Below are 54,975 nucleotides of genomic sequence, written 5' to 3' on the forward strand. Positions count from 1 at the left end.
GCCGGTATCTGCAGATGGTCCCTGAGGACGTACGCCGAAACCTGACGCCGCGAGGCCGGGTCGAGCGCGCGGCCCGTCACCTTGCCGTGGCAGAGGAAGTTCAGGACGAGCCCCGGCATCATCGCGACGCCCAGGCCCTCGGCGACGAGACTCTGCACCACCAGGTTGTCGTCGGTGGTGAAGGCGATCTCGGGTGCGAAGCCCAGCTCGGCGCACTCGTGCAGGAAGTTGGCGCGACAGCGCGGGCAACCCGCGATCCACCGCTCCTCCGCCAGCTCGGCGAGCTTGACCGAACGCTGCCGCGCCATCCGGTGCCCGGCGGGCAGCAGCACGGTCAGCTGGTCCTCCATCAGCGGGATCTCGACCAGTTCGGCGGGCACTTCGTCGTGCAGACCGGGATAGGTGAAGGCGAGCGTGATGTCGCACTCGCCGCGCACCACGCGGCGCAGCGATTCGGGCGGCTCGTCCTCCAGGAGCTCCACGCGCACGCCCGGATGCCCGGTGGCGAGCCGGGCCAGGGCCTCCGGGATGAGGGTCGCGTTCGCGCTGGGGAACGCGCAGACCCGCACCCGTCCCGAGCGCAGCCGGGTGATCGCGGTCATCTGCTGCTGAGCGGCGGAGATGTCGTCCAGGATGATCCCCGCGTGCCGGGACAGCGCCTCGCCGGCCTCCGTCAGGCGCATGCGGCGGCCGACGCGGGTGAACAGCGGGGTGCCGACGGACCGTTCGAGGGCCTTCATCTGCTGGGTGATCGCCGGCTGTGTATAGCCGAGGGAGCGGGCGGCCGCCGAGTACGAACCGGAGCGGACCACCTCGTGGAACGTCTTGATGTGCCGTGAATCGAACACCGCTGAATCATAAGCAGATGTTGGAGTCGGCGAACAAGGCCGGACCCGGGCTTTTGCCTCGCGGGCAAGAGTCGTCACGTGAGGTGTACGAGCCGCTACCTTGGGTGACTTCGCGGGACGCGTCGTGAGCGATCCGCATGGCGAAGGGCACGCACATGACGCGACGACGCACGACGAAGGTGACCACGGCGCTCGGGGCGCTCGGGACGGCAGCGGCACTGGCACTCTCCGTGCCGGGCTCCGCGTACGCCGCGCAGGGGGTCCTGACCGTCAACGGCCGCGACCACCAGAACCCCAGCGGCTGCTTCCCCGTGCCCCGCTTCCCGAGCTCGGTGACCAACCGCACGGACGCCATCGCCGAGGTCCACACCGGGCCGGACTGCACCGGCCAGGTCGAGGAGCTCGTGTACCCGGGCGTCACCTATCTCACGGAGACGGCGCGGAGCGTCTTCGTTCTCTGAGCCTCCCCGTTCTCCGAGCCGCCCCGGCCGCGGTTGTTAGCCTGCGCGTCCGAGCGGTGTACGCGAAGGAGAACTCCCCATGGCACGCCCCCGTATCGCGCTGGTCACCCGTCGGCCGCGGCCGGAGCACGACACCGACCTGCCGGTCCTCGCCGAGGCCGTCGGCGCCGCAGGAGGTGACGTGCGCGTCGTCGGGTGGGACGACCCGGACGTCGACTGGTCCGGCTTCGACCTCGCGGTGATCAGGTCCACGTGGGACTACAGCTGGCGCACCGGCGAGTACGTGGCGTGGGCGGAGCGGTGCGCCTCGCTCACGCGGCTCGCCAACCCCGCGGACGTCGTGCGGTGGAACACCGACAAGCGGTACGTGGGCGAGCTGGCCGATGGCGGGGTGCCCGTCGTGCCGACGTACTACCGTGCGCCCGGCGAGAGCGCGGAACTGCCGCGCATCGAGGGCGAGTTCGTCGTCAAGCCCACCTCGGGCGCCGGTTCGCGGTACGCCGGCCGGTACCGCGCGGACGAGCGGGAAGCGGCGCGGGCGCACATCGCCCATCTGCACGAGGAGGGCTTCACCGCCATGGTGCAGCCCTACATGACCCGGATCGACGTCACCGGCGAGCGCGCCCTCGTCTTCGTCGGCGGCCAGTTCCTGCACGCCATACGGAAGGGCGCGGTCCTCGCGCCCGGCACCGCGTACGACGACACCAAGGTGCCCCACCCCGACCTGCGCCCCTGGGAGCCCACCGCGGCCGAACTCGACGTCGCCGAGCGGGCCCTCGCGGCCGTGCCGGGCTCGCCCGAGCTGCTCTACGCGCGCGTGGACCTGGTGGACGGCGCCGACGGCGACCCCCGCGTCATGGAGCTCGAACTCGTCGAGCCCAACCTCTTCCTCGGCCTCCACCCCGGCTCGCCGTCCCGCGTCGCCGAACTGATCGTGAAGACCGCGTACCTGTGCTAGTCCCGGACCCCCACCCGCTGCAGCAGCCCCCACGTGAACTCCGCCGCGCAGGACCGCCGTTCGCCCCGCGCGTCCGGCGCCTCGAACAGGAGGCCCCAGCGGGTGGGGGCGGTGCCCTCCATGGGGCGGGCCGGGGCGAAGGCGCGGGCCGCCTCGTCGACCGTGCAGGACCACGGCGCGAGGTCCTCGACCGTACGCAGCCGGGGAGCGGGCGCGCCGGGAGCGCGCACCAGCCACTCGTTCCACACCGCCCCGTTCGGCGCGAGCAGGACCTCGAAGCGCAGCTCGGGCCAGAGCGGGACCGGCCAGAGCAGCGCCTCGCACTCCAGGTCGCCGATGGTGCGGCGGGTCCGCCGCTCAGGGGTGCCGAGCGCCGAACGGTAGCGGGACGCGGCACCCCGGGAGCGCGGTGAGCGCGACATCGCCTGCCAGCGGCGGTTGGCCTCGCGCATCTCGGCGATGGAGACGCCGAGGTCGCGGCGGGCGTCGTCCACGAGGTCGGCGTTGTGGTCGGCCATCCTGCGCAACAGGACGAGCTGGAAGTCCAGTGCGCCGAACGGGGCGGAGGCACGGGAAGGGCTAGCGGGCATGCACCCCATCGTCGCGCACCGCGCGCCCGCCGGGGCGGCGGCCGTCGGGGAGGAACAGCACCGAGTTCACGTACCGCGGGCGTCTGGGCGTGAGTACCCGGCGCAGCAGGCCCTGCGCGACGACGTACGACGTGCCGGACTGGTGGGCCTCCAGGTCGAAGGAGGCCAGCGGCAGCCACGTGTCGCGCGGCAGGACCCAGCCCCGGTAGCCGTGGTGGCCGGTGAGCAGCTCCACGATCGGGGCGATCGGCTGGATGCGTGACTCCAGCTCGATGAAGAGCGCCGGGCGGTCGCGGGCGATCAGCTCCCGCGCGCCCCGCAGCACCCGCAGCTCGTTGCCGTCCACGTCGATCTTGATGAAGTGGACGTCCCGCAGGCCGAGGCCGTCCAGGGTCAGGCACGGCACGTCGACGGCGCTCTCGTGGATGTCGCGCCGGACCAGCGACGACACGCCCCGCTCGCCCCGGTCCCCGGGCGGCAGCCAGAGCCGGGCCGTGCCCGGCCGGTCCGTCGCCGCGGCCTGGACCACCCGGACGTTGCGGGGCGTGCTGGCGGCGAGCAGCCGCGCCAGGTGCGGCACCGGCTCGACGGTCACCACGCGCCGTGCGCGCGGGGCGAGCCGGCGCGACCACGGCCCGTACCAGCCGCCGACGTCCACGGCGGTGCCGCAGTCCGGCGGGCAGAGGTCGGCGAGGCGGGCCAGCTCGGGCTCGAAGCGGGGGTAGACCAGCCGGGCCAGGGCGGCGATCAGGCGGTCGGGGACGTAGGGCGCCACGCGGGCGGCGAAGGTCATGCGCTCTCCCTCGTCACGGGGACATTCGCTTGATGAGCTGCTCGTGCTCGTCCTCCGGGACCTGCTCGCCGGAGGAGGGCAGCAGCTGCGGGATGCCGTCCACGACCGGATAGCGGCGGCGCAGCCGCGGGTTGTACAGCGACTCCTCCGGTACGAGGGGTGCCTCCGGGGGCAGCAGGTGCAGCGGGCCCTTGTCCAGCGGGCACGCGAGGATCTTCAGCAGCGGGTCGTCGGGGTTCATCCGCTGGTCAACTCCTTGGGGGCGGTGGCGGGTCGGGGAGCGGTGTCGTCGTGTTTCGGCATGGCGAGGAGCACGGAGACGGCGAGGACCGTGCCGGTGATCCGCAGGGCGAGGCGCACCGGCTCGTGCGGCAGCGCCTCGCCGAACGCGAGCGTCCCGAGCACCGCGGTGAACAGCGACGTCACCGTCGTGCACACCGGCACGATCAGCGACGCCCGGCAGCGCTGCAGGGCCGCCTGCGACATGACCAGGCCGAACGCGCCGGTGAACAGCAGCAGATAGGGGTAGGGCGAGCGCAGCAGGTCGCCGAGCGCGCCGCCGATGTCCTGTGTCGTCAGGTAGCTGGAGACGCCCTTGATGGCCAGCGAGCTCACCCCGTACAGCAGACCCACCGCGACGCCGTACTCGACGCCCGCCGTCGGCATCCGGTGCCGGTGCTTGGAGCGGCGCTCCGCGGAGCCGTACAGCCAGACGCCCGCCGCGAGCGAGGGCAGGCAGACCGTGAGGATCAGCGGCACGGGGGCGCTGCGGCTGACCGTGTCGGCGTCCTCGCTGAGCGAGAGGACGACCATGAGCAGCGCGATCAGGATGCCGCCGACCGCGTACCGCTCCCGGCCCGAGGTCCGCTCGCCGAGCAGCACCGAGGAGAGGAGCAGGAGCAGGACGAGGCCCGAGACGAAGATGCCCTGCGCGGCGGCGATCGGCAGGGTGCGGTACACGGCGAGCTGGGCGCCGAAGCCCGCCGCGAGGGAGAGCGAGCCGCCGATCCACAGCGGGCTGCCGAGCACCTGCCGCAGGAGCTTCGCGGGGTTGCGGACGCTGACCGCCTGCATGGCGGTCAGCGCCTTCTTCTCCAGCACGAATCCGGTGCTGTAGAGCAGGTTCGCGAACAGCGCCGCGGCCACGCCCCACCACACGGGCCTCAGACCTTTCGGGCGTGCAGCAGGAGGATCGAGGCGGCACCGGGCACGGCGCAGGCAAGGCGGTCCAGGGCGCGCAGCGGACGCGGTACGCCGTGGAAGGGCGCGCCGGAAAGGCGCACCACCTCGAATCCGGCGGCCGTGACGAACTCCCGCAGGGCGCGGGCCGTGTACAGCCGCAGGTGCCCCACGACCTCCTTGCCCGGGCGGCCGTGGATGGCGCGCAGGCTCACCTCGGAGAAGACGGGCTGGACACCGGCGAGGAGCAGCCCGCGGTTGTACCAGGCGGCGAGGTTGGGGGTGGAGAGCATGAGGTGGCCGCCCGGCGCCAGGACCCTTCTGAGCTCGTCGAGGGCGCTGTCCGGGTCGACGAGGTGCTCGATGACCTCGCTGAACAGCACGGCGTCGGCCGCACCGGCCGCGAACGGCAGCCCACCGTCGCCGAGTTCGCCCCGCACGGCGTACGGGAGGCGGGCGTGCGCGCGCCGCAGGGCGTCCTGCGACCAGTCCACGCCGATGACGCGGTGGCCCGCCAGGAGCGGCGCCGCGGTCGCCGCGGCCGTGCCGTCGCCGCAGCCGATGTCGAGGACCGTGGCGGTGCGGGAGGTGGCGGGACCGAGGGCGGCGGCGAGGATGCGGGCCTGGCGGAGGCTGCGGGCGTCGCCCGAGGCGACGGGTACGGCCGGGTCCTCGTAGAAGTCCCGGAGCCCCGCGGGGCGCTCGGGCCCGGTGGTCGAGGTGGGCGCGGTGGTCACGTGGGCTCCCCGTGGGTCCTGTGGGGTTCGGTGTGTTCCGTCGCATGGAGGTAGCGCTCGAAGAGGTCGCGCAGGTGTGCGCCGTCACCGTGGCTGAGCAGCGTCTTCGACCAGCGCAGGGCCAGGTGCAGACGGCCCGCCGTGGACGCGGTGGTCACGGTGAGGCCGCGGGGCAGGCGGGCCGGCGCGGAGAACCACACGGCGTGCGCGCGGCCCGCGTCGCCGAAGTCGAGGGCGTACGGCACGCGGCCGATGTTGCTCAGGAGCGTGGTCGACGTCCAGGGCGCGGCGGCTCTGCGCAGGCCGCGGGTGACGGCGGCCCTGACGGTGACGGGGAGGACGGGGGCGGTCAGGAGGGCGGCGCCGTGGCCCAGTTGGGGGCGGGGGAGGGCCTTGAGGGCGCGGGTGCGGTCGGAGGTGCGGCGCAGGAGGTCGTGGATCGCCTCCGGGGTCCAGTCGCGCATGGCCAACTCTGCCGCGTCGAACGGCACTTCCACCAGGCGTGTGCCGTTGCCGATCGGCATGGTGGCATCGCGCGGGCGGTCGTCGACGGGCATCGTGATGCGGAACGGGCGGGGGCGCGCGCCGTGTTCGTGGTTCCAGTGCGCGATCATCAGCGCCGTCGCGACCATGAGCTGGTCGTTGACGGTGAAGGGCGAGCCCTTGGGGCGGCGGGGGACCGGCAGCTCGGCCACGAGCATGCCGTTGCCCGGGGACGGCTCGGGGGCGCCCCGGGCGACCCGCGCCGGGGGTGTCCAGCCGGAGGGGGCGTCGGGCGGGGGCTGAGGGGTGGAGCCGGGCGCGGAGCCGGGTGTGGTGGGGGTGGGCGTACGGGGCGGGGGCGCGGCCGGGGAGTTGTCCCGGCCGCCGTAGAGCTCCGCGGCGGTGGCCAGGACACGGAGGCAGGCGGGGCCGTCCAGGGCGGTGTGGTTGATGGTGAGGAGGAGGACGGAGCCGGTGGGGGGTGCGGTGGGCTGCTCCCGGCTTTCGGTGGTGGGGGTGCGGTGCTCCGTCTGTGGGGTGCCGGGCCGTTCCCGGCCTTCCGCGGTGGGTGGGCAAGGGGGGTGCGCCACCACCTCCAGGCGGATGGGCGGGGAGAGGGCGAGTGGGGGTGCCTCGGCCAGTGCGCGTTCTCGCGCTCGTTTCAGGGCGTCCGGGGCTGGGGGCGTGAAGGTCACCACCTCCGTGTCGGGGGTGTCGGTCAGTTCCCACTCGTAGCGGCGGCGGTACCAGGGGCCCCGCGCCTCGCGCATCAGGATGCGGGGGTGGCGGCGCAGGGCCTCGGTGAAGGCCGCCCTGAGCCGGTCCGGGTCCGGGGTGCCGGGCAGGTGCACCTCGATGTGCACCGTCTCCGGCTCCTCCTCCTGGAGGCAGTGCCGGGAGACCTCGTCGACGACGGGGAACGGCACGCGGTCCTGCGGCCGTGCGGGGCCGCCCGGCCGCCGCGCGGGGTGTTCCAGTGCGGTCATCGCTGGGTGCCTTCTCCTGTCGTGGGCGGTCGCCTGCGCCGCGGGAAGCGCACGGTCCTGCCGTCCGGTGGCGCGGGCTCCGGCTGGGCCGAGGCGGGGCCCCGGGCCGATACGGTCGGGCCCGCGTCGTGGTGGGACGCTTCGGGCGGGGTGTCCGGGTCGCGCTTGCGGCGGGGCAGGGGCGGCGTCGCGGGGTCGGGATCGGGGCCGGGCGCGTACGGCGGGGGGCCCGCCGGGCCGTACTCCAACGTATCCGCGGTGCGTGGTGGTGTCTCCCGTACGGACACCAGTGCCGCGAACAGCGCGATGAGGGCCAGGAGTTGGGCCGGTCGGCCGAACGCCCCCTCGTCGGCGGCGACGGCTTCACCCGCGCCCGTGGCCGCCGCGATGCCCGCCCCGGTCATCGCCAGGAACGCGAGCGGCACCAGGAGCGCGTGGCGCCGCCGGGCGAGGAGCGCGAGGGCGGGAACAAGGAGGGCGAAGAGGCCCGCGACGACCGCGGCCACCAGCGTGAGCGCCACCGTGCCCAGGATCAGGCCGGGGGCGGGCGGTGCGGGGGAGGGGGCCTCGTGGTTCCGCTCGCGGCGCCACAGCACGGCCAGGGCGATCAGCGCGAGGACGCCGACACCGGCCAGGATCAGCCCGATCTCGTAGATCTGCGAGGGCTCGTAGCTCAGCTTGACCGTGCCGCCCTCGCCCTGCGGCACGAGCCAGCCCTGCTGCCAGCCGTCGAGCCGTACCGAGGTCAGCTCCTTGCCGTTGAGCGTGGCCTTCCAGCCGTCGTTCACGTTCTCGTACGTCGTGAGGTACGAGGCCGCGCCCGAGCCGACCGAGAGCTCGCGGCGGTCGCCGAGCCAGTCCTTGACCTTCAGTTCGCGCGACGCGGTGTCGGGTGCGTCCGGTGTGCCGAGGGTCAGCGACGCGTCCATGACGGCGAGAGGACCCGCGTCGCCCGTCTCCACGCTGTGCGCCCCGGCGTCGAGCCGGACCTCGGGGTCCTTGTCGCCGCGTTGGCAGAGCGTGACGTCGACCGGGCGCCGGTCGGTGAGGTCCCGGACCTTGCCCTTGGCGCTCGTCTCGTACAGCTCGCCGTCGATCGACATCACCGGGCCCTGCCCGCAGGGCAGCGAGAAGCGCTCGTCGGCCGCGGGCTGCGGCGTGCGGTACTTGTCGAGCGCGGGGATGTACACCTCGGTGAGGCCCACGGGCAGTTGGAGGTCGCTGTCCGCGACCGGGTTGTGCACCGTCAGCGGAGCGGTCTCCGTGATGGTGATGTCCATCCGGTCAGTGGTGATCGGGGTGAAGCGGGCCTGGCCGTTCTCGTCGACGCCCGCGGTCGCCGCGCCGTCCGGCGAGCTGATCTCGATCTTCACGGGGCGGGTGGACAGGCCGCCCGCCGCGGGCAGCACGATCTCTCCCACCGGCTGCTTGTCCGGCCACTTTAGGTGGATCACCGGGCGGTCGGTGGAGCCCGCGATCCATCCCGTGGTCAGATCACCGTCCGTGAGGTTGCGCGGCGACAGGCCGGTGCCGAGCTTCGCCGTGGCGTCCGCGGTGGCGATGATCTGCTGCTCCTGCTCCGGGGCGACCTTGTAGAGCAGTTCGTCCAGTTCGGCGCCCGGCACGGCCACCGCGCTCGCCTTGAACGTGTACGCGCCGTCGCCCGTCGTCGTGAAGCGGCGGTGCAGGCCCGCCTCGGAGTTCACCGGCGAGAGGGCGCTCGGGTCGCTGGAGCGGTGCATCGAGTAGGTCTTCGCGGCGGCGTCCGTGGACTTCTCGGCGTCCGTGGGGAGTTGGAGGAGCTTGGTGACGCGCACGTCGGGGATGCTGATCTCCGCGAAGCCCGCGCCCGTCAGGCCGGGGCGCGCCTCCTGGGTGTCCAGGATCGTGATCCTGATCCACTCGGTGGCGCCCGCACGGGCCATGATCCGCTGGGCCATGCCGTTCGGCTGCAGGTTGCTGGTGACGCTGCCCCGCTCCGTCTCCACGCGCACCCGGGTGGGCGCGGCCCGCACGCCGTCCTGCGGCAGCGGCGTGACGCGGAAGGAGGCCGGGACCTGGACCTCGGAGTGGAACTCCGCCTTGATCCACTCGCCGTCCGCCGTATCGGCGTTGCCCTCGGCCCAGGCCGTCGCCGGGTTCCCGTCGAAGGCGTTCACCGGGTCGTACTGCGGCAGGTGGAAGAGCCAGTTGCCGTAGCTGGACGCCGAGACCGACCTGGCGCCGCGCAACTCCGCCGTCGTCTGGTGCTCGATCCCCTTGGTCGGCAGGATCTGGTGCGGCTTCTTGCCCGCGTCCTGCTGCGCGTCGACCGCGTTCCGCTCGTCGCGCGTGTACGTGTACGAGGTGTTGGTGTTGACCAGGCCGAAGCGGGTGTCGGCGCGGCGCAGGCCGTCGCCGACCGCCTGCAGGCCGGGAGCCCCGACGCCCGGATGGTTGTCGCCGGTCAGGACGGTCGGGCGGTCCCGCATCGTCGGGTCGGCGGAGAGCGGGAGCAGCGACTCCGGGCCGCCGCTGACGACCGCCGTGTTGGAGACCGGCTTCAGGCCCGCCTGGCCGGGGCGCTCGGCGCCCTTGCCCGGAGCGTAGATCTCCACCGCGCGCTGGCGCGGGTAGAGCCCCTCGATCTGGAGCGGGGTGCCGTGGTGGATCGTTCCGTCGGTCGTGATCGGGCCGAGGCCCGTCACCCGGCTGAAGCCCGACTCCTCCAGGGTGCGCTTGACCGTCGCGGACGGGACGTGGCCGACCTGGTCGGGGTCGAGGTCGTTGCGTACGACGACGTAGTAGAGCCCGGCGCGCGTCAAGTAGTCGCGCAGGCCCGGAACTTGGCCGCCGGTCATCAGCGCCTGCTCGACCGCGTCCATCGCGCGGCGGTTGCCCGGGGTGCCGAACGGCACGTAGTCGCGCTGCGCCCAGCGCGAGTCGGCGAGCACGTCCAGGGGCTGGTCGATGGGCGAGCCCCAGGTGTAGATGCCGTGCGCGGTCGCCGGGACGACGAGGGCACGGGAGTCGGGGGAGTACTTCTCCAGCCAGTCGGACGTCGCCTGCCAGTACGTCGGCAGCTTCTTGAACGAACCGGGCTGCAGGATCGAGCCGTTGAGGTACGGCCACGCCAGGCCGGGCAGCACGAGGACCGCGGCGACCAGCGGCGCGTACCGCCTGCCGCGCACCGGCCGCGCGCCGCGCGTCTGGGCGGCCACGCCCACCAGGTGCATCAGGCCGAAGGCGAGGGCGAGGGCCAGGCCCGTCTGGAACTTGTAGATGTTGCGGAAGGGGACGAGGCCGCCGTTCAGCCAGGACTGGACGGCCCCGTGGAACGGCGCCCCGAACGCCCCGCCGTACCCGGCGAGCGTCACCAGGACGACGGAGAGGACGGTCAGGACCAGCCAGCGCCGCTCCGGCAGATCGCGCCGGGCGAGGCCCGCGAGACCGAGGGCCGCGCCGAGCGCCGAGCAGACGACGGCCACGACGGCCGTCGCCACCGTCCATCCGGCCGGCAGCCAGGCCTCGCCGAAGTGCAGGTACGCGACCCAGTTGCCGGCGCCGCGCAGGGTCTCCGTCGCCGACATCGTGCCCGTCGTGGTGGCCGCGTTCTCCACGTACGGCAGGAAGTTCTCGCCGTAGATGCCGAGCATCAGCAGCGGCACGACCCACCAGGCGGTGGCCAGGACGACGCCCGGCACCCACCAGGTGATCAGCTTCCGCTTGCGCGGGCCGTTCGGCCTGGAGAGGAGATACAGGCCCACGGGCAGCAGCGAGGCGAGCGTCGCCGCCGCGTTCACGCCGCCCATGAACGGGATGATCAGCGCCGAGCGGCACGCGGCCAGGCGCGCGCTGATCCGCTCGTCGGTCAGCGGAAGCAGCACCCACGGCAGCACCGCGCCGGGCAGCGCGGCCGCCGACGTCGACCCGACCACGATGGTGAACGTCGGCCACAGCGCGTACACCACCGCGCCCAGGAGCCTGCTGTGGCGGCTGCCGATGCCGAGGCGCTCGGCGAGGCGCAGGGCACCCCAGAAGGCCGCCGCCACGATCAGCGAGAGCCAGAGCCGCTCGGCCGCCCACACCGGCAGGTGCACGAGCTTCGCCAGGCCGTAGAACGGCAGCATCGGGAAGGCGTAGCCGACGTACTGGTCCTGGATCCCGCCGAAGCCGCCCCGGTCGTGCCACAGCTGGCCCAGGTCGGAGAGGAACTGCCAGGGGTCGACGGAGACACCGAGCTTGGTGTCGAACGTCATCCGCCCCGGCCGCACCGCGAGGAACGCCACGAACACCACGGCCCAGAACCCCAGCAACCAGCGCCGCGAGCGCGGCCCCCGCGAGGGTTCAGGGGCATCGGTCGTGGGTCTAACGGCCGCCGGGGGTGGGGCCTGGACCGTGGTCATGGACACCGCCTGAGGATGAGGAGGAGGTTCCAGGTCGCGACCTCGCGCACACCCGGCACTTTGGTGATCGCCCCGGCCAGGAACGGCCAGTAGCGGGAGCGCGCCGAGACGACCTGCACGTCGGTGCGCTCCCGCACCTGGCGCAGGGTCGTGCCGACGTGGTGCGCGAAGAGGTTCTCGCCGAGCGTGTGCTTCGCGGCCCTCCCGGTGCGCCGTTCGTAGCGGGCGCGGGCCCGCCCGGCGCCCAGGTAGTGCCAGGGCGCCCACTCGTGGCCGCCCCACGGGGAGTACCAGTTGGTGAACGAGACGTAGATCAGGCCGCCGGGTCCGGTCACCCGGACCATCTCGCTGAGGAACGTCTGCGGGTCGTCGACGTGCTCCAGGACGTTCGAGGAGAACGTGACGTCGGCGACGCCGTCCGCGAGGGGCAGCAGGTACCCGTCGGCCACCACCGCCCCCTCGGGCGGCTTGGCCCCCAGCTCGGCCGGATCCGGCTCGAAGAGGAAGCACTGCGCGCCGCGCCGCCGGAACTCCTCGGTGAAGTAACCGCCCCCGCCGCCGATGTCGACGACGACCCGGCCCTCGACCGGGCCGTACGCCTCGACCTGGTCGGCGGCGTCGCGGGCGAGGAGCGTGTAGCACCGTTCGGGCTCCTGCTGCTCGCGCAGGAAGGCCCGGAACAGGGTGGCGGAACGGCGCAGAGACGGGTCCTTCACGCAGACCCCTGGGGTATCGGGGGACCCGGAGCCGCCAGGTGCGCGGCGGCCGCCTCGGCCGCCACCGCCTGGAACTGCCGCACCGTGTTGCCCCAGCGGAACTGGGTGGCCCGCTCACCGGCGGCCTTGCCGAGGGATCTGCGGCGCTCGGCGCTGAGGGCCAGCGTGCACCAGGCGGCGGCGAAGGAACTCTCGCCCCGCGCGAGCAGGCCCGTCACGCCGTCCTCGACGGAGTCGCGCACGCCCGGGACGTCGAAGCCGATCGAGGGCGTCGAGCGCGTGGCCGCCTCGGTGATGACGAGCCCCCAGCCCTCGACGGCGGACGGATGGAGCAGCATCCAGGCCTCACAGAGCAGCCGGTGCTTCTCCGCCTCGGAGACATGGCCCTTGAACTCGACGCCGGGACCGGCCAGTTGCTCCAGTCTCCGGCGCTCGGGGCCGTCGCCCACGATCACGAGCCGGCCGCCCGTGACGGGTCTGACGCGCTCCCACAGGCGCAGCAGCAGGTCGATCCGCTTGTACTCGACGAGCCGGCCCATCGCCAGGAAGAGCGGCTCGTCGGAGCGGGCGTGCAGCGGCCCCGGTTCCTCGACGCCGTTGTGCACGATCCGGATGCGTTCGCGCTCGACGCCGATGCCCCGCAGCGCGGCGGCCGTCGACGGCGAGACGGCCACGAGGAGGTTGCCGCGCTGCGCTCCGGACAGGGCCCAGTGTTCGAGCCGCCGGCCGAGCCGGGCGGCCGGGGCGAGCGCGCCGTGGAAGCGCATGCCCCACAGGTCGGTGTGGACGTGGTTGACCAGGCAGAGGGTGGGCCCGCGGTGCCACAGCGGCGCCAGGTACGGCATGCCGTTGCAGACCTCGACGAGCAGGTCGCAGTCGCCGATCTGCCGGGCGAACGCGGCGCGCGCCCGCAGGTAGTGGCCCTTGTCGCTGCCCGCGGAGACCACGCGGTAGTCGCGGTAGGCGGCGGGTCCGCCGCACAGCAGGGTGACTTGGTGGCCCTGTTTGCTGAGTCCGTCGGCGAGCCGGTCGACGAGGAGTTCGGATCCGCCCGCGGCTGGGTTGCCGAGGTCGCGGTGGGCGAGGAAGACGATCCGGCGCGGGTGTGGGGGAGGCGCCGGAAGACGCTCCGCGCGGCGTGGAGCGGCCGCGCGCAGCGAGGACGGTACGTGCTGGGGCATGCGTGCTCCAACTCGTCTCAGGGTGCGGAACTGTGGGGGGTCCGGTCGGGAGGAACGGTGCGGCTGGGTTCTGCTGGATCCTGCTGGGTGGAGCGGGGCGATGCGGGGTGGCGCGAGGTGGTACGGGGTGGAGCGGGTGGTGCGGGCCGGGTCGCGGAGCCGTGGGGAGGCTCGCGCGGGCGTGCTGGGCCCGGCCTGTGCGGGGCGGTGCTGCGGGTGGTGCGGGCCGTGCGGCTGGTGCGGGACGGTGCTCGGACGGCGCGGGAACTGTGCGCGGGTGGGGTGGACAGTGTTCGCCGCCCCGTACCGCGCGGCTACTCACCGAAGTGACAATTTCCGGGCTTTCGGGAGCTGACACCTCATCACATCGTGGTCGGTTGCAGGGCGGTCGGCGACGTCCCAGGATTCGGACTCCCGGGCTCCGCCGGTTTACCCGGCCTTCCCGGACCGTTTGCCCCGTCGCCACGGCGTCCTCGCGCGAGGAGTACGGATCCGGCCACCGCGAGCACCCCGCCGAGCACCGCCGCGGCGACCGGAAGCGTCTCGCCGACCAGCTCCAGGCGGCCGCTGTCGTCGTCGGCGAGCTTCACCTGCTCCTTCTGCGTGGCGGGCGTGAACGCGATCCGCTCGCTGTCGAGCAGCACCGTCGAGTCCTTGTCGGAGCCCGGCGCGCGCAGCGTCTTGCGGGGGCCGATGGCGGCGTAGACGATCCGGCCGGTGCGCTGGTCGGCGACGAGCTCGATGCCGTGGTTGGCGTAGTACTCGTCCGCGATCACCTGGCTCTTCTTCGGCTGACCGACCATCCGCCCCGGCACCTGACGCGTGCCGGTCCTGGTGGCCTTCACGGTGGCCGTGAAGCGGTAGCCCTCGTACCCCTGGATCTTCTTCGTGCCCCGGTAGGTCAGCGGCACCGTCGCGCCCAGCGTGCTGTCCCACCAGCGGTAGGACCGCTTCTCCACGTCGAAGGGGAACTTGAGGTACGCCTCGCCCTCGAAGTACGGCTCCTCGCCGCAGCAGTGCACCGGCGCGTTCGTCTTCCGGTCGGTGACCCAGCGCTCCACCGTCCACTGGAGCGAGTCGTGCGGGTCGGCCGCGGGCAGCGACCTGTCCGGGTCCACGGACGTGGACACGTCCCAGACGGCCCGCCCGCTGTCCTCGCTGTCCTCGACGTCGCCGCGTACCTGCCGGGTGATGGTGAGGTCCTTGTCGTGGACGGTCTTGATCTTCTCGGTGTCGAAGTAACTCCCCTTGCCCTTGAAGACGCTGATGGTGTCGATGTCCACGGGCGTGCGTTTCGCGCGCGGCTCCACGTACCAGGCGAGCATCGGTGCGAGGACCAGGAGAAACGCGCCGAGCCCGAGAAGGACCAGCGACAGAGGAGAGGCGGTGCGGCGCATGAGGTCACTCCTGGGCTGAGGGCGGGAGAGTGTTACCGAGCCGTATGGGCCGGGAACCGTAAGCGCACCCTTGACGAAGTGTCAATGCATTGCAGAGACTGGGCACTTGCCGGGCTGGGCCGGTAAAGGCTGTGCGACCAGGGCATTGCGGCCGGAGCCGCTCGACCTGGCCGAGGGACTGCGTGACCAGGGTGGGGACGACCTCCGACAGAGAGGCTGACCCTCGCAATGCACCGACTGCTCGCCGCTTCACTGACCGTCGCCGCCGGCGCGCTCCTCGCCGTGGGCGCCGCGCTCGGCATCGTCGCGCTCCTGGACGCCACACCGGATCAGCCCAACACCCCGCTGGTGCATTACGAGACGCCGGCGCGGGGACAGTGAGCGACCGTGGCCGCGATTGACATCCAGCCCGCCGAGACCGCCGTCGCCCCCGACCCCATGACCACCGACGAGGACCCGGACCGCCCCGCGGCCCGCTCCGCCTGGCTCGACGTGCCGCCCCCGCAGGTGCGGCGGTTCGCCGCGCTCGCCCTGGCGGAGGTCCCCGCGCTCGCCCAGGACATCCTGCGCGAGATCCGCGCCGAGTACCCCGGACTCCCCGTCGTCCTCGACGAGTCGGGCGAGCCGATGGCCCTGATCGGCATCCGCCGCGCCCTGGAGGGCTTCGTCCAGCAGCTCGCGTCCCAGGAGCGGCCGCGCTACCACCTGGAGGTCTTCCAGGAGTTCGGCCGCGGCGAGGGCCTGCACGGCCGCACCCTCGACTCGCTCCAGGCGATCTACCGCCTCGGGGTGCGCCTCGCCTGGCGGCGGCTCGCCGAGATCGGCCAGCAGATCGAGATCCCGCCCCCGGCCATGTACGAACTCGCCGAGTCGGGCTTCGAGTACCTGGACGGCCTCGTCGACCAGTCCGTACGCGGATACGCGGAGGCGGCGGCGCGCGAGGCGGGCGAACGGCTGCGCCTGCAACGGAAGTTGATGGAGCTGCTGCTGGCGGAGCGGCGCACCGACACCGCCTCCGGCGCGCCGCACGGCGCCGGTTCCGGGCCCTCCCCGGCCACCGGGCACGCGGCCTTCGGCAACGGCCTCGGCGAACGCGCCGCCCGCGTCGGCTGGCAGCTGCCCGAACGCGTCGCCGTCGGCGTCCTCCTGCGTCCCGCGCGCGAGGCCGTCGCACCCGCCGTGGGGCAGGGCGTCCTCCTCGACATGGAGGCCGAACAGCCCCGCATGGTGGTGCCCGACCCCGACGCGGCAGGCCGCCCCGAACTCCTGCGCCGGGCCATGACCGGCTGGTCGGGCGCCATCGGCCCGCCCGTGCCCCTGGTCGACGCGGCGAAGTCGCTGCGCTGGGCGGAGGCCGCGGTACGCCTGATGGAGCGCGGCCTGCTGCCCTCCGGCGAGGTCCTGCACTGCACGGAGCACACCGAGGCGCTGGTGCTCCTGCAGCCCGAGGAGCTCATCGAGGACCTGGCCCGCCGCTGCCTGGCCCCGCTGGACCACTGCGGCCCCGCCCACGGGCGCCGCCTCGCCGAGACCCTGCTCGCCTGGCTGGAAACCCGCGGCGGCGCCCCCGAGGTGGCGGCCCGCCTGGGCGTCCACCCCCAGACCGTGCGCTACCGCCTACGCCAGATCAGGGAACTCTGGGGTGACGAGATTGACGACCCGGACCGCCGGTTCGAACTGGAACTGGTGCTGCGGGCCCGCCGGTTGCGGGGTCTCCTGGGCAGGGTCTGACGGCCGGGCGCGACCGGACCTTTCGATTCCGCACACAACTTTCACAGCGTCGACTTCCGCTGTCGCGGATCCGGCACCTAGCCTCCATGCCTCATGGACTACTGCCACCCGTGCCGCAGGCACCTCAACGGCGCCCTCGCCTGCCCCGGGTGCGGAACCCCGGCCGAAGCGGGCCGGGAGCGTGTGCGGGCGGTCGCCGCGCCCTCGCCGGAAGAAGCGGACGCCGACGGCGGCGCGTACGAGGAGTCGTCCCCGCGCGGCCGCCGCAAGGAGCGCAGCCGCAGGGCGCACCGGCGCAGGCGCCGCAAGGTCCTCTTCGTCACGGCGGGCCTGGCGCTGGCGGCGGGCGGCCTGAGCCTCGCGGAACTCGGCACGGAGGGCGCCTCCGAGAGCCCCACCGCGTCCTCGTCCGTCCCCGAAGCGGACGCGCCCGCGCAGGCGTCCTCCACGGGCTCCGCGAGCCCGGACGCGGCCGCGGGCGGCGCCGCCGTGGTGGAGGACGCGTCGGCGACGTCGCCGGCGCCGTCCCGCCGAGCGGGGGAGGACCGGCACCGGGACGAGAACGACGGCGACACGGCGCGCACCACCGACGAAGGCGCCGACACCCCCGCCCTCCCGGCCTCGAACGCCCCGACACTCCCGCGCAACACCCCCACCCCACCCCGCCCCACACCCCCAGCCACACCACCCCACCCCAAACCAACAACGCCCCCCGAGCCAACCCCCACGAACCCCTGCGACCGCTTCCTGTGGTGGTGCACGTAACCCACCCCGATACTCACCGAGCCCTCCGGACACCCCAGGGGCGCGGGGAACTGCGCGACCAGCCCCAACGAACCCGCACCCGAATCCCCCGCCCGCCCCGGAGGGGCGAACCTCACACCTCGCCCAGCATCCTCCGCAGGAGCCCCCGCAAAGCGACCCGCTCCTCCCGCGACAACTCAGCCAACGGCTCCCGCGCAAAGCGGAGCGACTCCCGCAGCCCGCGGGCGACCTCGACGCCCTCGTCCGTCACCGCCGCCAGCTTCACGCGCCGGTCCCCCGCGTCCGCCCGCCGCTCGACGAGCCCCCGTGCCTCCAGCCGGTCCACGATCCCCGTGATGTTCGACGGCTCGCACTTCAGCTTCTGCGCGATGCGGCGCATGGGCATAGGTTCGAGGGAGAGCAGTCCCAGTACCCGTGCCTGCGCGCCGGTCAGCGCGTGCCCGGCGGCGGCCTCCTCGTACTCCTCGTGGTAGCGGGCCACGACCGAGCCGATGAGCTCGACGACTTCGAGCGTCAGCGGGTCGGCGCGGGGAGTGCGGGCACGGGAGTTACTGGTGGCCATGCTCACCAGGCTACCCGTTTACTTGACATCATGAAATATTCAGGAGCATGGTTGTTTCACAGCCTGAAGCATTTCCCGCATTTCCCGCATTGATCCGCATGCAGTAGGAGGACGCCCCCATGACCGTCACCCCCGAGCAGCTCCCCTCCACCGGCCGCGAATGGCACCTCGTGCGGCGCCCGTCCGGCTGGCCGGTCCCGGAGGACTTCGCGCTGCGCGAGGCCCCCGTTGAGGCCCCGGCCGAGGGCCGCGTCCTGGTCCGCAACCTGTACTTCTCCGTGGACCCGTACATGCGGGGCCGGATGAACGACGTGAAGTCGTACGTCCCGCCGTTCCAGCTCGACCGCCCCATGGAGGGCGGCGCGGTCGGCGAGGTCATCGCGTCGAACGCCGACGGCTTCGCGGTGGGCGACCACGTCCTGCACTTCGCGGGCTGGCGCGAGTACGCCTCGGTCCCCGCCCAGCACGCCACCAAGGTGGACGCGCAGGCCGCGCCGCTCTCCGCGTACCTCGGCGTGCTCGGCATGACGGGCCTGACCGCGTACGCGGGGCTGCTCGAAGTGGCCTCCTTCAAGGAGGGCGACGCCGTCTTCGTCTCCGGCGCGGCCGGTGCCGTCGGCGGCCAGGTCGGCCAGATCGCCAAGCTGAAGGGCGCCTCGCGCGTCATCGGTTCGGCGGGGTCGGAGGAGAAGGTCAAGCTGCTCGTCGAGGAGTACGGCTTCGACGCGGCCTTCAACTACAAGGACGACAAGCCGGTCGCGGAGCAGCTCAAGGAGGCCGCCCCCGACGGCATCGACGTCTACTTCGACAACGTCGGCGGCGAGCACCTGGAGGCCGCCATCAGCCGTCTGAACGTGCACGGCCGCGCCACCATCTGCGGCATGATCGCGGGCTACAACGACAAGGAGCCGACCCCGGCCCCGCGCAACCTCGCCCTGGTCATCGGCAAGCGCCTGCGCCTGCAGGGCATGCTCGTGCAAGACCACAGCGGCCTCCAGCCCGAGTTCGTGCGCGAGGTCGGCGGCTGGATCCGCTCCGGCGAGCTCAAGTACCGCGAGACGGTCGTCGAGGGCGTGGAGAACGGCGTGGACGCCTTCCTCGGCATGCTCCGCGGCGAGAACACCGGAAAGATGATCGTCTCCCTCGGCTGAGACGCCCGCCGGGTGTCTTCCGGTATCCGATAACCTAATTCCACGAACCGTGGTTGTGGGCGCGCACCACGTCACATCTCAGGAGGAACAGACCCTTATGTCCATCCAGAAGATCGACGTCAAGTACACCGCCGTCGCCACCGCGGAGAACGGCCGCGACGGCCGTGTGGCCAGCGACGACGGCAAGCTCGACGTCGTCGTGAACCCGCCGAAGGAGATGGGCGGCAGCGGCGCGGGCACCAACCCCGAGCAGCTCTTCGCGGCCGGCTACAGCGCCTGCTTCCAGGGCGCCCTCGGCGTGGTCGCCCGCAAGGAGAACGCCGACATCTCCGGCTCGACCGTGACCGCCCACGTCGGCATCGGCCAGAACGAGTCCGGCGGCTTCGGCCTGGAGGTGCGGATCACCGCCTCCATCCCGAACGTGGACGCGGCCACCGCGCAGTCCCTGGTCGAGAAGGCGCACCAGGTGTGCCCGTACTCGAACGCCACGCGCGGCAACATCAAGGTCGAGCTCGCGGTCGCCTGACCCGCTCGCCGTACGACGGAGGGCCGCACCCCGGCGGGGGTGCGGCCCTCCGTCGTGAACCGGCCGGTCCCGGACCATCAGTCCGTGGCGAGCGGTCAGCCCGTGGCGAGCGCCGCCTCGTGCACCACCCGCGCCAGGCGCTCGTTCTCGGGCGCCGACCCGCCCGGGAAGGCGTACCGCCGCCGGGTGTAGCCGTAGGCGAGCCCGCTGCTGGGGTCGGCGAACGCCTGCGAGCCGCCCGCGCCGCTGTGCCCGATGGAGCCCGCGCCCAGGAACGGGAACAGCACGTCGGACGTGGCCTGGAAGCCGACCGCGAAGACCTTGTGCGCCCGCGACACCAGGTCGTACCCGACCGACTGGACCTGGCCGAACTCGGCCACGGTGTCCGGCGTCAGGAGCGGCTCGCGCCCCTCGACGCCGGTGACCGCCGCCGCGTACATCCCGGCCAGACCGCGCGCGGAGGCCACACCGCCGACCGACGCGGGGCCCTTGGCGCGCACCGGGCGGGAGTTGGGCAGCGATTCGAGGTCGGTGGGCTCGGCCCCGTGGCGGTTGAAGGCGATGGAGGTCAGGCTCCGCGGGCCGGTCGCCGCCGTCGCGAGGAGCGCCTCCTGCTCGGGCGTCGGGTCCATCGGCAGGACGGAGTGGAAGCGCCCCTCGTGCTCCTCGGGCAGACCGAGGAAGAAGTCGAGGCCGTGCGGGGCGCGCACCCGCTCCTCGTACAGCTCCTGCAGGGTCCGGCCGGTGGCGCGGAACACCACCTCGCCGGTGAGCGCCCCGATGACCAGGGCGTGGTAGCCGAAGGCGGTGCCGGGCCGCCAGTGCGGGCGCTGCCCGGCCAGCCGCGCGGCGATCGCCCGGTCGTCGGTGAGCTCCGCGAGGGAGAAGCCGCCGCCGACGCCCACGACGCCCACCCGGTGCGCGAGCAGCTCGCGCAGGGTTACCGCGCCCTTGCCCTCGGCGGCGAACTCGGGCCAGTAGTGGGCGACCTCGCGGTCCAGGTCGAGCGTGCCGTCCTGGACGAGGAGGGCGACGACGAGGTGGGCCGCGCCCTTGGTGGACGAGTACACGCCGTACAGGGTGGAGGCGTCCGTGTCGGGTCCCACCCACAGGTCGACGACCTTGCGGCCCTTGACGTACGCGGCCAGCTGCCCGGCGTAGTGGGGGTCCTCGGCGGCGAGGACGGCGGTGAACTCGTCGCGCACGGCCTCGTAGCCGTCGGCGACGGTGCCCTGCACCTTGATCTCACGGGTCATGCGGGATGGCCTCCGGGGCGTGTTGGGTTGATCGGTACCTGATCAACGGCCACGCCCCGGTGAGTCATTCCCGGCGACTGCTCGGCCGGGCCCGTACGACGTCCGTCCCGGCTACCGGCCGACGCTCAACAGCGCCCGCCCGACCTGCGGGAACGCCCCCTTGGGGTGGTCGCGGAAGAGCGGCTCGGTGCCGAAGAGGACCACGTCCGTGCGCCCGGCCGACCCGCTGACGACCGAGGCGCGGCCCGCGGCGTCCGATGGCCCGCCGCCGTTCTCCAGTGCCCGCCAGTGCCCCGAGACCAGCGGGTCGCCGGTGCCGTACGTCTGCTCCACCCGCACCCCGGAGCCGAGGCCGGTGAACCACATCGGCGCGTAGACGAAGCTGTGGTCCGGCGCTCCGCCGGTGACCGCGCCGCCCGCATTGGCCACCCGCACCACGCCGTTGGCGTCACCGTTGCCCTTGACGGGATCGACGGCGAGCAGCTCGGCCGCGGTGTTCAGCGCGGCGCCGGCCGCTCCCCGCCCCACCAGGCCGCCGCCCCCGGCGAAGAACCGGTCGAGCCCGGCCCTGGCCGCCGGGTCCAGCTTGCCGCGGTCGAGTCCGGCCGACACGAAGAGCGCGTCCGTCCTCCGCCAGTCGAAGCCGGAGTTGAGCACGGCGGTCGAGACGGGCGTCACGTCGAAGTTCATCTCCCGCAGCGCGAACAGCTCCCCGGGCGTGACGGCCGCGGCGACCCGCGTGCGGTGCAGGGCGACGCCGCCCTTCGCCTTCGTGGCGTCGAAGGCCACGTCGTACTTCTCCGCGGCGGCGGTCGCGGCACGGCGTGCGGAGGCGGGCAGGATCGCGCTCCCGTCGCGGTCGCGGTGTACGGAAACGCCCTGTGCCAGAAGGGAGTTGAGGGCGGCGATCTCGCGCGGGTCGTCGAGACGCAGCCGCAGCTTCCCCTGGGGCGCCACGTACCCGACGCGGGCCGCGGCGTGCACCGCGCGCACGTGCGCGCCCCGCGGATCACCATGCGGCACGGCGTCCACGCGCGCACCCCACAGCCGCCCGAGGCTCCACCCCGAGATGTCGTACATGGTCGACACCTTGCCGCTGATGTCCCGCCCGTCGGCCAGCATCACGTTGGCCAGGCCCCGCTTCGGCTGGTGCATGTCGACGACGTACGAGCCCTTCGGGTACGTCCGCCCGCCGAGCCGGAAGCCGTGGCTCGCGCGCCCGACGCGTACGTCGTTGGCGAGGAGATGGTCCACGAGCCGTTCCGCGGCGGACGCCGAGTGGCGCCCGCGGCCGCCCGGAATCACGTACGCACGCGGGAAGTCCGTCGTGTAGACGTCCTCCGGGCCGATCCCGGGCACCCCCGGCACGGTCTCCTCGGACACCGGCACCTGCTCGGCGCCCGTCGCGCCCCGCCGGAAGACCTCGATCTGGTCGGCGATCAGCGAGCGGCGGTGGCGGTCGGTGTGGTCGAGGGTGGCGCGCATCGCGGCGCCCGCGATGTCGACGTTGATCGCGGCCCTGCGGCGCAGTTCCGCGACCGGCCGCGTCTCGTACTCCTCGTTGTTCACCTGCATCGGGAACTCGATGGTGTGCGTGGCGACCGCGCCGTGGAAGGGCAGGTACTGCGGGGTGAAGATCGGCGGCCAGTCGTCCCAGCCCTCCTGCCGGTCGCGGAAGGGGATGACGGGAGGCTTCACGCCGTCCTTCTCCTCGGTGTACCCGAGGCGCTCGATGGCGGCCTCCATGCCGAGGGCGTTGGCGTAGGAGTTCTTGAGGAAGAGGTCGTACTCGTAGTTCTCGCCGTGCGGGGGAGTGGTCGGCTCGATCAGGGTGCCGTTCACGTACCCGTGCAGGTCGATCATGACCGCGGGCTGCTTGGTCACGGCGATCTGCCGGACCGCGCGGGTCTCGGGCTGCGAGGCGGTGATGAAGTCGCGGTTGAGGTCGAAGCCGTTGGCGTTCGCGCGGGTGCCCGCGATGCGGCCGTCGGGGTTCGTGGTGATGTTGAAGTAGAGGCGGTTGTGCGCGAGCAGCTCCGCGCTCCGCGCGTCCTTCGCGCCCGCCAGCCTCTCGATGAGCTTCAGGGCGGCGTCGGTGCCCTCCCACTCGTTGCCGTGGATGTTGTTGTTGATGAACACCGGCGTCTTGTAGGAGGACTTGATCGTCTCGTCCACGGCGGCCGCGCCCGGCTCGTTCTCGATGCGCTCGCGCATCCGCTCCTGCCGGGCCGTCTCGCGCGCGGACTCCGGAGCGGTGACGGTCACGAGATAGAGCTGGTGCCCGCCCGCTGACCGGCCCGCGATCTCCACGCTGACGCGGTCACCGACGCGCTGCAGGGCATTCAGCTTCGGGGCTATGCCGTGGTACGGCGTCAGCCCCAGCTTTATCGACTTGTCGGCCGGATTCTCCGGAGGTACGGCGAGCTCGCGCTCGCGCGGATACCCGCGGCCCTTGTCGGCGCCCGGCCCCGGGGCCCCCGTGTCCCGGAGGGCGCGGACGGCGGCCGCCGCCGGGGCCCCGGACGCCCGCCCGGCGTCGAGCGGCGCGCCCTCGCGGACCACCGGGCGCGGCGTCGGGTCCGCGCTCGCGCTGCCCGGGGCGAGCGCGGTGAGGAGCAGCGCGCCCCCGGCCACGGCGGCGAGCGCGACGGATCGTGCGGAAGGGAGCGATACGGGTCCTGACGGCCGGGACATGCCCATGCGTACCTCCGGGAGATCGGTAAGCGAGGTCTTACCGGCTCAACTCCCGTACAACAAGAGGGCCTTGTGCCCCAGCCGTGACAGACCCGGTGATCAGCGGAGACAGACCCCCGCCCACCTGCGGCTAAGGTGTGCCGCATGCGCGATCTGGGTGTGGGCTTCGGCTACTTGGTGAAAGGGCAGCGCTGGGTCGCCCAGCACGGCAAGCAGTACGGATGGGGGCTGCTGCCCGGCCTCATCACCCTCGTCCTCTACGCGGCCGCGCTCGTCGCGCTGGCCCTCTGGGGCTCCGACCTCGTCGGCTGGGCAACGCCGTTCGCCGACGACTGGTCCGCGCCCCGGCTCGGTCTCTTCCGCGGCTTCCTGACGGCCCTGCTCTTCGCCCTCGCGCTGCTGCTCTCCGTGCTCACCTTCACCGCGGTGACGCTCCTGGTCGGGCAGCCGTTCTACGAGTCGCTCTCCGAGAAGGTCGACGTCGCCGAGTCCGGCCACGCCCCCGAATCGGGCCTGCCGCTCTGGCGCGAGCTGTGGATCTCCGCCAGGGACAGCCTCCGCGTCCTGGTGCGGGCGGCGCTCTGGGGCGTGCTGCTCTTCGCGCTCGGCTTCGTCCCGGTGGCCGGGCAGACCGTCGTCCCGGTGATCGGCTTCTGCGTGACCGGCTTCTTCCTCGTCGAGGAACTCACCGCGGTCGCCCTGCAGCGCCGCGGCGTCGAACTGCGCGAGCGGCTCACCCTGCTCCGCTCCCGCAAGCGACTCGCCTGGGGCTTCGGGGCGCCGCTCGCCGTCGCCTTCCTGGTGCCGTTCGTCGCGGTGTTCCTGATGCCGGGCGCGGTCGCGGGCGCGACGCTGATGGCACGGGACCTCCTCGGCGAGCACGGCACCGACGGCGGCGGCGCTCCTGCCGCGGGTCAGGACGACGCGGCCACCCGGAGGATCCCCCTCACCTGAGCGATGATGTCGAGCCGGTTGCGCACGAACTCGGGATCGGTCACGTCGCCCGTCGCCGGGTCCGTGTTCCCCGCCCCGAACTGCAGGACGGGCGTGTGCACATGGCCGCCGGGCAGCCGGTCGTGCAGCCCGAGCCGGTCGCGCAGGAGCGTCGCGCGGTAGCCGATCTCGTTCGACAGGTAGTCCCCGCCGCCGCCCGCACGCGCCGTCGACCCCTCGGTCGGCCCGTCGGGCCGGACCACGGGCTCGGTGCCGCCCGCCGGGATCTCGGTCACCGACGTGTTGTCGTACACGGGGAAGCGGCCGGTCCGCGCGTCCTTGATCGCCTTGTACGGGAGGGTCGTGGACGTCCACTGGGGCTGGGAGGCGGGATCGCGCACCGGCACGGTTCCGGTGCGCGACACGTTCTCGTTGTCGGGGAAGCCGCCGCGCCAGGCGCCGTTGGTCCGCTCGATGTCGAACCGGCCGACGCGGCCCTGGCTGATGGTGGTGAACAGGTCGACCCGCGGCAGGTGCGGCCGCAGCGCCCGCTCCACGGCGCCGTCGGCGAAGTCCTGCCACCGGACCGGGAAGACCACGGCTTCGACGCGCGCGGGCCCCTCGGGCGTCGAGATCGTGGTGCCGTCCAGGGCGAGCGCGGTGGCGCCCGACGGATTGCTGATGCGGACGTCCCGGTCGAGGGTGAACGGGTCGAAGCCGGTGACGAGGACGCGTTTGACGTGCTGGTGCTTGCCGGACCGGTACGTGACGGTGTCCTGCCCCCGTGAGGACCGCTCCAACTCGCCGATGAGCCGCTTGCGTTGGTCCTCCGTCAGGCTGAACCGGGTGGGCGCCCACTGCCGCAGCTCCCGCGTCATCCCGAGCCGCGCCCAGTACAACGGCCGGTCGTCGTCCCGGCTGAGCGCCGACGGAGCCCCGGCGGGCCCGCGCCCCTGCGCCCGCTCGACGGCCCGCCGCCACAGCGCCCTGCCTTCACGCACGACGAGGCGCCTGGCCGCGTCGTACGAGGGTGACCTGCCCAGCGCCCGCGCCAACTCCGGGGCCTGCGAGTCGAACCCGCTGCGCCGCAATATCTCCTGTGGAGCGGCCCGGTCGAGCCGCGCCTCCTCCGCGGTGGGAGCGGAGGGCCGCCCGGCCGGGGCGGCGAAGGCGGGGGCCGGGGCGGCGAGCCCGGCCATCAGGGCGGCGACACCAAGAGCGCCAATTCGAGAGAGCACGCGAGTCCTTCCGTAACCGGTGGGGTGGCGGAAGTATCGCGGGGCGGGAGGGGTGAGCGCTACGGGGACTTCCGCGGCGTTCGGCCGCGGACCGCCAGGGCGAGCAGTGCGCAGCCCAGCGCTCCGACCACCAGATCCGTCCAGCCCGGGGCGCCGGCCTCGCGCAGCACGGCGGAGACGCCGAAGGCGGTGTTCCAGCCGGACTCCGTGATCGCGGAACCGAAGCCCTGCACGAGCAGGATGAACCCGAAGAGGGCGAACAGTCCCACGGAGGACTTCTCGCCCTGTTCGCTCTCCCCGTTCTGTTCGCTCCGTTCTCCCTCTCCGTTCTGCCTGTTCCGGGTCGCCATGTGTGCCTCCACTTTTTCCGATGCGGTCGCATCAGATCATGCCTCGGGGCGGGATATGATGCAACCGCATCGAAATCCTTCGGTGTCGACACGAAGAGGATCCGTACGTGCCCAAGCAGGTCGACTACGAGGACCGCCGCAGCCGCATCGCCGAAGCCGTCTGCGCCCTGATCGCCCGCTCCGGGATGGAATCCGTCAGCCTCCGGGACGTCGCCACGGAGGCGGGGGTGTCGATGGGCGCGGTCCAGCGCTGCTTCCGTACCAAGGACGAGATGCTGCTGTTCGCGCTGGAGAGCATCTCGCAGCGGATCGGCGACCGGGCGAAGGCACGTATCGAGGCGTCGGGCACCCCCCGGTCGGCCGTCACCCTGCTCCGCCGCACGCTGTCGGCGCTCGCACTCGTCGAGCCCGAGGACAGGACGGAAGCGCAGGTCTGGGGAGCGTTCGTCGCGCACGCGGCGGTGAGCGAGCAACTGGCGGTGGTGCTGCGTGAGACATACGGCAAGTCGCACGAACTCCTCACCTGGCTGATCGGCCACGGCCAGGAAACCGGCGAACTGAGTCCCGCCTCCGACCCGTCCGCCGAGGCCGCCACCTTGCTCGCCCTGACGGAGGGCCTCACCGCACAGGTACTGGTGGGCCACCGGACGCCGGAGGAGGCGCGCGAGATCTTGGAGCGGTACGCGGGCGGCTTGATTGCTTGAGGGGAGGGGGGCGGAGCGGGGTGGGGGAGTAGTGGCCGTAAATCAGTTGCCGCCCCCGGCGGCCCCCCGCCACGCTCCACCCATGAACCCGTGCCCGGCCACCGCCACCCTGCCGCCGACCACTCCCGCCCCCCGTCCGGCTTGGGTGCAGCAGCAGGCCGCCCACTCGTGGAGGCCGATCTCCGTGCGCGCGTGAGCGCCGTCCTGGTCGCGGGGCTGCTCGCCGGGTACGGCATCGCCATGCCGGTCGGCGGGGTCGCGACCTACCTCGTGGCGCTCACCGCGCGCACGTCCCTGCGGACCGGCGCCTGCGCCGCGCTCGGCGTCGCCACCGCCGACGGCCTCTACGCCCTCGTCGCCGCGGTCGGCGGCGCCTCGCTCACCGGGGTCGTCGCACCGGTCCTGACGCCGTTGCGATGGGCCTCGGTCCTGGTGCTCCTCGCGCTGGCGGCGCGCGGCGCCACGACGGCGGTACGGGAGTACCGCGGGCGCGCCGCGGCCGCCGTGCAAACCGGCACCCCCATCGGCCCCGCCCGCGCCTATGCCGCCCTGCTCGGCATCACGCTCCTCAACCCCGCCACGGTGATCTACTTCGCCGCGCTCGTCCTCGGCAGCCCGGCCACGGCCACGCCGACCCACCTGGAACAGGCCGTGTTCGCGCTGGCCGCCCTCGTCGCGTCGGCGAGCTGGCAGCTGCTCCTCGCGGGCGGCGGAGCGCTGCTCGGGCGGGCGCTGACGGGCCGCCGGGGCCGCCTGATCACGGCGCTCACGTCAAGCGCGCTGATCACGGGCCTGGCGGCCCACCTGCTCCTCGGCACGGGGTGAGACGGCCTACGCGCCCGGCTCCGTGAGCCGTGCGACGACGCGGCGCGCGATCCCGGCCATCACCGGATGCGTCTCGCGGTAGTACGCGAGCTCGGCGAGGGCGATCGTCAGGGCCCAGCCCCGCCCGCGCGCCCACATGGCGTCGTCGGCGGCGGGCCCGAGCGCGGCGCGGAACACCTCGCGGGCCCCGGCGTCCATCAGGTACCAGGCGGAGATCAGATCGACCGCGGGGTCGCCCGTGCCCATGCACCCGAAGTCGATGACGGCGGCGAGCCGGCCGCGCGCGACGAGGACGTTGCCCGGCTGCAGGTCGCCGTGGAGCCAGACGGCGGGCCGCCCCCACGGCGGGGCGTCGAGCGCGGCCTCCCACACGGCGGTCGCGGCCCGCTCGTCCACGGCGCCGCGCACCCGGGCGAGCGTCGCTCGCGTGTCGGCGTCGCGGCCCGCCAGGGGATCGCCGCGGTAGGAGGCGGGCGCCCCGGCCGTGTCCACCGCGCGCAGAGCCGTCAGGAACCGCGCGACGTCCTCGGCGAAGAGGGCGGGCTCTGCGAGGGGACGGCCGGGCTCGGGCGTGGCGCCGTCCAGCCACCGGAAGACCGACCAGGGGTACGGGTATCCCTCGCCCGGCGCGCCCCTGCCGAGCGGCACCGGGATCGCGACGGGCAGCGCGGGCGCGAGCCGGGGCAGCCACAGGTGCTCCCGCTCCACGTCCTCGGCGGACCCCGCGACGCGCGGCAGCCGGACCACCATGTCCGCGCCGAGCCGGTACATGGCGTTGGACGTCCCCGCCGAGTCCACACGCTCCACCGGGAGCCCGGACCACTCCGGGAACTGGGCGCCGACCAGCTCGCGCACCAGCGCCTCGTCGATGTCGGCCTCGTCCGCGTGCAGCTTGTCGCCCATCCCCATAACCCTCTCCCTGCTGTCTCCTCCGGGGGCGCTCAGGGCCGCCCCAGCTCCAGTCCGACCGCGCCGCGCAGCAGTTCGTGCGCCCGGTCGAGCGCCAGCGTGTCGCTCAGCCACCGCTCGCTCAGCCCCTCGACCAGCGCGGTCAGCCGCTCGGCCGCGGCCTGCGCGTCGACCCCGGCGGCGGCCTGCCCGGCGGCGCAGGACCGCCGCACCAGGTGCGCCAGGTCGTCCACCCACTCCCGGGTGGCGGTGGCCAGCTGCTCGCGCAGGTCCGCGTCGAAGACGGCGGTGGCGCGCAGCTCGCCCCAGGCCGCGCTGTTCTCCCGTACGCGGGGGGTGTCCTGGAGTTCCAGGAGCAGCAGTTCGGTGAGCTGGGCGCGGGGGTCGTCGTCCGGCGCGGCGTGGAGGGCGGGGTCGGTGTAGCGGACGGCGCGCCGGCTGATGAACTCCAGGGTGCGGCGGAGCAGCCCCGCACGGTCCTTGAAGTGGTAGTAGATCAGGGCGGTCGAGACACCGGCCTCCGCGGCGACCTCCTCCACGCGCAGCCCGCGCACGCCCCGGCGGGCGATGAGCCGGGCGGCGGCTTCGAGGATCTGGGTGGGCCTGTCCGGCATCGCGTACTCCACTGCCTGAAGGAAAGACGGTCGACGTGTCCGGTGCCCGATCATGCCTTACGCTCGTACTGACCAAATTTTCAGTCAAGGGGATCGATCATGTCGTTCACGCGGATGTCCAGGCGCCGGGCCGCGGGGATCGGGGGCCTCGCCGCCCTCGGCGCGACGCTGAGCGCCTGCGGGGACGGCGGCGGTGGCGGCGAGCGGGGGAGCGGCCGGGCCGAGCCGGCCGCCGCGACCTCCGGCGGTGACCGGCGCATGCCCGAGGAGGCGGCGCCGCACGAGCTGACGTACATGTCCTGGCCGACCCGCCGCGTCTGGAAGTCCGACGTGCACGGCGTGCGGCAGGACATCGCGCGGATCGCGCGGACGATCGCCGAGTTCGAGCCGGTGACCCTGCTGGCGAACGAGCGGGACGTGGCGGCGGTCCGGCGCGCCTGCGGCGCGGGCGTGACGGTCGTGCCGGTCCCGGTGGATGACCTGTGGATGCGGGACACCGGACCGAGCTTCGTCCTCGGCCCGGACGGCATCGCGGGCGTCGACCTCAACTTCAACGGCTGGGGCGACAAGCAGGAGCACGGCCGCGACGGAAAGGTCGCGCGGGAGATCCTCGCGGACCGGGGCGTCGCCAGGATCGAGGCGCCCCTCGTCGGGGAGGGTGGCGCGATCGAGGTCGACGGGGCGGGCACGCTGCTCGCGACCGAGAGCTCGCTGGTCAACGACAACCGCAACCCCGGCAAGTCCCGCGCCGACATCGAGCGCGAGCTGAAAGGGCTCTTCGGCGTCACCGAGGTCCTCTGGGTGGACGGCGTCCGGGGCGAGGACATCACGGACTGCCACATCGACGCGCTGGCCCGGTTCGCCGAACCCGGCGTGGTCCTCATGAGCACCCCGGACCCGACGGCGCCCGAGGACGTCTGGGCGAAGGCGTACGCGCAGGCGCGCGACGCCCTCGACGGCGCGACGGACGCCCGGGGCAAGCGCCTGGAGATCGTCTCCCTGCCCGAACCGGTCGACATCGGCCGCCGCGGCGACGACTTCCTCGCGACCTACGTGAACTACTACGTGGCCGACGGCGGCGTCGTCATGCCCCGCTTCGGCGACCGGAAGGCGGACGACGCGGCGGCGTCGATCGTGCGGGACCTGTACCCGGGGCGGCGGGTCGCCCAGGTGCCGGTGGACACGCTCGGGGAGGGCGGTGGCGGCATCCACTGCGTGACGCAGCAGCTCCCGAAGCGGGGCTGAGAGCCTGCCTTCGCACCCCCGTCGGGGCGCGGGCGGGAATTCACAGACAGGCTCTGAGGCCGTCTCCTCGTCGCCCGCCGCTCACCCCACCCCTCCCGCCGCCGCCCGCAGCGCCGCCAGGAACGGGGCCGTCGCCGGGGGCGCCGTCAGCGTCCGCGGTGTCGCCGCGTACACCGCGCGTTCGGGCAGCGCCTCGTCCCGTACGGGTACCAGCGTGATGTCCGGCCGTACGCCCTCCGCCGCGAGTGCGGGGACCAGGGTCACGCCGAGGCCCGCCGCCACGTATCCCTGTTTCGCCGTCCACTCCGCGACGACGTGGGCGACGCGCGGCCGGAAGCCGTGCCGGAGCGCCGGGTCGAGGAGGGTGCGCTCGCCGTCACGGGTGCCCGACACCCAGTCCTCGGCGGCGAGTTGGGCGAGGCGCACCTCCGGCTCGTCCGCGAGGGCGTGCCCCGTCGGCAGTGCTACGTACAGCGCCTCGTCGAGCAGGTGGTGCAGTTCGTACGCCTCGCCGGGCCGCGCGCCGCCCGTCGACGACACCACCGCCAGGTCGAGTTCGCCCTCCGCGAGGCGGGCCAGGAGGGCGGGCGTGAGGCCCTCCTCGCGGGTCAGGGCCACGCCCGGGTGACCGCCCCGGAACCCCGCGATGGCCCGCGGCACGAGCCCCGCGTCCGCCGTCGCGAACGCCCCGACCCGCAGCAGCCCGCCCGTCGCCTCCCGCAGGGCCGCCAACTCCCGCCCCACGGCGCCCAGTCGGGACTGGATGTCCTGCGCGTGCGGAAGCAGCGCCCGCCCCTGCGCGGTCGGCCGCACCCCGCGCGGCAGCCGGTCGAAGAGCGGCGCCCCGCCCAGCGCCGCCTCCAGCGCGGAGATCTGCCGCGACACGGCGGACTGCGTCCACCCCAGCTCCCGCCCGGCCGCCGTGAAGGACCCGTGCCGGGTCACGTCGAGGAAGGTGCGGAGCCAGACGGTGGACAGTTCCGGCGGCGCGGGCGGTCCCGGCGCGGGGTCCTGGGGTGTGGCGGCGGCTCCGGATGCGGCATGGCTCGCATGCTAGACATTCGCTTGTCGCATCCCCCGCGCGGGCCTAGCGTCGAGGGCATGGAAAAGATCGCATTCCTCGGCCTCGGCCACATGGGCGAGCCGATGGCCCGTCAACTCCTCTGCGCAGGGCACCCGTTGACCGTCTGGAACCGCACTCCCGAGAAGGCGGAGGCCCTCGTCGAGGCGGGCGCCACGGCCGCCTCCAGCCCTGCCGACGCCGTGCGCGAGGCCGACGTCGTCATCACCATGCTCGCGGGCCCAGGCGCCCTGCGCGAGGTCGCCGACGCCGTCCTGCCCGCGCTGCGCACCGGCGCGTACTGGGTGGAGATGTCGACCGTCGGCCCGGAAGCCGTACGGGAGTTGGCGGACCGCGTCCCGGCGGGCGTCACCCTCGTCGACGCCCCCGTCATGGGCAGCACCGACAAGGCCGCCGAGGGGCGGCTCGGCATCCTCGCGGGCGGCGAAGCGACGGGCGTCGAGCACGTGCTCGCCCGTTTCGGACCGGTCACCCGCACCGGCCCGCTCGGCTCCGGTGCCGCGCTCAAACTCGTGGTGAACACCGCCGTCATCGGAGGCGTGGGCCTGGTCGCCGAGGCAATGAAGCTCGCCGACGCGCTCGGTCTCGACGAGACCACCGCCAAGGGCGCCCTCGCCGCGGGACCGCTCGGCGGTGCCGTGGCCCGCGCCTTCGCCACCGATGTGCACTTCGGCAGCGACCTCGCCGTCAAGGACATCACCCTGGCGACGGAGTCGGCTCGACTGCCCGTGATGGAGGCGGTGTTGGGACACTTCGAGGCGGCCGCCGCAGACCCCGACGTCGTCCACGAGGACGTCGCCCGCGCCGTCACCCACATCCGCGCCCGACGCGCCACGTGACCCGGCGCCCCCACGCCCCGCACACACCTCGCCCCCGCCCCCGCCCCCGCCAAGGAGTACCCAGCATGGAGATCACCGTCGGCAACCCCGCCACCGGCCCGCGCCCGCAGGGCCCGTACTCGCAGGTCGCGCGCGTCGAGCACGCCGACGGCGGCGTCCTGCTGTACCTCTCGGGGCAGTGCGCCGAAGGCGACGGCATGGCCGCCCAGACACGCGGCGTCTTCGAGGCCATGCAGCAGCTGCTCAAGGCCCACGGCGCGGAACTCGACGACGTCATCAACATCCGTACGTATCTCACCGACATGGACGCCTTCGACGCATACGTGGCCGTGCGCAAGGAGTTCCTCCCCGGCACCCCGCCCACCAGCACCACCGTCGCGGTCCCGCGCCTCGTCCCGCCGGGCGCGCTAGTCGAGGTCGAGGTGGTGGCCGCCGTCACCGGCGTCCAGGGCGCCACCGGGGCCCTCGCCGAGTAGCTTCAGGAAGTCCCGGAACGCCGCCGCCATGTCCACCGCTCCGGGGTCGAGCAGCCACTGGTACTGCAGGCCGTCCATCACGGCGACCAGCAGCGGGGCGGCGGCCTCCGGGGTGAGGCCGCCCGGCAGCCGCTCCCCGTACTCGGCACGCAGCACCGCGGCGAATTTCTCGCGCACCGCCTCGTACCGCCCGGTGAAGAAGGCGCGCGCGGGGTGCCCGTCCGTGACGCTCTCGCCGAGCAGGGCGGAGAAGGTCTGCACGATGCCGGGGCGCATCGCGTTGTACTCGACCAACGGCCCGAGCAGATCGAGCCGCCACTCGCCGCGCGGCACCGCGTCCCACTGGTCGCGGGCCTCCAGGACGGCGACCAGTAGGGCCTCTTTGGTGGGGAAGTGGTGCAGCAGACCCTGCTGGGTGAGTCCGACCCGCTCGGCGACCGCCCCGAGGCTCGCCCCCCGGTAACCGCGCTCCGCGATCACCTCGAACGCCGCGCGCAGAATCTCCGCGCGCCGCTCCTCGCTCCTGGCCCTGGCCGCCATGGCCCGCCCCCTTCCCTGCGTGCTCGCCCGGAGGACCGTACGACATGTTCAGATTACGGGAGGATAACGAAACCTACCTCTCTACAGGTGAACGATGCACGATGGGAGACAGGACGGGGCACAGACAGGGGCGGACGGACCGGACCGGACCGACCGGACGGCGCGAAGGACGAAACGAGGCACCGCCATGACGGCAGTGGAGCACGGGGACCCGCAGGGCGCGGCGAAGGAGCGCGCACGCGAGGCGGCCGTCGAGGCGGCGCTCGGCCAGCTCGGCCTGGACGCGAAGGCCCGCCTGCTCGGCGGGCGCGGCATGTGGGCGCTGCACGCCCTGCCGGAGATCGGCCTGCGCTCCCTCGTGATGTCCGACGGCCCGATCGGCGTGCGCGGCGTCCGCTGGACCGCCGACGACCCCTCGGTCGCGCTGCCCTCCCCGACCGCGCTCGCCGCCACCTGGGACCAGGACCTGGCCCACCGGGCCGGCGCGCTCCTCGCCCAGGAGGCCCGCCGCAAGGGGGTTCACGTCCTCCTCGCGCCGACGGTCAACCTCCACCGCTCCCCGCTCGGCGGCCGCCACTTCGAGGCGTACAGCGAGGACCCGTACCTGACGGGCGTCATCGGCACCGGCTATGTGCGGGGGGTGCAGTCCGGCGGCGTCGGCACGACCGTCAAGCACTTCGTCGCCAACGACGCCGAGACCGACCGCTTCACCGTCGACAACAAGGTGCCCGCGCGCGCCCTGCGCGAGTTGTACCTGGCCCCCTTCGAGAAGATCGTCGCGGACGCCCGCCCCTGGGGTGTCATGACCGCGTACAACCAGGTCAACGGCGTGACCATGACCGAGCACCGGCACCTCGTCCAGGACGTCCTGCGCGGCGCGTGGGGCTTCGACGGCTTCAACGTCTCCGACTGGATGGCCGCCCGCTCCACCGTCGGCGACATCGAGGGCGGGCTCGACGTCGCCATGCCCGGCCCGCGGACCGTCTACGGCGAGCCGCTGGCCGCCGCCGTCCGCGCGGGCGAGGTCGCCGAGGAGACCGTCGACGCGGCCGTCCGCAACGTCCTGCGGCTCGCCGCCCGCGTCGGCGCTCTCGACGGCGCCGAACCCGTCGTCGCCCCCGCGGACCTGCCCGCCCCGATCGACGGTGAGGCGCTGGCCCGCGAGATCGCCCGGCGCGCCTTCGTCCTCGTGCGCAACGAGGACCGGACCCTTCCGCTGAGCGGCACCGGCACGGTCGCCCTCATCGGCGCCGCCGCCCGCGACGCCCGCATCCTCGGCGGCGGCTCCGCCACCGTCTTCCCCGACCACGTGGTCTCGCCGCTCGACGGCCTGACCGCTGCCCTGCCCGAGGGTGCGCTCACCTACGCGGTCGGCGCCGACCCCAGCGACGAACTCGCCCCCGCGCAGAAGGGGTTCGAGCTCCGCGCGATCTGCCGCGACGCCGAAGGCGCCGTCATCGGCGAGGGCGCTCTCCCCTCCGGCCAGGTCCAGTGGATCGGCGAGGACCTGCCCGAGGGTGTCACCCACGAGGCGCTCGCGAGCGTCGAGGTGACCGGCACGTTCACGCCGCGCGAGAGCGGCGGGCACGCCTTCGGCACGCGCGGCCTCGGCACCTTCACGCTCACCGTCGGCGAAGAGGTGCTCTACGACGACGTCCAGGAGATGAGCTCCGCCTCCGACCCCTTCGAGGCGTTCTTCGGCGCACCGGCCGAGCGCGGCACGGTGACGCTCACCGCCGGAGAACCCGTCCGGGTCTCGCTGCGCCACCGGCTCGACAGGAGGGCCGCGGCTCCGCTGCCCGGCGTCCTGTTCGCGCTGGCCCACCTCGGCCCGCGGCGCGCCGCCGACGAGCTGATCGCCGAGGCCGTCGAGGCCGCCCGCGCCGCCGACACCGCCGTGGTCGTCGTCTCCACCACCGAACGCGTCGAGTCCGAGGGCTTCGACCGGCGGGACCTGAAGCTGCCGGGCCGCCAGGACGACCTGGTCCGCGCCGTGGCCGCCGCCAACCCGCGCACCGTGGTCGTCGTCAACTCCGGCTCCCCGGTGGAGCTTCCCTGGCGCGAGGACGTGGCGGCCGTCCTGCTCACCTGGTTCCCCGGACAGGAGGGCGGCGCCGCCCTCGCCGACGTCCTCCTCGGTGCCGGCGAACCGGGCGGCCGCCTCCCCACCACCTGGGGCGACCTCGCGGCGGCCCCCGTCACCCGCGTCACCCCCGAAGGCGGTGAACTCCCCTACAGCGAGGGCGTGTTCATCGGATACCGCGCCTGGGAGAGGGCGGGCGCCACCCCCTCGTACGCCTTCGGGCACGGCCTCGGCTACACCGACTGGACGTACGAGTCACTGACCGTCGACGGCACGACGGCCACCGTCCGCATCCGCAACACCGGTGAACGCGCGGGCCGCGAGACCGTCCAGATCTACCTCGCCCCCGCCGACGGCGACGGCTCCCGCCCGGCCCGCTGGCTGGCGGGTTTCGCGGCGGCGGAGGCGGCGCCGGGGGAGAGCGCCGAGGTGACGGTGCACCTCCCGCGCCGAGCCTTCGAGACCTGGGACGAGGCCACCGGCACCTGGTCCCACCACCCCGGCCCCTATCGAGTGGAGGCGTCCCACTCCCTGACGGACGTCCGCCTGACCGCTGTCCCGCACGTAGTCGTGGTCGAAGCCGGGCCCTAGGCCACCGGCTTCCTCGACGTCACCTGCCGGTAGGCGATCTCGGCCAGCCGCGACTGTCCGTTCTTGCTGGGGTGGAACCAGTCCCAGTGGCTCAACTGGTCGCCGTCGAAGCGGTAGTCGAAGACCGCCCCGCCGTCGTACCGGCACCGCCGGTCCTTGTCGCACACGTCCTCGAGCACGTCGTTGTACGCGACCACGCGCTCCCGCACCGCCGCGCGCCGCTCGGTCGCCCCGGCGTTCAGGTCGTCCGGGTCGGCCAGCATCGAGGCGCAGATGCCCAGCTTCCACACCTGCTTGCCCAGCGGATTGGTCCGCCCCTGGGACCAGAGCCGCTTCAGGTCCGGCACGGACGCCACGTACACCTGAGCCTTCGGCAGCTCGCGGCGGAGCGTGCGCATCGCCTCCTGGAAGTCGGCGCGGAACTGCGAGACCGGGGTCATCGAGGCGACCGACGGACGGCAGGCGTCGTTGGCGCCCGTCATCACGGTCACCAGCTCGGGACGTTCGGCGGCGGCCTGTTCGATCTGGCCGGTCAGATCCGCCATCCGGGCGCCGGTCTTCGCGTGGTTCCAACTGTGCGAGCCGGCCCGCGCCTTCCCGAGCAGCCGCGTCGCCAGGCTGTCCACCTCGGCGTCGGTGCCGGTCGCCCAGGACGCCTCGGGGCAGTCGGAGAGCACCGAGCAGGCGTCGAAGCCCCGGGTGATGGAGTCGCCGACCGCGGCGAGCGAGCGGGGCGAGGTGTCCCAGACGGGGGTGGGCGTGGGGGACGGCTTGCCGTGGGCTGGCGGGCCACCCGACGCCGGGGAGTTGTCGCCCTGCGCGTCGCACGCGGTGAGCGCCCCGCCGCACAGAAGGGCCGCCGTCGCGAGAGCGACCACGGCGCGCGAGCGGTGCCTGCGGCTCTGCATCCCTGTTCCCCTCTGTCGTTCAACGTGACGTCGTGCGCGCGGCTGGGGTTGCGCCCCGCCGGGTGAAAGGTCGGAGTTTCCTGGCCTTCGGACCGACGGTACGTCACACTCCTTGCGCCGTCGCACGGTAGCCTCGGCCCGTAGCCGCCGGGCCACTGCTGTCACGGCGGTGACAGGGCGGGTGGTCCACCCGGTGGCGCACTGCCGCACTGGTTCCGCTAAATTACATCACGTCACATCTGTCCCCTTTTCCCAGGTTTATCTAGTATTTGGGGAAAACTGTTCGGCACGGGCGCGAGGCCGCTGGGGAAGGCGAACCTCGACCCACACTGGAGGTCCCGGTGACGACACGTGGAGTTCTGTACGTGCACTCCGCTCCGCGCGCGCTGTGCCCACACGTCGAGTGGGCCGTCGCGGGCGTGCTCGGCGCGCGCGTGAGCCTCGACTGGATCAGGCAGCCCGCGGCGCCGGGCACCTGGAGATCCGAATTCTCCTGGCAGGGCTCGGCGGGCACGGCCTCCAAGCTCGCCTCCGCCCTGCGCGGCTGGGACCTGCTGCGCTTCGAGGTGACGGCGGAGCCCTGCGCGAGCGCGGAGGGCGAGCGCTACAGCGCCACGCCCGAGCTCGGCATCTACCACGCCGTCACTGGCATCCACGGCGACATCCTGATCCCCGAGGACCGCCTCCGTGCCGCGCTGGCCCGCTCGCAGCGCGGCGAGAGCGACCTGGAGGCCGAGCTCGCCAAGCTCCTGGGCAAGCCCTGGGACGACGAGCTGGAGCCCTTCCGGTACGCGGGCGAGGGCGCGCCGGTGCGCTGGCTGCACCAAGTGGTCTGAGACGACGCGAAGGGGCCCCACCGAGTGGTGGGGCCCCTTCGCGTACGTACCGCCGGATCAGACGGACCGGAACGCCAGCACGACGTTGTGCCCGCCGAAGCCGAACGAGTCGTTCAGCGCCGCGATCCTGCCCTCGGGCAGGGCACGCGCCTCGTCGCGGACGATGTCCGCGTCGACCTCGGGGTCGAGGTTCTCGATGTTGATCGTCGGCGGGGCGACGCGGTGCTTGAGCGCGAGGACCGTGGCCACGGTCTCCACGCCGCCCGCGCCACCGAGCAGGTGACCGGTCATCGACTTGGTGCTGGAGATGGCCATGTGGTCGACGTCGTCGCCGAACGCCTTGCGCAGCGCCTTGATCTCCGCGACGTCACCCTGCGGCGTCGAGGTCGCGTGCGCGTTCACGTGCACGACCTCGGCGGGCTTGAGGTCCGTCGTGTCGACCAGGTTCTGCAGCGCCGCGGCGATGCCGTTGCCGGACGGCTCGGGCTGCGTGATGTGGTGGGCGTCGGCCGAGATGCCCTGGCCGACGGCCTCCGCGTAGATCTTCGCGCCGCGGGCCTTGGCGTGCTCCTCGGACTCGAGGACGATCACGCCGGCGCCCTCGCCGAGCACGAAGCCGTTGCGGTCGGCGTCGTAGGGACGCGAGGCGCCCTGCGGGTCGTCGTTGTTCTTGGACATCGCCATCATGTTGCCGAACGCGACGATCGGCAGCGGGTGGATCGCCGCCTCCGTGCCGCCCGCGACGACGACGTCGGCGCGGCCGGTGCGGATCATCTCGATCGCGTAGCCGATGGCCTCGGCGCCCGAGGCACAGGCCGACACCGGGGTGTGGACGCCCGCGTGGGCGCCCAGCTCGATGCCGACGTTGGCCGCCGGGGAGTTGGGCATCAGCATCGGCACGGTGTGCGGGGAGACGCGGCGTACGCCCTTCTCCTTGAGCACGTCGTACTGGTCGAGGAGCGTGGTCACGCCGCCGATGCCGGAGGCGATGACCGCGCCGAGACGGTGCGGGTCCACCGAGGTGTCCTCGCCCGCCTTGGCGGTGTAGCCGGCGTCCGCCCAGGCCTCCTTGGCCGCGATCAGCGCGAACTGCGCCGACCGGTCCAGCTTGCGGGCCTGCGGGCGGGGGATGACCTCGCCCGGTTCGACGGCGATCTGACCGGCGATGCGGACGGGCAGCTCGGCTGCCCAGTCCTGCTCCAGCGCGCTGACGCCGGAACGGCCCGCGAGCAGGCCCTCCCAGGTCGACGCGGCGTCGCCACCCAGCGGTGTGGTTGCGCCGATACCGGTGACGACCACGGTGCGATTGGTCGAGTTCACAGGAAATTTCTCCACGGTGTTGAGGGGATCAACGGCGCCACCGCCGGGTGGCGATTGAGCTCGAGCTCGGTCAGTTCTGGTGCTCGAGGATGTACTTGGTCGCGTCGCCGACCGTCTTGAGGTTCTTGACGTCGTCGTCGGGGATCTTGACGTCGAAGCGCTCTTCGGCGGCGACGACGACCTCGACCATGGACAGCGAGTCGACGTCCAGGTCGTCGGTGAAGGACTTGTCCAGCTGGACGTCCTCGACCGGGATGCCGGCGATCTCGTTCACGATCTCCGCGAGACCGTCAACGATCTCCTTCTCTGTGGCGGCCATGTCGGCGCTCCTTCTTGTGTATCCGGGGGAGGTGGTGCGCCCGCCGCGGCAGCGGCGGGTCGTGCGGCGGTACGGATCGGATGATCCGGACCGTGACGCCTAGGGGAGGGTAACGACCGTGGCGGCGTACACGAGACCCGCCCCGAAGCCGATGACCAGCGCGGTGTCGCCGCTCTTCGCCTCGCCGGTCGCCAGGAGCCGCTCCATTGCGAGCGGAATCGAGGCGGCCGAGGTGTTGCCGGTGGTGCGCACGTCACGGGCGACCGTGACGTGTTCCGGCAGTTTCAGAGTCTTCACCATCGAGTCGATGATCCGCTCGTTGGCCTGGTGCGGAATGAAGACATCCAGGTCGTCCGCGGTGATTCCGGCCGCGTCCAGCGCCTGCTGGGCGACCTTCGCCATCTCGAACACGGCCCAGCGGAAGACCGCCTGGCCTTCCTGCGTAATGGCAGGGAACTTGTCGGGCGCGCCGTTGCGGTAGACGTCCCAGCCCTCGGTCTGCTTGATCGTCTCGGCCTTGTCGCCCTCCGAGCCCCAGACCGTCGGACCGATCCTGGGCTCCTTGGAGGGGCCGACGATCACGGCGCCCGCGCCGTCACCGAACAGGAACGCCGTCGCGCGGTCGCTCAGGTCGGTGAGGTCACTGAGCCGCTCCACGCCGATGACGAGCACGTACTCGGCGGAGCCCTCGACGACCATGCCCTTGGCGAGGGTCAGCCCGTAGCCGAATCCGGCGCAGCCCGCGGAGATGTCGAACGCGGCGGGCCTGCCCGCGCCGATCTTGTCCGCGATCTCGGTCGCGATGGCCGGGGTCTGCTTGAAGTGCGAGACGGTGGAGACGACCACGGCCCCGATCTGCTCGGGCCTGATGCCGGCGTCGGCGATCGCCTTGCCCGCCGCCTCCACGGACATCGCGGCCACGGTCTCCTCGTCGGAGGCCCAGTGGCGGGTCGCGATGCCGGAGCGGGAGCGGATCCATTCGTCGGACGAGTCGATCGTCTCCAGGATCACCTCGTTCGGTACGACGCGCGTGGGACGGTAGCCGCCGACACCCATGATCCGTGCGTACGGGTGGCCCTGGCCGGCCTTGATCTTCGACATGCGCTACGGCTCCTTGTCGCTCTCGGCTAGGAATGCTCGGCGACGAGCGCGCGGGCCGCGTCGAGGTCATCGGGGGTCTTCACCGCGAGCGTCTTGACGCCCGGCAGGGCGCGCTTGGCGAGACCGGTCAGCGTGCCACCGGGGGACACCTCGATCAGTGCCGTCACGCCCATCTCCTTGAAGGTCTCCATGCACAGGTCCCAGCGGACCGGGTTGGCGACCTGGCCGACCAGCCGGGAGATCACCTCGGTGCCGTCGGCGACCGGCTCGCCGTCCCGGTTGGAGACGTAGGTCAAGCGCGGGTCGGCGACGGCGAGGTCCTTGGCGGCCTCCTCCAGCGCGGCCACCGCGGGCGCCATGTGCTCGGTGTGGAAGGCGCCCGCGACCTTGAGGGCGACGACCTTGCGCACGCCCTCGGGCTTGTCCTCCTGCAGCGCGGCGAGCTGCTCCAGCGTGCCCGCGGCGACGATCTGACCGGCGCCGTTCACGTTCGCCGGGGTCAGGCCGAGCTTCTCCAGGTGCGGCAGGGTGACCTCGGGGTCGCCGCCGAGGAGGGCGGCCATGCCGGTCTCCGTGACGGCGGCGGCGTCGGCCATGGCAAGGCCGCGGGCGCGGACGAGGCCGAGGGCGGCGTCCTCGCCGATCACACCGGCGTACGCGGCGGCGGTGATCTCGCCGACGCTGTGCCCGGCCACGGCGCCCGGCGTGATGTCACCGAGTGCCTGGGCGGAGAGCAGACCGGCGGCCACGAGCAGCGGCTGGGCCACGGCCGTGTCGCGGATCGCGTCCGCGTCGGCCTGGGTGCCGTAGTGGGCGAGGTCGAGCCCGATGGCGTCGGACCAGGCGGCGAGGCGGTCAGCGGCGCCGGGGAGGTCGAGCCAGGGGTTCAGGAAGCCGGGCGTCTGAGCGCCTTGGCCGGGAGCGACGAGTACGAGCACTCTTACACTCTCTCTTGTGGACGGCGGGAGCCGCCCGTGGGGACAGGGACGAAGAACGGCTGAGGGAATTGTAGAGCCCCGACAAAACCCTATGACTGAGGATCCGCGTCGGCCAGACGTCCCAGGATGAGCGCGATACGCAGCGTGAAAGCGGAGCGCACATCGGAAGGCGACCAGCCGGTGACGTCAGTCACACGTCGGAGCCGGTAGCGCACGGTGTTGGGGTGGACGAAGAGCATCCGGGCCGCGCCTTCGAGGCTGCTCGCCTGTTCCAGGTAGACGCTGAGCGTCTCCAGGAGCGCGGAGCCCGCTTCCTCCAGCGGTCTGTAGATCTCCTCCACCAGCTGGTCGCGGGCCGCCGGATCCCCGGCCATCGCGCGCTCCGGCAGCAGATCGTCCGCGAGGACGGGGCGCGGGGCGTCCTGCCAGGCGGCGCACGCCTTGAGACCGGCGGCCGCGGCCTGCGCGGATCGCGTCGCGGCGAGCAGGTCGGGGACGATCGGCCCGGCGACCACGGGCCCGGCGGCGTACGGCCCGATCAGCGACTTCGCCACGTGCAGCGGATTGTCGTTGCCGCCCGCGATGACGACCAGGCGGTCACCGAGCACACCGGTCAGGACCTGCAGCTTCGTGTGCCGGGCGGCGCGGCGGATGGCCTCCACGGTGAGCTCGCTGTCGCCGTCCGGGGCGGTGCCGAGGATCACGCAGACGTGCTCGGGGGAGTTCCAGCCGAGGGCGGCGGCGCGGGAGACGGCCCCCTCGTCGGCCTCCCCGGACAGCACCGCGTTCACCACGAGGGATTCGAGCCGGGCGTCCCAGGCACCGCGTGCCTCGGCGGCCTGGGCGTACACCTGCGCGGTGGCGAAGGCGATCTCGCGGGCGTAGACGAGGAGGGCCTCCCTGAGCACCGACTCGTCGCCGGGCGCGGCCACCTCGTCGATGGCCGACTCCATCACCTCGATCGTCGTACGCACCATCTCCACCGTCTGGCGCAGGGTGATCGCCCTGGTCAGCTCGCGGGGCGCGGTGCCGAAGACGTCGGTGGAGATGGCCTGGGGCGCATCCGGGTGCCGGAACCACTCGGTGAACGCGGCGATGCCCGCCTGGGCGACCAGACCGATCCAGGACCGGTTCTCCGGCGGCATCGCCCGGTACCAGGACAGCGTCTCGTCCATCCGCGCGATGGCCTGCGCCGCGAGGCTCCCGGACGACTTCTCCAGACGCTTCAGCGTCGCGGCGTGGGCGTGGGCACTCCGGCGGGCGTCCTGGCCGGACTCCCGGTGGGGTTCCTGGCGGGACTCCTGGTGGGCTGCGTTCGCTGAGGGTTCGGGCACGGGACAAGACTGCCTTATCGGGACGGGGACGTGCGGTGCAGGGGCCCGCACAGGCCCTACCGTGGGGTGTGTGATTGACGTACGGCGCTCCGGCGACCGGTACCGCGGCGGGGAGACCGCGGCCGGCATCGAGTCCCGCCATGCCTTCTCCTTCGGTCCCCACTACGACCCCGACAACCTCCGCTTCGGCGCCGTCCTGGCCTGCAACGAAGAGCGCCTCGCGCCCGGCGCCGGCTTCGACGAACACCCGCACAGCCACACCGAGATCGTGACCTGGGTCGTCGAGGGCGAGCTGACCCACCGCGACTCGACGGGGCACGAGTCGCTGGTGCGCCCCGGCGACGTGCAGCACCTGTCCGCCGCGGGCGGGGTCCGCCACGTCGAACGCAACGACGGCGCCGCGCCCCTGGTCTTCGTGCAGATGTGGCTGGCCCCCCGCACCCCGGGCGGCGAACCGTCCTACGAGGTGGTCCGCGGCATCGCCGACTCCACCCCGTACGCGGTGCCCGGCGCGGGGGCGCTGCTGCACGTGCGGCGCCCGGCCACGGGGGAGCGGCTGGGGCTCCCGGCCGCGCCGTTCGTGTTCGTCCACGTGGTGCGCGGTGAACTGGCCCTGGCCGAGGACCGTCTCGGCCCGGGGGACTCTGCGCGGATCAGCGGCGAGACGGGCCTGGAAGCGGTGGCGTCGGACGCCGCGGAGGTGCTGATCTGGGAGATGGCGAGCGCTCCGTAGGGGCTCAGCCCCCAGGGGTACTCAGCTCCCAGGGGTACTCAGCCCCTAGGGGCGCTCAGCCGCGCACCTCGGCGAGCACCGCGTCGGTGAACGGGGGCCACGCCTCGGCGGCCCACGGCCCGAAGGGCCGGTCGGTGAGCGCGACGCACGCCACGCCCGCGGCCGGGTCGACCCACAGGAACGTCCCCGCCTGCCCGAAGTGCCCGAACGTCCGCGGCGAGGACGAACTCCCCGTCCAGTGCGGCGACTTGGAGTCACGGATCTCGAACCCGAGGCCCCAGTCGTTCGGGTTCTGGTGCCCGTACCCCGGCAGCACGCCCTTCAGGCCCGGGTACGTCACGGTCATCGCCGCCGCCACGGTCCGCGCGTCGAGCAGCCGCGGAGCCTGCACCTCCGCCGCGAACCGGACCAGGTCGTCGACGGTCGACACCCCGTCCTTGGCGGGCGAGAGCTCGCCTTCGAGCGAGGTGGACGTCATGCCGAGGGGCACGAGGACCGCCTGGCGCAGGTACTCCGCGAAGGGGATGTCCGTCGCCTTCGCGATGTGCTCGCCGAGGACCTCGAACCCGGCGTTCGAGTACAGCCGCCGGGTGCCGGGCGCCGAGGTCGTGCGGTGCTCGTCGAACGCGAGCCCGCTGGTGTGCGCGAGCAGGTGCCGCACCGTCGAGCCCTCGGGCCCGGCGGGCTCGTCCAGCTCGATCGCCCCTTCCTCGTACGCGACGAGGGCGGCGTACGCCGCGAGGGGTTTGGTGACCGAGGCGAGGGCGAAACGCCGGTCCGTGGGGCCGTGGGACCCGAGCGACGTGCCGTCCGCGCGGACGACGGCGGCGGCCGCGGTGGGGACCGGCCAGTTCTCGATCAACGCCAGGCTCTGCATGTCCACGAGACTAAGCGCCCTGCGGGTTCCGCCGCACTGAGGGGTCCGACGTGACACGGCGTACGGAGACGTCTCCCGGATTTCTCCCTGATCCGCTTGCCTGGAGTGCACTCCAGGGTTCTAGCGTGAGGGGCATGACGGTGATGGAGACCAGGACCGCGCAGGGCCGCCCCACAGCCGGGGCCGGGGTTTGTGCCGCGGTGCCGGCGGGACCCCCGAGTCCGGACGGGCAGGACCACTACACGATCAGCGAGGTCGCGGCCCACACCGGACTGAGCGCCTACACGCTGCGGTGGTACGAGCGGATCGGCCTGATGCCGCACATCGACCGCTCCCACACGGGCCAGCGGCGCTACCGCAACCGCGACCTGGACTGGCTCGCCCTCGTCGGCAAGCTGCGCCTGACCGGGATGCCCGTCGCGGACATGGTCCGGTACGCGGAGTTGGTCCGCGAGGGGCGGCACACGTTCCCCGAGCGCCAGGAACTCCTCGAGCAGACCCGGCGCGACGTCCGCGCCCGCATCGCGGAGCTGCAGGACACCCTCGCCGTCCTCGACTACAAGATCGACACGTACGCGGGCGCCCGCGAGGCGTCGGAGAGGCCCTGACGTCCGCGGGCGAGGTCAAGCACATCGGCCCGAGCGAGGTCACCGGCGCGGAACTGCGCACCGCGCACGCCGTCCACCCCGTAGCCGCCCGGCCGGGGAGGGGACAGGGGCTCTCAGAGCTCCGCGAGCAGCTCGGCCTTCTTCATCGTGAACTCGTCGTCCGTGAGCAGGCCCGCCTGGTGCAGCTCGCCCAGATGCCTGATGCGGTCCGCGATGTCCGCCGGATCGCGCCGTACGGCCGGTGGCGCGGAGACGCTCGTACCGACACCGCCGGAGCTCAGGGCCGGGCCCGACCCCGACGCCCGTACGGCGGCGAGGACCGACGCGGCGAACGGCAGGGACTCGTGGACCGGGCCGTAGCCGAGGCCGAACACCACGGCGGCCGGGTCCTGGTCGGGCTGTCCCGGCTGTGCCACGGGGCTCTCGCGGCGCAGCAGCCGCAGATGGCCCTCGAAGACCTCCGGGGAGCGCCACTCGATGCCGCTCAGGTCGGTGACGAGGAAGCTCTGGTCACCGGCCTTCCACTTCGCCGACGAGGCACCCGTCCAGAACCACCGGAAGGAGACCGTCTTGCCGTCGAAGGACGCCTTGCCGTCGTACGCCTTGAACTGCAGGGGCGCCTCGGGCGCGGCCACCAGATAGCGGTCGGCCGGTGCGCCGTCTTCCCCGTCCGAGGAGATCTCCGCCCGCAGCTCGTCCGCGTAGTACTCCGCGAGCGTCTCGCGCTCGGCGGGCAGCACGAGGCGGTACGGGTCGCAGCCGTCCTTGAGCTGACCCGCCGCGGCCTCCATCAGAGGATCGGCGCCCGGCTTCGGCACGGCATGCAGGACCACGGTCCCGCGTCTCCCGGGGGAGAGTGTCACCGCTGCGATCGCCTCGTGGGGGATGCGTCGCTCACCGAGAGCCTGGAAGAGCTTCGGCGTGCGGATTCCCCGTTCGAAGCGGATGAGCACGGAGTCGGACTGGAACTCCCAGGCGGCATGAAATCCGGCCAGTACGTCACCCATGCGGCTCATCGTAGGCGGCACGAGCGCCTCCGTCCCTCCTGCGGCGGGCCGCTGTTTCATCGATTTCTACGCGCGTCAGGCCGCTGCCGTGCCGGAAATGCCCTTCCGGCAGGCGTCGTCCTCGGTCGCGCACCGCACCCCGTCGTAGGCGCCGGTGCCGATTTCTGCGAAGTTGCGCAGGCTCTCCGTGCCCGGCTCGAAATAACCGGTGTGCCCCCGCGCGCCGGCCGCGGACAGCACGCGCGCCCCGAAGCCCGCCGCCACCGGGTCGGCGCCGTGGCCGAGCCCGCCGAATTCCATGTTCGGCACATCCTGGATCCAGTCGTCGCCGTCCCGGGTGGCCCAGATCCGGGCACCCGTGCCCAGCTGCGACGCCGAGTCGGCGCGCATGCCGGGGCTGCCCGCCACCGCGATGTCGGTGACTCGTGGGGGGAGCTTCCGCGCGGCCACACCGCACACCACGGAGCCGTAGCTGTGGCAGTACAGCGCGACCGGAGTGCGGCCGGGCAGGCCGCGCACCATGGAGTCGAGCCGCTTGGACCCGTCCTCGGCGCGCATGGCCGTGGCCGCGTCCACGCCGATGCCGACGGGCGCGGTGTAGTCGGCCCAGGCGATCACGGCGGTACGCGCGCGTGGATCGACCGAGCGCTCCTCGCGGTAGAGCGACTTCGCCATGCCCACCGGTGCCGAGTACTTGCGGAACGTCCGCTCGAACGTCAGCACGTTGGTGTCGACGCCCGGCACGACGACCGAGACGCGGCGGGCCTTGTCGAGGTCTCCGAAGACCTCGGCCATCCGCCCCGAACCCATGGGATCGAAGGCGAACACCTGCCGTCCGGGGCGCATCATGACGCCGAACCGCTTCATTCTGCGTTCGGCTTCCTGCTGGCCCAGCGGGGAGAGGCGCTTGTCGTGCATGCGCTCCCGCTCGACCTTGCGGGCCTGCCCGAGAGCGATGTGGTTCGCGCGATAACGCAGCGTGGCGGGCGCGCCGTTCATGTTGCCGACCGCGAGGGGGTAGCGGGCGGCGAGGCGGTTGCGCTGCTGCGTGTCGAGCGCGGCGAAGAAGTGCGCGAGCCGGCCGGCCGGAGCGTCGGTGTCGGGCAGCGCGCGCCCGCCGATGTGCCCGTGCTCCCAGGCGGAGCGCGCGGCCTCCAGGGGCGATGCGTCGCCTCTGTTGTGCCGTACGGCGGTCCACCCGGTGGTCGCCAGCATGACGAACACGACGGCGAGCGCGAGCAGAGTGCGCCAGGCGTTGAGTTGAGGGGAGGAGTCGAAGGAAGTCACTACGGAACACCCTAGGAGAACCGTGATGTTTGACGTGCATCGCGTGAGGCAGATCACGTTTCTTGACGGGTAATTGAGGCAAAGCGGGCGCATATTGAATCATTCCGTCACGCTCCGTAGGTGCAAGTCGCACGCGTCGCAGCGGAAGTGACGGTTGCTCAGTGTGTGCGAAACGTCACTCACTGTGTGGGGTCGTCCTGCGGGCCGGACGGTTCCCCCGGCTCCGGGCGGGGCTCGCGGGTGCGCCAGTCCTCCGCCAACGCGGGCTCCAAGTGGTCGAGATACCGCTCCGTGAGCTCGCGGATCGACTCCAGGCTGGCATCGCTGCCCGCGCCCCACAGTCGCCCCGTGGCGCGCATGACACCGCCGAAGGCGGCCACCGCCACACGCGGGCGCGGGTCGCTGTCCGGGTCGAGCCCCTCGCGCTCCGCGATCACGCGGGTGACCTCGTCCTCGGCCTCCATGGAGCGCCGCAGGTGGACGGCGAGCAGGGAGGGCGTCGACTCGATCATCTGGTAGGTCCGCATGTGGAGTTCGACCGGGACGACCTCCTCGATGGACTGGCCCATCGCCTCCCAGGCGCCGATGACCGCGCCGCGCAGCGCCGTCAGCGGGGCCTCGTGGGCGGGGCGCTCGCGCACGGTGCGGACGAACCGCGCCTCCACCATCTCCTGGACCGCGAAGGCGGCTTCCTCCTTGTTGGCGAAGTACCGGAAGAACGTGCGCTGGGAGACGTCGACGGCCTCGGCGATCTCGTCGACGGTGGTCTCCTCGTACCCCTTGGTCGTGAAGAGTTCGAGCGCCGCGCGCAGGAGTGCGTCCCGGGTGCGCTGCTTCTTGCGCTCGCGCAGCCCCGGCCTCGCGGGTTGCGCGGAGAGGTCGTCGGAGACCTCGATCCGCGCCCCCGGGGTGCCGGTCACTCGCCGCGTGGTCTTCAAACCGTGGTCCTCTTTCCTGCCGTTTTCCCAGTTCACCATACCTGTGAGCCATGTGACAGGCACTGACTGGTGAAATGGTTTGTCAACTGTCAGACGCTGTCACTAATCTCGTCGTATGACTAGTCAGACCACCGTCGACAAGGCGGACATGGCGCCGGAGCCCCCGCCCGCTCCGGCCCCGGCCAAGGGGCTCAGGGGTCACCCCTGGCTGACGCTCTTCGCCGTCGCGATCGGCGTGATGATGGTCGCCCTGGACGGCACGATCGTGGCGATCGCCAACCCGGCGATCCAGAAGGACCTCGGCGCCACCTTCGCCGAGGTGCAGTGGATCACCAACGGCTACTTCCTTGCGCTGGCCGTCGCACTGATCACCGCGGGCAAACTGGGCGACCGCTTCGGGCACCGCCAGACCTTCCTCATCGGCGTGGTCGGCTTCGCCGCCGCCTCGGGGGCCATCGGCCTTTCGGACACCATCCCGCTGGTGGTCGCCTTCCGCGTCCTGCAGGGCCTGTTCGGCGCCCTGCTGATGCCCGCCGCGCTCGGCCTGCTGCGCGCCACGTTCCCGGCCGAGAAGCTCAACATGGCCATCGGCATCTGGGGCATGGTCATCGGCGCGTCCACGGCCGGCGGCCCGATCCTCGGCGGCCTCCTCGTCCAGCACGTCAGCTGGCAGTCCGTCTTCTTCATCAACGTGCCGGTCGGCGTCATCGCCCTGGTGCTCGGCCTGGTCATCCTCAGGGACCACCGCGCGGAGAACGCGCCGAAGTCCTTCGACGTCCTCGGCATCGCGCTGCTCTCGGCGGCCATGTTCTGCCTGGTCTGGGCGCTCATCAAGGCCCCGGAGTGGGGCTGGGGCTCCGGCATGACCTGGACGTTCATCGGCGCGTCCGTGCTGTGCTTCGCGCTCTTCGCCGCCTGGGAGACGAAGGTCGGGGAACCGCTCGTCCCGCTGGGGCTGTTCCGCTCCGTGGCACTGTCCGCGGGCGTGGTCCTGATGGTGCTCATGGCCATCGCCTTCATGGGCGGCCTCTTCTTCGTCACCTTCTACCTGCAGAACGTGCACGGGATGAGCCCGGTCGACAGCGGTCTGCACCTGCTGCCGCTCACCGGCATGATGATCGTCGGCTCGCCGCTCGCGGGCGCGATGATCACCAAGATGGGCCCGCGCATCCCGCTGGCGGGCGGCATGCTGTGCACCGCCGTCGCCATGTACGGGATGTCCACCCTGGAGACGGACACCGGCAGCGGCCTCATGTCGATCTGGTTCGCGCTCCTCGGCCTCGGCCTCGCCCCGGTGATGGTCGGCGCGACCGAGGTCATCGTGGGCAACGCGCCGATGGAGCTCTCCGGTGTCGCCGGCGGTCTGCAGCAGGCCGCGATGCAGATCGGCGGCAGCCTCGGCACCGCGGTCCTCGGCGCCGTCATGGCCTCGAAGGTCGACAGCGACCTGCCCGGCAACTGGGCGGAGGCGAAGCTCCCGCCGCTCAGCGAGGCCCAGCTCGACAAGGCCGCGGAGGCCGTCCAGGTCGGCGTGGCCCCGGTCCCGCCGAAGGCCCCGCCGTCGGTCGCCGAGCAGATCACCTCGGTCGCGCACGACACCTTCATGTCGGGCATGGGCCTGGCCTGCCTCGTCGCCACCGGAGTCGCCGCGGTCGCCGTCTTCGTGGCGTTCCTGACCAAGCGCGGCGTCAACGCCGAGGCGGGCGCGGGCGTGGGCCACATCTGAGACCCGCACCGCCCGGCGGCGCACCAGGTCGGGGAAAGCCCCTCAGGGACATCCTGGGGGGCTTTCGCCTATCAGGGTGAGGCGCATTCGTACCCCTTCCGACGGCCCGGCCGACGGGTCCACAGTGCACACAGAAGATCCGCACGAGGGCGGCACGGGCGACCGGGCCGCGCCCCGTGGGGACAACTGCACCACATCGCACGGGGGTTGAAGAGATGCGTAGGACCATGCCCACGACCGTCACCGCGGCCGCGCTCGCCGCGGTCGTCCTGCCGCTCACGGTTGCCGGGGCGGCACAAGCCGGGGCGACACACGCCGGGGCCGCCGCCCCGCCGACACTCCGCGGCTGCGGCCCGGGCGAGCTCTGCCTGTGGGAGCGGGCGGAGTTCCGGGGCGCCCGCAAGGTGTACGAGCTGGCCGACATCGACATCGAGAGCTGCGTCGCGCTGCCGGAGGGGGGCAGCGCGACGGCTCTCGCCAATCGCACCGGCCGGCCGGTCACGGTCTACCAATCGGCGGAGTGCGCCGAGGCGGCGGAGTTCGACACCTACCCGGGAAACGGCACCTGGGCGCCCGAAACTCCTTACCGCGTACGGGCATTCAAGGTCTGGGAGAGCTGAACGGGGGCACTCGTGAGGCGAAGCCCGAACCAGCCGACTCAGGGAGTGAAGAGGGCGGGCTCCGGACACATCACGCGCAAGTGCCCCGGCTCACGCGGCCGTACGTGGTCGCGGAGTCGGCCGGATCGCGCGGCGCCCGGGACCGTCGGGGTCAACACCGCGACTCCGCCGCGTCACCCGGCGTCCTGATGTTCCCTTCGGGAGGTCTCACGGACGCCGGAGGGCGACGGGCCGAGAAGCCCGTCGCCCTCCGGTGCCGAACGGGAACCGCTATGCGTCGCCCCCGGCCGCACCCGGGTCGGCGGCCATGACGTCGAGGAGCTGGTAGCGGTCGATCGCCTGCTTCAGTACGGAGCGGTCGACCTTGCCCTCACGGGCGAGTTCGGTCAGCACGCCGACCACGATCGACTGCGCGTCGATGTGGAAGAAGCGACGGGCCGCGCCCCGCGTGTCGGCGAAACCGAAGCCGTCCGCGCCCAGGGACTGGTACGTGCCGGGCACCCAGCGGGCGATCTGGTCGGGCACGCTCCGCATCCAGTCGGAGACGGCCACGAACGGGCCCTCGGCGCCGGACAGCTTCCGCGTGACGTACGGGACGCGCTGCTCCTCCTCGGGGTGCAGGAGGTTGTGGCGCTCGACGTCCACGGCCTCGCGGCGCAGCTCGTTCCAGGAGGTCGCCGACCAGACGTCCGCCTTGACGTTCCACTCCGAGGCGAGGATCTGCTGGGCCTCGACCGCCCACGGCACCGCGACGCCGGACGCCATGATCTGGGCCGGGATGGCGCCCTGCTCGCCCGCCTTGAAGCGGTAGATGCCCTTGAGGATGCCGTCGACGTCCACGTCGGCGGGCTCGGCCGGGTGCTGGATGGGCTCGTTGTAGACGGTGAGGTAGTAGAAGACGTCCTCACTGTCGGGGCCGTACATCCGGCGCAGGCCGTCCTTGACGATGTGCGCGATCTCGTAGCCGAAGGCCGGGTCGTAGGCGACGCAGCCCGGGTTGGTCGACGCGAGCAGCTGCGAGTGGCCGTCCGCGTGCTGCAGGCCCTCGCCGGTCAGCGTGGTGCGGCCGGCGGTGGCGCCGAGGACGAAACCGCGCGCGAGCTGGTCGGCCATCTGCCAGAACTGGTCGCCGGTGCGCTGGAAACCGAACATCGAGTAGAAGACGTAGACCGGGATCAGCGGCTCGCCGTGCGTGGCGTAGGCCGAACCGGCGGCGATGAGGGACGCCGTGCAGCCCGCCTCGGAGATGCCGTCGTGCAGCATCTGGCCCGTCGGCGACTCCTTGTAGGCGAGGAGCAGGTCGCGGTCCACGGCCTCGTACTGCTGGCCGAGCGGGTTGTAGATCTTCGCGCTCGGGAAGAACGCGTCCATGCCGAATGTGCGGTACTCGTCGGGGGCGATCAGCACGAAGCGCTTGCCGATCTCCTTGTCCCGCATGAGGTCCTTCAGGATGCGGACGAACGCCATGGTGGTGGCGATCGACTGCTGACCCGAGCCCTTCTTCGCGGCCGCGTACGCCTTGTCCTCGGGGAGCGGCAGCGGCTTCGCGCGCACCACGCGGGTCGGGACGTAACCGCCCAGGCCCTTGCGGCGGTCGTGCATGTACTGGATCTCTTCGGAGTCGCGGCCCGGGTGGTAGTACGGCGGGGCGCCGTCCTCCAGCTGCTTGTCCGAGATCGGGATGTGCAGGCGGTCGCGGAAGCCCTTGAGGTCGTCGACCGTCAGCTTCTTCATCTGGTGCGTGGCGTTGCGGCCCTCGAAGTTCGGGCCGAGGGTCCAGCCCTTGACCGTCTGGGCGAGGATCACCGTCGGCTGGCCCTTGTGGGCCTTGGCCGCCGAGAACGCCGCGTAGATCTTCTTGTGGTCGTGACCGCCGCGGCCCAGGTGCAGGATCTGGTCGTCGGTCATGTTCTCGACCATGGCGCGCAGCCGCTGGTCCTCGCCGAAGAAGTGGTCGCGGATGTAGGCGCCGGTCTCCGTGGCGTACGTCTGGAACTGGCCGTCGGGCGTCGTGTTCAGCTTGTTGACCAGGATGCCGTCGCGGTCCTGCGCGAGCAGCGGGTCCCAGCTGCGGTCCCAGACCAGCTTGATGACGTTCCAGCCGGCGCCGCGGAACTGCGACTCCAGTTCCTGGATGATCTTGCCGTTGCCGCGCACCGGGCCGTCCAGGCGCTGCAGGTTGCAGTTGACGACGAAGGTGAGGTTGTCCAGGCCCTCGCGGGCGGCGATGGAGAGCTGGCCGAGCGACTCGGGCTCGTCCATCTCGCCGTCGCCGAGGAACGCCCAGACGTGCGACTTGGAGGTGTCGGCGATGGAGCGCGCCTCCATGTAGCGGTTCATCCGTGCCTGGAAGATCGCGCCGAGCGGGCCGAGGCCCATGGAGACGGTCGGGAACTCCCAGAAGTCCGGCATCAGGCGCGGGTGGGGGTACGACGAGAGGCCGTTGGGCGCCTTGGACTTCTCCTGCCGGAACGCGTCGAGCTGCGGCTCGGAGAGGCGGTCGAGGAGGAAGGCGCGGGCGTAGATGCCGGGGGACGCGTGCCCCTGGAAGAAGATCTGGTCGCCGCCGTCGCCCTCGTCCTTGCCGCGGAAGAAGTGGTTGAAGCCCACGTCGTAGAGGGAGGCGGAGGAGGCGAAGGTGGCGATGTGGCCGCCGACGCCGATGCCGGGGCGCTGGGCCCGGGAGACCATCACCGCGGCGTTCCAGCGGGTGGCGTTCAGGACCTTGCGTTCGATTTCCTCGTTGCCGGGGAAGAACGGTTCGTCCTTGGTGGCGATCGTGTTGACGTAGTCCGTACTGCGCATCTCGGGCACAGCGACGCGCTTCTCGCGCGCTCGCTCGATCAGCCGGAGCATCAGATACCGGGCCCGTTCGCGTCCGCGTTCGTCCACCGCGGCGTCGAGCGAGTCGAGCCACTCCTGGGTCTCTTCGGGATCGAAGTCCGGGACCTGACTCGGCAGGCCGCCAATGATGATCGGGTTGCGATCGGATCCGGAAGCCACGCTGTTCCTTCGCTGTCGGGGCTCTCGCCTGGGTTCTGCCTGGCCGTGCACCGCTCCCCATCGTGTACCGCGTGGACGCGTACGTCATGTCTACCGAGAGGTAACCGAGACGGTCATCCGGCGTCCCTGGGGTAGGCTCGGCCCAAATCGCAACGATACGCCCATCCTGTCTAACCGCTTCGCAGAGCCGTTCGGTCTCGGACGGGTGGGGCGGCAGTTGCGGCGACACGGTCGGGAACGTCACCGTTTCGGCGGTCTCGGCGGCCGGGTACTTGCGCGATCCGCCCCGCCCGTGTGGACTACGGCCAACGCCCCGCGCACGCGCGTGGCTGACAGGCATTCCCAAAAACATGATCAGGAGGCAATCCGTGAGCGCGACCGCGGACCACGCGGAGACGAACCTTGCCGTAAGGCTTGGTTTCCAGCCCGACCAGGTGGTCCAGGAGATCGGCTACGACGACGACGTCGACCAGGAGCTCCGCGAGGCCATCGAGCAGGCCACAGGCACAGAGCTCGTCGACGAGGAGTACGACGACGTGGCCGACGCCGTGGTGCTCTGGTTCCGTGAGGACGACGGGGACCTGACTGATGCGCTGGTGGATGCCATCGCGTACATGGAGGAGGGCGGCTCGATCCTGCTCCTCACTCCGAAGACCGGTCGTGACGGCTACGTCGAGCCGAGCGAGATCGGCGAGGCGTCGACCACCGCTGGGCTCTCCCAGACCAAGAGCATCAACGCCGGCAAGGACTGGAACGGCAGCCGGCTGAGCACCCCCAAGGGAGCCGCGAAGAAGCGCTAGGTCCCAGCGGCCGAGAGAGGCGCCGGGCCCGCGCGGCCCACAGCGGCACCAGCCGGAGAAGCACCGTGAGGCCCCCGCCGACGCACCGTCGGCGGGGGCCTCACGCGCGCGTGAGGCGCGGACCGCCGGACGTAGGGTGGACGTCACCCGATCAGCCCCGCACGAGGGGCCCCGTCGAAGGGACGCATACTCATGGCGCTCGCTGGAATCGCCACCGGCACCAAGGCCCCGGAATTCGAGCTCAAGGACAACCACGGCCGCACCGTGAGGCTCTCCGACTTCCGCGGCGAGAAGAACGTGGTGCTGCTCTTCTACCCGTTCGCTTTCACCGGCGTGTGCACCGGCGAGCTGTGCGCGCTCCGTGACGAGCTGCCGAAGTTCGTCAACGACGACACGCAGCTGCTCGCCGTCTCCAACGACTCCATCCACACGCTGCGCGTCTTCGCCGAGCAGGAGGGCCTGGAGTACCCGCTGGTCTCCGACTTCTGGCCGCACGGCGAGGTCAGCCGCGCCTACGGCGTCTTCGACGAGGAGAAGGGGTGCGCGGTGCGCGGCACCTTCATCATCGACAAGGAGGGCGTGGTCCGCTGGACCGTCGTGAACGGCCTCCCGGACGCGCGTGACCTGAACGAGTACGTCACGGCGCTCGAAACGCTCTGACCGGGCCCCGTTTTTCGCTCGCGGCCGGGAACCGGTCACTAGGATCCACACGTTGATCCGATGGCAACGCAACGCTTGGGGCTCCCCGCCCCTGGACATCAATTGGGAGGATTCGTGGGAGTCAGCCTCAGCA

53 protein-coding genes (2 of these 53 only partly in view) are annotated in these 54,975 nt (G+C 72.6%); 22 read left to right on the top strand and 31 right to left on the bottom strand.

Features of this window, described 5'->3' with window-relative positions; all coding sequences use genetic code 11:
* A protein-coding gene (locus ACZ69I_RS02495; RefSeq protein WP_470830169.1) for a LysR family transcriptional regulator crosses the window boundary here: on the bottom strand, positions 1–848 show its 5' portion. The gene continues 58 nt to the left of window position 1, outside the view; the window shows 848 of its 906 coding nt (coding positions 1–848); it begins with the start codon at positions 846–848; its stop codon lies off the left edge, out of view.
* Positions 849–1,003: 155 nt separating this feature from the next.
* Here ACZ69I_RS02495 and ACZ69I_RS02500 point away from each other — a divergent pair, with 155 nt between their 5' ends.
* Complete coding sequence (locus ACZ69I_RS02500; protein WP_470830170.1) at positions 1,004–1,309, top strand: hypothetical protein; 306 nt, start codon at positions 1,004–1,006, stop codon at positions 1,307–1,309.
* Positions 1,310–1,388: 79 nt separating this feature from the next.
* Entirely contained in the window at positions 1,389–2,267 is an 879-nt protein-coding gene (locus tag ACZ69I_RS02505) for an ATP-grasp domain-containing protein (RefSeq protein ID WP_470830172.1), read from the top strand.
* Here ACZ69I_RS02505 and ACZ69I_RS02510 read toward each other — a convergent pair.
* The 10 genes from ACZ69I_RS02510 to pgfA form a co-directional block, all read right to left on the bottom strand.
* Positions 2,264–2,866, bottom strand: coding sequence for a hypothetical protein (locus ACZ69I_RS02510; RefSeq protein WP_470830174.1), 603 nt, complete (start codon positions 2,864–2,866; stop codon positions 2,264–2,266). The genes ACZ69I_RS02505 and ACZ69I_RS02510 overlap by 4 nt on opposite strands.
* A complete protein-coding gene (locus ACZ69I_RS02515) occupies positions 2,847–3,650 on the bottom strand; it encodes an FkbM family methyltransferase (protein ID WP_467668842.1) in 804 nt (267 codons plus the stop codon). The genes ACZ69I_RS02510 and ACZ69I_RS02515 overlap by 20 nt, the downstream gene beginning before the upstream one ends.
* Positions 3,651–3,663: 13 nt before the next feature.
* Entirely contained in the window at positions 3,664–3,891 is a 228-nt protein-coding gene (locus tag ACZ69I_RS02520) for a Trm112 family protein (RefSeq protein ID WP_467668840.1), read from the bottom strand.
* Entirely contained in the window at positions 3,888–4,796 is a 909-nt protein-coding gene (locus tag ACZ69I_RS02525) for a hypothetical protein (RefSeq protein WP_470830643.1), read from the bottom strand. The genes ACZ69I_RS02520 and ACZ69I_RS02525 overlap by 4 nt, the downstream gene beginning before the upstream one ends.
* A 17-nt stretch (positions 4,797–4,813) precedes the next feature.
* Positions 4,814–5,566 (bottom strand): class I SAM-dependent methyltransferase, encoded by a 753-nt coding sequence (locus ACZ69I_RS02530; RefSeq protein WP_470830176.1) that lies wholly within the window; start codon positions 5,564–5,566, stop codon positions 4,814–4,816.
* On the bottom strand, positions 5,563–7,035 hold the full coding sequence (locus ACZ69I_RS02535) for a condensation protein (RefSeq protein WP_470830178.1): 1,473 nt from the start codon (positions 7,033–7,035) through the stop codon (positions 5,563–5,565). Before ACZ69I_RS02535 ends, ACZ69I_RS02530 begins: the two co-directional genes overlap by 4 nt.
* On the bottom strand, positions 7,032–11,420 hold the full coding sequence (locus ACZ69I_RS02540; protein WP_470830644.1) for an alpha-(1->3)-arabinofuranosyltransferase: 4,389 nt from the start codon (positions 11,418–11,420) through the stop codon (positions 7,032–7,034). The genes ACZ69I_RS02535 and ACZ69I_RS02540 overlap by 4 nt, the downstream gene beginning before the upstream one ends.
* Positions 11,417–12,136 carry a class I SAM-dependent methyltransferase gene (locus tag ACZ69I_RS02545; RefSeq protein WP_470830179.1) on the bottom strand — a complete coding sequence of 240 codons (720 nt, stop codon included), beginning with the start codon at positions 12,134–12,136 and terminating at the stop codon, positions 11,417–11,419. Before ACZ69I_RS02545 ends, ACZ69I_RS02540 begins: the two co-directional genes overlap by 4 nt.
* Positions 12,133–13,317 (bottom strand): glycosyltransferase family 4 protein, encoded by a 1,185-nt coding sequence (locus tag ACZ69I_RS02550; protein ID WP_470830180.1) that lies wholly within the window; start codon positions 13,315–13,317, stop codon positions 12,133–12,135. Before ACZ69I_RS02550 ends, ACZ69I_RS02545 begins: the two co-directional genes overlap by 4 nt.
* Positions 13,318–13,679: 362 nt before the next feature.
* Positions 13,680–14,714 carry a cell envelope lipid trafficking protein PgfA gene (pgfA, locus tag ACZ69I_RS02555; protein ID WP_467668831.1) on the bottom strand — a complete coding sequence of 345 codons (1,035 nt, stop codon included), beginning with the start codon at positions 14,712–14,714 and terminating at the stop codon, positions 13,680–13,682.
* A 228-nt stretch (positions 14,715–14,942) separates the two neighbouring features.
* Here pgfA and ACZ69I_RS02560 point away from each other — a divergent pair, with 228 nt between their 5' ends.
* From ACZ69I_RS02560 to ACZ69I_RS02570, 3 genes are all read left to right on the top strand, one after another.
* Entirely contained in the window at positions 14,943–15,095 is a 153-nt protein-coding gene (locus tag ACZ69I_RS02560; RefSeq protein ID WP_361714866.1) for a hypothetical protein, read from the top strand.
* Positions 15,096–15,152: 57 nt separating this feature from the next.
* Positions 15,153–16,445: a PucR-like N-terminal domain-containing protein gene (locus tag ACZ69I_RS02565; protein ID WP_467670769.1), complete on the top strand. Its 1,293-nt coding sequence runs from the start codon at positions 15,153–15,155 to the stop codon at positions 16,443–16,445.
* Between the two features lie 93 nt (positions 16,446–16,538).
* Entirely contained in the window at positions 16,539–17,210 is a 672-nt protein-coding gene (locus ACZ69I_RS02570) for an SCO2400 family protein (RefSeq protein WP_470830182.1), read from the top strand.
* 112 nt (positions 17,211–17,322) lie between these two features.
* Here the strand turns inward: ACZ69I_RS02570 and ACZ69I_RS02575 are convergent, their stop codons facing one another.
* Positions 17,323–17,772: a MarR family winged helix-turn-helix transcriptional regulator gene (locus ACZ69I_RS02575; RefSeq protein ID WP_470830184.1), complete on the bottom strand. Its 450-nt coding sequence runs from the start codon at positions 17,770–17,772 to the stop codon at positions 17,323–17,325.
* 119 nt (positions 17,773–17,891) lie between these two features.
* Here ACZ69I_RS02575 and ACZ69I_RS02580 point away from each other — a divergent pair, with 119 nt between their 5' ends.
* Together ACZ69I_RS02580 and ACZ69I_RS02585 are read left to right on the top strand one after the other, a co-directional pair.
* Positions 17,892–18,923, top strand: coding sequence for an NADP-dependent oxidoreductase (locus ACZ69I_RS02580; protein ID WP_470830186.1), 1,032 nt, complete (start codon positions 17,892–17,894; stop codon positions 18,921–18,923).
* Between the two features lie 97 nt (positions 18,924–19,020).
* The gene (locus ACZ69I_RS02585) at positions 19,021–19,449 is read left to right on the top strand and encodes an organic hydroperoxide resistance protein (protein WP_467668822.1); all 429 of its coding nucleotides are present in this window, start codon (positions 19,021–19,023) and stop codon (positions 19,447–19,449) included.
* A 95-nt stretch (positions 19,450–19,544) separates the two neighbouring features.
* Here the strand turns inward: ACZ69I_RS02585 and ACZ69I_RS02590 are convergent, their stop codons facing one another.
* A complete protein-coding gene (locus ACZ69I_RS02590) occupies positions 19,545–20,705 on the bottom strand; it encodes a serine hydrolase domain-containing protein (RefSeq protein ID WP_470830188.1) in 1,161 nt (386 codons plus the stop codon).
* A gap of 111 nt (positions 20,706–20,816) precedes the next feature.
* Positions 20,817–23,405 (bottom strand): M14 family zinc carboxypeptidase, encoded by a 2,589-nt coding sequence (locus ACZ69I_RS02595; RefSeq protein ID WP_470830190.1) that lies wholly within the window; start codon positions 23,403–23,405, stop codon positions 20,817–20,819.
* A gap of 138 nt (positions 23,406–23,543) precedes the next feature.
* Between ACZ69I_RS02595 and ACZ69I_RS02600 the strand changes: the two genes are divergently transcribed.
* Complete coding sequence (locus ACZ69I_RS02600; protein ID WP_470830192.1) at positions 23,544–24,353, top strand: EI24 domain-containing protein; 810 nt, start codon at positions 23,544–23,546, stop codon at positions 24,351–24,353.
* Here ACZ69I_RS02600 and ACZ69I_RS02605 read toward each other — a convergent pair.
* A complete protein-coding gene (locus ACZ69I_RS02605) occupies positions 24,314–25,531 on the bottom strand; it encodes a pyroglutamyl-peptidase I (RefSeq protein WP_470830645.1) in 1,218 nt (405 codons plus the stop codon). The genes ACZ69I_RS02600 and ACZ69I_RS02605 overlap by 40 nt on opposite strands.
* Positions 25,532–25,629: 98 nt before the next feature.
* The gene (locus tag ACZ69I_RS02610) at positions 25,630–25,920 is read right to left on the bottom strand and encodes a hypothetical protein (protein WP_470830193.1); all 291 of its coding nucleotides are present in this window, start codon (positions 25,918–25,920) and stop codon (positions 25,630–25,632) included.
* A gap of 107 nt (positions 25,921–26,027) precedes the next feature.
* Between ACZ69I_RS02610 and ACZ69I_RS02615 the strand changes: the two genes are divergently transcribed.
* Entirely contained in the window at positions 26,028–26,624 is a 597-nt protein-coding gene (locus tag ACZ69I_RS02615) for a TetR/AcrR family transcriptional regulator (RefSeq protein ID WP_470830194.1), read from the top strand.
* 192 nt (positions 26,625–26,816) lie between these two features.
* A complete protein-coding gene (locus ACZ69I_RS02620) occupies positions 26,817–27,449 on the top strand; it encodes a LysE family transporter (protein WP_470830196.1) in 633 nt (210 codons plus the stop codon).
* Between the two features lie 6 nt (positions 27,450–27,455).
* Here the strand turns inward: ACZ69I_RS02620 and ACZ69I_RS02625 are convergent, their stop codons facing one another.
* Both ACZ69I_RS02625 and ACZ69I_RS02630 read right to left on the bottom strand, forming a co-directional pair.
* Positions 27,456–28,358 (bottom strand): aminoglycoside phosphotransferase family protein, encoded by a 903-nt coding sequence (locus ACZ69I_RS02625; protein ID WP_470830198.1) that lies wholly within the window; start codon positions 28,356–28,358, stop codon positions 27,456–27,458.
* Between the two features lie 32 nt (positions 28,359–28,390).
* Positions 28,391–28,972 carry a TetR/AcrR family transcriptional regulator gene (locus ACZ69I_RS02630; RefSeq protein ID WP_467668806.1) on the bottom strand — a complete coding sequence of 194 codons (582 nt, stop codon included), beginning with the start codon at positions 28,970–28,972 and terminating at the stop codon, positions 28,391–28,393.
* A gap of 99 nt (positions 28,973–29,071) precedes the next feature.
* Here ACZ69I_RS02630 and ACZ69I_RS02635 point away from each other — a divergent pair, with 99 nt between their 5' ends.
* Entirely contained in the window at positions 29,072–30,217 is a 1,146-nt protein-coding gene (locus tag ACZ69I_RS02635; protein ID WP_470830199.1) for an agmatine deiminase family protein, read from the top strand.
* Positions 30,218–30,298: 81 nt separating this feature from the next.
* Here ACZ69I_RS02635 and ACZ69I_RS02640 read toward each other — a convergent pair whose 3' ends face one another.
* Positions 30,299–31,195: a LysR family transcriptional regulator gene (locus ACZ69I_RS02640; RefSeq protein ID WP_470830646.1), complete on the bottom strand. Its 897-nt coding sequence runs from the start codon at positions 31,193–31,195 to the stop codon at positions 30,299–30,301.
* 123 nt (positions 31,196–31,318) lie between these two features.
* On the opposite strand from ACZ69I_RS02640, the gene ACZ69I_RS02645 reads away from it, so the two are divergent.
* Together ACZ69I_RS02645 and ACZ69I_RS02650 are read left to right on the top strand one after the other, a co-directional pair.
* Positions 31,319–32,137 carry an NAD(P)-dependent oxidoreductase gene (locus tag ACZ69I_RS02645; RefSeq protein ID WP_470830201.1) on the top strand — a complete coding sequence of 273 codons (819 nt, stop codon included), beginning with the start codon at positions 31,319–31,321 and terminating at the stop codon, positions 32,135–32,137.
* Positions 32,138–32,202: 65 nt separating this feature from the next.
* Positions 32,203–32,613, top strand: coding sequence for a RidA family protein (locus ACZ69I_RS02650; protein WP_467668798.1), 411 nt, complete (start codon positions 32,203–32,205; stop codon positions 32,611–32,613).
* Here the strand turns inward: ACZ69I_RS02650 and ACZ69I_RS02655 are convergent.
* Positions 32,545–33,153: a TetR/AcrR family transcriptional regulator gene (locus tag ACZ69I_RS02655; RefSeq protein ID WP_470830203.1), complete on the bottom strand. Its 609-nt coding sequence runs from the start codon at positions 33,151–33,153 to the stop codon at positions 32,545–32,547. The genes ACZ69I_RS02650 and ACZ69I_RS02655 overlap by 69 nt on opposite strands.
* A 187-nt stretch (positions 33,154–33,340) precedes the next feature.
* On the opposite strand from ACZ69I_RS02655, the gene ACZ69I_RS02660 reads away from it, so the two are divergent.
* Positions 33,341–35,827 (top strand): glycoside hydrolase family 3 C-terminal domain-containing protein, encoded by a 2,487-nt coding sequence (locus ACZ69I_RS02660; RefSeq protein WP_470830205.1) that lies wholly within the window; start codon positions 33,341–33,343, stop codon positions 35,825–35,827.
* Here ACZ69I_RS02660 and ACZ69I_RS02665 read toward each other — a convergent pair.
* Entirely contained in the window at positions 35,824–36,735 is a 912-nt protein-coding gene (locus ACZ69I_RS02665; protein WP_470830207.1) for an SGNH/GDSL hydrolase family protein, read from the bottom strand. The genes ACZ69I_RS02660 and ACZ69I_RS02665 overlap by 4 nt on opposite strands.
* A 341-nt stretch (positions 36,736–37,076) precedes the next feature.
* Between ACZ69I_RS02665 and ACZ69I_RS02670 the strand changes: the two genes are divergently transcribed.
* Entirely contained in the window at positions 37,077–37,571 is a 495-nt protein-coding gene (locus ACZ69I_RS02670; protein WP_467668790.1) for a DUF3145 domain-containing protein, read from the top strand.
* Between the two features lie 57 nt (positions 37,572–37,628).
* On the opposite strand, the gene fabF is transcribed toward ACZ69I_RS02670, so the two are convergent.
* The 5 genes from fabF to fasR all read right to left on the bottom strand — a co-directional run bounded on the left by fabF (position 37,629) and on the right by fasR (position 42,478).
* Positions 37,629–38,891: a beta-ketoacyl-ACP synthase II gene (gene fabF, locus ACZ69I_RS02675; RefSeq protein ID WP_467668788.1), complete on the bottom strand. Its 1,263-nt coding sequence runs from the start codon at positions 38,889–38,891 to the stop codon at positions 37,629–37,631.
* Positions 38,892–38,961: 70 nt separating this feature from the next.
* A complete protein-coding gene (locus ACZ69I_RS02680) occupies positions 38,962–39,210 on the bottom strand; it encodes an acyl carrier protein (protein WP_361714808.1) in 249 nt (82 codons plus the stop codon).
* A gap of 99 nt (positions 39,211–39,309) precedes the next feature.
* Entirely contained in the window at positions 39,310–40,311 is a 1,002-nt protein-coding gene (locus ACZ69I_RS02685) for a beta-ketoacyl-ACP synthase 3 (protein ID WP_467668786.1), read from the bottom strand.
* Positions 40,312–40,337: 26 nt separating this feature from the next.
* Entirely contained in the window at positions 40,338–41,249 is a 912-nt protein-coding gene (locus ACZ69I_RS02690; protein ID WP_470830210.1) for an ACP S-malonyltransferase, read from the bottom strand.
* A gap of 89 nt (positions 41,250–41,338) precedes the next feature.
* Positions 41,339–42,478 (bottom strand): fatty acid biosynthesis transcriptional regulator FasR, encoded by a 1,140-nt coding sequence (fasR, locus tag ACZ69I_RS02695; RefSeq protein WP_467670765.1) that lies wholly within the window; start codon positions 42,476–42,478, stop codon positions 41,339–41,341.
* A gap of 175 nt (positions 42,479–42,653) precedes the next feature.
* On the opposite strand from fasR, the gene ACZ69I_RS02700 reads away from it, so the two are divergent.
* Positions 42,654–43,316 (top strand): pirin family protein, encoded by a 663-nt coding sequence (locus ACZ69I_RS02700; protein WP_470830211.1) that lies wholly within the window; start codon positions 42,654–42,656, stop codon positions 43,314–43,316.
* 55 nt (positions 43,317–43,371) lie between these two features.
* On the opposite strand, the gene ACZ69I_RS02705 is transcribed toward ACZ69I_RS02700, so the two are convergent.
* Positions 43,372–44,193 (bottom strand): serine hydrolase domain-containing protein, encoded by an 822-nt coding sequence (locus ACZ69I_RS02705; protein ID WP_470830212.1) that lies wholly within the window; start codon positions 44,191–44,193, stop codon positions 43,372–43,374.
* A gap of 134 nt (positions 44,194–44,327) precedes the next feature.
* Here ACZ69I_RS02705 and ACZ69I_RS02710 point away from each other — a divergent pair, with 134 nt between their 5' ends.
* Positions 44,328–44,801, top strand: a complete 474-nt coding sequence (locus tag ACZ69I_RS02710; RefSeq protein ID WP_470830214.1) for a MerR family transcriptional regulator — start codon at positions 44,328–44,330, stop codon at positions 44,799–44,801.
* Between the two features lie 113 nt (positions 44,802–44,914).
* Here ACZ69I_RS02710 and ACZ69I_RS02715 read toward each other — a convergent pair whose 3' ends face one another.
* The 3 genes from ACZ69I_RS02715 to ACZ69I_RS02725 form a co-directional block, all read right to left on the bottom strand.
* Entirely contained in the window at positions 44,915–45,808 is an 894-nt protein-coding gene (locus tag ACZ69I_RS02715; protein ID WP_470830216.1) for a DUF4429 domain-containing protein, read from the bottom strand.
* A gap of 75 nt (positions 45,809–45,883) precedes the next feature.
* Positions 45,884–47,095 carry an alpha/beta hydrolase gene (locus ACZ69I_RS02720; protein WP_467668774.1) on the bottom strand — a complete coding sequence of 404 codons (1,212 nt, stop codon included), beginning with the start codon at positions 47,093–47,095 and terminating at the stop codon, positions 45,884–45,886.
* Positions 47,096–47,274: 179 nt separating this feature from the next.
* Positions 47,275–48,015 carry a TetR/AcrR family transcriptional regulator gene (locus ACZ69I_RS02725; protein ID WP_470830218.1) on the bottom strand — a complete coding sequence of 247 codons (741 nt, stop codon included), beginning with the start codon at positions 48,013–48,015 and terminating at the stop codon, positions 47,275–47,277.
* A gap of 133 nt (positions 48,016–48,148) precedes the next feature.
* Between ACZ69I_RS02725 and ACZ69I_RS02730 the strand changes: the two genes are divergently transcribed.
* Entirely contained in the window at positions 48,149–49,759 is a 1,611-nt protein-coding gene (locus ACZ69I_RS02730) for an MFS transporter (RefSeq protein ID WP_467668772.1), read from the top strand.
* Positions 49,760–49,986: 227 nt separating this feature from the next.
* Complete coding sequence (locus tag ACZ69I_RS02735) at positions 49,987–50,379, top strand: peptidase inhibitor family I36 protein (protein WP_470830220.1); 393 nt, start codon at positions 49,987–49,989, stop codon at positions 50,377–50,379.
* A 270-nt stretch (positions 50,380–50,649) separates the two neighbouring features.
* Here ACZ69I_RS02735 and aceE read toward each other — a convergent pair whose 3' ends face one another.
* A complete protein-coding gene (aceE, locus tag ACZ69I_RS02740; RefSeq protein WP_470830222.1) occupies positions 50,650–53,382 on the bottom strand; it encodes a pyruvate dehydrogenase (acetyl-transferring), homodimeric type in 2,733 nt (910 codons plus the stop codon).
* 368 nt (positions 53,383–53,750) lie between these two features.
* Between aceE and ACZ69I_RS02745 the strand changes: the two genes are divergently transcribed.
* From ACZ69I_RS02745 to ACZ69I_RS02755, 3 genes are all read left to right on the top strand, one after another.
* Positions 53,751–54,182 (top strand): DUF3052 domain-containing protein, encoded by a 432-nt coding sequence (locus ACZ69I_RS02745; protein WP_467668766.1) that lies wholly within the window; start codon positions 53,751–53,753, stop codon positions 54,180–54,182.
* A 192-nt stretch (positions 54,183–54,374) separates the two neighbouring features.
* Positions 54,375–54,842: a peroxiredoxin gene (locus ACZ69I_RS02750; RefSeq protein WP_467668764.1), complete on the top strand. Its 468-nt coding sequence runs from the start codon at positions 54,375–54,377 to the stop codon at positions 54,840–54,842.
* Positions 54,843–54,956: 114 nt separating this feature from the next.
* On the top strand, positions 54,957–54,975 hold the 5' portion of the coding sequence (locus ACZ69I_RS02755; RefSeq protein WP_389723573.1) for a TerD family protein. Its footprint extends 557 nt past the window's final position; only the first 19 of its 576 coding nucleotides appear in the window; the start codon lies at positions 54,957–54,959; the stop codon falls past the right edge of the window.

This window comes from Streptomyces sp. NPDC036815, from assembly GCF_055609205.1.

What these genes read in the sequence shown, in the direction of transcription:
- ACZ69I_RS02500 (WP_470830170.1), top strand. Translation starts at nt 1,004, where the DNA reads ATGACGCGACGACGCACGACGAAGGTGACCACGGCGCTCGGGGCGCTC.
- ACZ69I_RS02505 (WP_470830172.1), top strand. Translation starts at nt 1,389, where the DNA reads ATGGCACGCCCCCGTATCGCGCTGGTCACCCGTCGGCCGCGGCCGGAG.
- ACZ69I_RS02510 (WP_470830174.1), bottom strand. Translation starts at nt 2,866, where the DNA reads ATGGGGTGCATGCCCGCTAGCCCTTCCCGTGCCTCCGCCCCGTTCGGC.
- ACZ69I_RS02515 (WP_467668842.1), bottom strand. Translation starts at nt 3,650, where the DNA reads ATGACCTTCGCCGCCCGCGTGGCGCCCTACGTCCCCGACCGCCTGATC.
- ACZ69I_RS02520 (WP_467668840.1), bottom strand. Translation starts at nt 3,891, where the DNA reads ATGAACCCCGACGACCCGCTGCTGAAGATCCTCGCGTGCCCGCTGGAC.
- ACZ69I_RS02535 (WP_470830178.1), bottom strand. Translation starts at nt 7,035, where the DNA reads ATGACCGCACTGGAACACCCCGCGCGGCGGCCGGGCGGCCCCGCACGG.
- ACZ69I_RS02540 (WP_470830644.1), bottom strand. Translation starts at nt 11,420, where the DNA reads ATGACCACGGTCCAGGCCCCACCCCCGGCGGCCGTTAGACCCACGACC.
- ACZ69I_RS02550 (WP_470830180.1), bottom strand. Translation starts at nt 13,317, where the DNA reads ATGCCCCAGCACGTACCGTCCTCGCTGCGCGCGGCCGCTCCACGCCGC.
- pgfA (WP_467668831.1), bottom strand. Translation starts at nt 14,714, where the DNA reads ATGCGCCGCACCGCCTCTCCTCTGTCGCTGGTCCTTCTCGGGCTCGGC.
- ACZ69I_RS02560 (WP_361714866.1), top strand. Translation starts at nt 14,943, where the DNA reads ATGCACCGACTGCTCGCCGCTTCACTGACCGTCGCCGCCGGCGCGCTC.
- ACZ69I_RS02565 (WP_467670769.1), top strand. Translation starts at nt 15,153, where the DNA reads ATGACCACCGACGAGGACCCGGACCGCCCCGCGGCCCGCTCCGCCTGG.
- ACZ69I_RS02570 (WP_470830182.1), top strand. Translation starts at nt 16,539, where the DNA reads ATGGACTACTGCCACCCGTGCCGCAGGCACCTCAACGGCGCCCTCGCC.
- ACZ69I_RS02575 (WP_470830184.1), bottom strand. Translation starts at nt 17,772, where the DNA reads ATGGCCACCAGTAACTCCCGTGCCCGCACTCCCCGCGCCGACCCGCTG.
- ACZ69I_RS02580 (WP_470830186.1), top strand. Translation starts at nt 17,892, where the DNA reads ATGACCGTCACCCCCGAGCAGCTCCCCTCCACCGGCCGCGAATGGCAC.
- ACZ69I_RS02585 (WP_467668822.1), top strand. Translation starts at nt 19,021, where the DNA reads ATGTCCATCCAGAAGATCGACGTCAAGTACACCGCCGTCGCCACCGCG.
- ACZ69I_RS02590 (WP_470830188.1), bottom strand. Translation starts at nt 20,705, where the DNA reads ATGACCCGTGAGATCAAGGTGCAGGGCACCGTCGCCGACGGCTACGAG.
- ACZ69I_RS02595 (WP_470830190.1), bottom strand. Translation starts at nt 23,405, where the DNA reads ATGGGCATGTCCCGGCCGTCAGGACCCGTATCGCTCCCTTCCGCACGA.
- ACZ69I_RS02600 (WP_470830192.1), top strand. Translation starts at nt 23,544, where the DNA reads ATGCGCGATCTGGGTGTGGGCTTCGGCTACTTGGTGAAAGGGCAGCGC.
- ACZ69I_RS02605 (WP_470830645.1), bottom strand. Translation starts at nt 25,531, where the DNA reads ATGGCCGGGCTCGCCGCCCCGGCCCCCGCCTTCGCCGCCCCGGCCGGG.
- ACZ69I_RS02610 (WP_470830193.1), bottom strand. Translation starts at nt 25,920, where the DNA reads ATGGCGACCCGGAACAGGCAGAACGGAGAGGGAGAACGGAGCGAACAG.
- ACZ69I_RS02625 (WP_470830198.1), bottom strand. Translation starts at nt 28,358, where the DNA reads ATGGGGATGGGCGACAAGCTGCACGCGGACGAGGCCGACATCGACGAG.
- ACZ69I_RS02630 (WP_467668806.1), bottom strand. Translation starts at nt 28,972, where the DNA reads ATGCCGGACAGGCCCACCCAGATCCTCGAAGCCGCCGCCCGGCTCATC.
- ACZ69I_RS02635 (WP_470830199.1), top strand. Translation starts at nt 29,072, where the DNA reads ATGTCGTTCACGCGGATGTCCAGGCGCCGGGCCGCGGGGATCGGGGGC.
- ACZ69I_RS02645 (WP_470830201.1), top strand. Translation starts at nt 31,319, where the DNA reads ATGGAAAAGATCGCATTCCTCGGCCTCGGCCACATGGGCGAGCCGATG.
- ACZ69I_RS02650 (WP_467668798.1), top strand. Translation starts at nt 32,203, where the DNA reads ATGGAGATCACCGTCGGCAACCCCGCCACCGGCCCGCGCCCGCAGGGC.
- ACZ69I_RS02655 (WP_470830203.1), bottom strand. Translation starts at nt 33,153, where the DNA reads ATGGCGGCCAGGGCCAGGAGCGAGGAGCGGCGCGCGGAGATTCTGCGC.
- ACZ69I_RS02660 (WP_470830205.1), top strand. Translation starts at nt 33,341, where the DNA reads ATGACGGCAGTGGAGCACGGGGACCCGCAGGGCGCGGCGAAGGAGCGC.
- ACZ69I_RS02665 (WP_470830207.1), bottom strand. Translation starts at nt 36,735, where the DNA reads ATGCAGAGCCGCAGGCACCGCTCGCGCGCCGTGGTCGCTCTCGCGACG.
- ACZ69I_RS02680 (WP_361714808.1), bottom strand. Translation starts at nt 39,210, where the DNA reads ATGGCCGCCACAGAGAAGGAGATCGTTGACGGTCTCGCGGAGATCGTG.
- ACZ69I_RS02685 (WP_467668786.1), bottom strand. Translation starts at nt 40,311, where the DNA reads ATGTCGAAGATCAAGGCCGGCCAGGGCCACCCGTACGCACGGATCATG.
- ACZ69I_RS02705 (WP_470830212.1), bottom strand. Translation starts at nt 44,193, where the DNA reads ATGCAGAGCCTGGCGTTGATCGAGAACTGGCCGGTCCCCACCGCGGCC.
- ACZ69I_RS02710 (WP_470830214.1), top strand. Translation starts at nt 44,328, where the DNA reads ATGACGGTGATGGAGACCAGGACCGCGCAGGGCCGCCCCACAGCCGGG.
- ACZ69I_RS02715 (WP_470830216.1), bottom strand. Translation starts at nt 45,808, where the DNA reads ATGGGTGACGTACTGGCCGGATTTCATGCCGCCTGGGAGTTCCAGTCC.
- ACZ69I_RS02730 (WP_467668772.1), top strand. Translation starts at nt 48,149, where the DNA reads ATGACTAGTCAGACCACCGTCGACAAGGCGGACATGGCGCCGGAGCCC.
- ACZ69I_RS02735 (WP_470830220.1), top strand. Translation starts at nt 49,987, where the DNA reads ATGCCCACGACCGTCACCGCGGCCGCGCTCGCCGCGGTCGTCCTGCCG.
- ACZ69I_RS02750 (WP_467668764.1), top strand. Translation starts at nt 54,375, where the DNA reads ATGGCGCTCGCTGGAATCGCCACCGGCACCAAGGCCCCGGAATTCGAG.